Source organism: Amycolatopsis coloradensis, from assembly GCF_037997115.1.
Taxonomy (GTDB): domain Bacteria; phylum Actinomycetota; class Actinomycetes; order Mycobacteriales; family Pseudonocardiaceae; genus Amycolatopsis; species Amycolatopsis coloradensis_A.
In genome coordinates, this window is sequence record NZ_CP150484.1 from 3,013,832 (window position 1) to 3,058,088 (window position 44,257).

Here is a 44,257-nt window from a genome sequence, read left to right on the forward strand (position 1 = left end):
GGAATCAGAGTCCCTCAAGGAGGCCTTCACAGCTTTTCGGCGTGATCACTTGACAGGCGCCGACGTCTGCCTGCACCCTTTCACTACTTAATTAGTGAAAGGGTGTTGCCAGTGGTCACCTTCCACCTGGACAAGGGCTCGGGCGTCGCGACGTACGTTCAGCTCGTCCAGCAGGTCAAGAACGCCCTCCGCCTGGGCTTGCTGGAGTCGGGGGACCGGCTGCCGACGGCGAAGGAAGTGGTCGCCGAGCTGGCGATCAATCCCAACACCGTCCTCAAGGCCTATCGCGAGCTGGAACGCGAAGGGCTCGTCGAGGGAAAGCCGGGCCTCGGCACCTTCGTCAAGAAGACGCTCGGAGGCGCTTCGTTCGCGGAGCACACCCGCTTGCGGAAGAGCCTCGCAGCGTGGGTCCGCGACGCACGCGAATCGGGGCTGGATCAGGAAGACGTCGAGGCGCTGTTCACCTCGGTGGTGGTCGATGGCTTTCGAGGGGAGCGGACGGCATGACCGATGAATCCGTCATCGAGGCGACCGGACTCGGCAAGCGCTACCGCCGCAAGTGGGCGCTGCGCGACTGTTCCCTGGCCGTCCCGAAAGGGCGCGTCGTCGCGCTGGTCGGGCCCAACGGCGCGGGCAAGACGACCTTCCTGCACCTGGCCGTCGGACTGCTCGACGCGACCCTCGGCTCGGTCGCGATCCAGGGCACCGCCGCCTTCCTCGCGCAGGACAAGCCGTTGTATTCCGGCTTCAGCATCGCGGAGATGCTCAAGTTCGGCAGACGCCTCAACCCCGGATGGGACGACGAGTTCGCGCTCAAGCGTATCGATTCACTCGGGCTTCCCTTACGGCACAAGGTCGGCAAGCTCTCCGGCGGGCAGCGCGCGCAGGTGGCCCTCACCCTGGCCCTCGCGAAACGCCCGGACCTCCTGGTGCTCGACGAGCCGCTCGCGAACCTCGACCCCCTGGCCCGGCACGAGGTCATGCGGGGGTTGATGGAGGCGGTCGCCGAGACCGGGATGACCGTCCTGCTCTCGTCCCACGTCGTCTCCGATCTGGAGAACACCTGCGACTGGCTGATCGTCCTCAACGGTGGTCGTGTCCAGGTCAGCGGCGACATCGACGAACTCGTCGCCGGGCACCGGACCTTGGTCGGCCCCGCCGAGGAGGCCGACGCGCTGGCCAGGCGGGTCGCGATCGTGGACGAGGCCAGGGCGGGGAGGCAGGCGACCGTGTTCGCCCGCACCGAACCGGTCCCGCTGGGTCCACAGTGGACCGAACGGCCGGCGAACCTGGAGGAAGTGGTGCTCGCCTACCTGCGGCGGCCCGAATCCGCGAGCCTGCCTCGCCCGACACTGGCTTCGGCGTAAGGGGGAACGATGCTCTGGCTCACCTACCGTCAGCACCGGATGCAGCTGATGATCACCGCCGGTCTGCTCGTCGCCGTCGGAATCATCTTGCTGGTCAACGGAAACGCCGCCGCGGACAGTCCGGCCCCGGCGAAGCTCTTCGCGGATCTGTACCAGTACCTCTCCTGGCTCCAGGTCGTCCCGGTCGCGATCGGCGTCTTTTGGGGCGCCCCGCTGGTCGCGGCCGAATTCGAACGCGGCACCACGAAACTCGCCTGGACCCAGTCGATCTCACGGTTCCACTGGCTCGGAGTGAAACTGGCCTTCCTCGCCGTTCTCGCCACCCTCGGCGGGCTCGCGTTCGGCGCGATGATGCAGCGCTGGGTGGAGGTCTTCCCGGCCGATCGCGGCGACACCGCCTTCACCAGCCGTTTCGACAACCCGGTCCTGTTCACGATGACCGGCGTCGCGCCGGGCGCGTGGTGGCTCTTCGGGTTCGTGCTCGGCACCGCCGCGGGCGCGCTCATCCGCAAGACCCTGCCCGCCATCGCCGTCACCATCGCGGTGTCGGTGGGCCTGATGATCGGCCTGAGCAACGTTCGTGACGGCTACGCGGAACCCCGGCTCGTCGCGCTGGGCGCGGAACCCGCGGGCCGGGTCGTCGAGATGGTCAGGGACGCCGCCGGCGAGATCACCGCGCTCAAGGTCCTGCCCGCGGACTGGTACTGGCGCTTCCAGTGGACCGAAGCCGCGATCCTGACGGGCGTCTCGCTGCTGCTGGCCGTCGCCGCGACCTTCGCCATCCGCCGCCGCTCCTAGAAAGGGGTAAGTCAAATGTGGCGTGACCGAGCCTCTGCGGTGAAGGACCCCTTCGCTGGGTCTAGTCAGAGAAGCAGCCTTCGCGGCGTGGTGCTGGACTGGCCGACAGGAGCCAGCCAGCTGCCCTCTGGTGTCCACAAGGGACGCTTTCCGGCAGCGAAAGGTCTGCTTCAAGGTCATATGCCCGGTTGGTGAGGGTGTCGTCGAACTGCGCAAATCGCCCAACTCGGGCACTGACACCTCGAAAATGTCCCTTATGGACAGTCGGGAAGGTGTCTCTTCGGCGAGTCCCGCTCCTGCCGCCAACTCCGGCGCGCCACGTTTTCCTTACCCTCTATAGAAAGGCACGGCTTCTTGCTTTGGCTCACCTGGCGGCAGCACCGCACGCAGCTGCTCGTCACCCTCGGATTCCTCGCCGTGCTCGGCGGGATCCTGCTCTTGTCCGGACAGTTCGCCGCCGACGCCGCGAACGGCAAAACCTCCTTGTACTGTCACGGAGGCGGCGTCCCGTGCCGTGAGTACGACGCGGGGCTGGAGGATCTCTATCAGAAGATCTACCCGCTCGTCGTGCTGGTACCGTTCGTTCCCTTGCTGGCAGGCGTCTTCTGGGGCGCGCCGCTGCTCGCCAGGGAGTACGAACGCAACACCCATCAGCTCGCGTGGACGCAGTCGGTCGGCCGGGGGCACTGGCTGGCCGCCAAGTTCGGCGTTCTCGCCGGGTGCGCGACGCTGGCCGGACTCGCCTCGGGGCAGATGTTCGGCGCGTGGCTGGAAATGTTCCCCGGCAAGGCGGAGAGCTTCACCGAGACGTCCTACTTCGGCGCGCTCGGTGTCGCGCCCGCCGCCTGGTGGCTGTTCGCCTTCGCTCTCGGTACGGCGGCTGGGGCGCTCGTGCGCAAGACCTTGCCCGCCATCGCGATCACGGTCGCGGTGTTCCTCGCGGCTTCGATCGCCTTGCTGCTGCTGAGGCCGCATTACGCCGAGCCGGTGCGCACGATCGGCGCTGATCCGGCCGCGAAGGGGGCTCTGATCGTCAAGCTGGGCAGGGTCACGCCGGACGGCCGCGAGACGAGTTCGCTGGACGAAGTGCCCGGTTGCCCGCTGGGACTGGGGAAGAGCGCGTGCGCTCAGGCGGCGGGATATCAGGACTTCACCGTCTACCAGCCCGTCGACCGGTTCTGGCGGTTCCAGTGGACCGAGGCGGGCATCCTGCTCGCCGCGACCGCGGTGCTCGGGGGCGTCGCGATAGGGGGCACGGTCCGCCGCCGTCGCTGAGACGGCGGCGGACCGGGGTGCTCAGTCGAGCTGAAGTTCGGGCCGGTACAGGTCGAACCAGTGGTAGAGGTCCAGCGCCCGGTCGATCCCGGAGCGCTGGGCCGACGACATCGTGGCCGGGTCCACTTCGGACACCCGGTGCAGCCAGTCGCGGTCCACCAGCTCGAACACCGGGTTGTCCCGTTCGGTCAAGGCCTCCTTGGCCTGCTGCTGCAACCCGGCCGCGTAGCCGGGGTCCTGAGTGGACGGATACGGGCTCTTGACCCTGTCCCGCACGGACGTCGGCAGCACGTGCTCGGTCGCGTGCCGCAGCAGGCTCTTTTCCCTGCCGTCGAACGTCTTCAGCGACCACGGCGTGTTGTAGACGTACTCGACGAGGCGGTGGTCGCAGAACGGCACGCGCACCTCGAGCCCGACGGCCATCGACGCCCGGTCCTTGCGGTCCAGCAGCATCCGCACGAACCGGCTCAGGTGCAGGTTGCAGACCGTGCGCATCTTGCGGTCCTGCTCGCTCTCGCCGTCGAGGTGCTCGACCTGCGCGACGGCGGTGGCGTACTGGTCGGCGATGTAGCCCGGCAGGTCGAGCTTCTCCTGGACCTCGCCGCGCAGGAGGGCGCCCCGCTCGCTGGTGAGCCCCATCCGGAAGGCGAGCCAGGGGAACGTCCCCGAGTTCACCGCGGCTTCGTCGTGGAACCAGCGGTATCCGCCGAAGACCTCGTCGGCGGATTCGCCGGACAACGCCACCGTCGACTCGGCACGGATCGCCTTGAACAGCAGGTACAGCGAGGTGTCCATGTCCCCGAGCCCGGCCGGGATGTCCCGCGCGGCCAGCACCTTGCGGCGCACCTCGGGGTCGCTGAGCTCGGCCGGGTTGAGCACGACGTCCTTGTGGTCGGAGCCGACCAGCCGCGCGACGTCGCGGATGAAGGGCGAGTCCGGGGTGTCCCGCACCTCGTCCGGCTGGAAGTTCTCCTCCTGGCCCTGGAAATCGACGGAGAACGTGCGCAGCCGCTCGCCCTGTCCGGCCAGCCGCGCGGCGGCGAGACCGGTGACGGCGCTGGAGTCGAGCCCGCCGGACAGCAGCACGCAGCGGGGGACGTCGGCGATCAGCTGGCGGTGCACGATGTCGGTCATCAGCTCGCGGACCCGTTCGACCGTGGTCTCCTGGTCGTCCGTATGCTGTTTCGCGTCGAGCTTCCAGTACGTCCGCGTGCGGATGCCGGAGCGGTCGACGGTGACGATCGTGCCCGGTCCGACCTCGTGCATGCCCTTCCACAGCGACCAGCCGGGGGTCTTGGTCATGGCCATCAGCTCGCGCAGGCCGTCGGTGTCGACCACCTTGCGCGCCAAGGGATTCGCGAGGATCGCCTTCGGCTCGGAACCGAAGAGGACGCCGTCCGGGGTCGGGTAGTAGTAGAAGGGCTTGATGCCCATGCGGTCGCGGATCATCACGAGCTTCTCGTCGCGCTCGTCCCAGATCGCGAAGGCGTACATGCCGTTGAGGTGATCGACGACCTCGTCGCCCCACTCCAGGTAGCCGTGGAGCACGACCTCGGTGTCGCTGTCGGTCTCGAACCTGTGGCCGCGCTTGAGAAGTTCCTCGCGCAGCTCGGTGAAGTTGTACGCCTCGCCGCTGTAGACCATCGCGGCCAGCCCGGCTTCGGCCATCGGCTGCCTGCCGCCCGGCAGGTCGATGATCGCCAGCCGCCGGTGGCCCAGAGCCACGTTCGGCCGGACCCAGGTGCCCGAATCGTCCGGCCCGCGGCACGCCATGGTCGAGGTCATCGCGTCGACGACCTCACGGCGTTGTGTCAGGTCCGTGTCGAAGGAGACCCACCCTGCGATTCCGCACATCGCTACCTCCCGGTGATTAGTTAGCGCATACAACTATCCGTAACACCGGTGTAACACGCTTCGGCGGGCTTGTCTGCCCGAATTGCACGCTCCGTCCGCAGTGCGTCACGGTCTGTGGGACACGTCACCGGGCATCAAGAAGTCGTAAAGGCACCCGATCGGGGCATCAAGAGGCCGTCAGGCCGCGGCTTCGTTGGTCTGTACCAGGCGCAGTGTTGCGGAGTCCTGGTCACCGATGGGGTGACCTGTCCTGAGAGGTGCCTAGTGGCCGACTTGCTCTACGCCGTGCTCCTGATCGGCGTATTCGTGGTTCTCGCCCTGACCCTTCGCGGTCTGGAAAAGCTGTGACCGGCACGGGAACCGTGGCCAACGTCGTCGGCGGACTGCTGGCGCTGGGGCTGATCGTCTATTTGTTCATCGCACTGGTCAGGCCGGAGAAATTCTGATGTCAGACACCGCGGCCGGCCTCCTGCAGGCCGGCCTCCTCCTCGTCGCGCTCGCCGTGGTCTACCGGCCACTGGGCGACTACATGGCGCGCGTCTTCTTGACGGAGAAGCACACCAAGGCCGAACGCGGCCTGTACCGCCTGTTCCGGGTGAACCCCGGATCGGAACAGCACTGGAAGACCTACGCGTCCGCCGTGATCGGCTTCTCGTTCGTCTCCGTCGTTCTTCTGTACCTGCTTCAGCGGCTCCAGGCGATCCTGCCGTGGAGCCTCGGCAAGGAACCGGTCTCGCCGGCGGTCGCCTTCAACACCGCCGTCAGCTTCGTGACCAACACGAACTGGCAGTCCTACAGCCCCGAAGCGACCATGGGTCACTTCGTGCAGATGGCCGGCCTGACCGTGCAGAACTTCCTGTCCGCGGCCGTCGGGCTCTCGGTCGCCATCGCGGTCGTCCGCGGCTTCGTCCGCTCGAAGACCGACCGCCTCGGCAACTTCTGGGTGGACCTGACGCGCGGCACGATCCGGATCCTGCTGCCGATCGCCTTCGTGGCGGCGATCGTGCTGATCGCGCTCGGCGTCGTGCAGAGCCTCAAGAGCGGCGGCGACGTCCTCAACCCGGACGGCAGCACGAGCAAGATCGCGCTCGCGCCCGCCGCGAGCCAGGAAGCCATCAAGGAACTCGGCACCAACGGCGGTGGCATCTTCAACGCCAACTCCTCGCATCCGTTCGAGAACCCGAACGCCTGGACCAACCTGATCGAGATCTTCCTGATCCTGGTCATCCCCGTCTCGCTCACCCGCACGTTCGGCAAGCTCGTCGGCAACACCAAGCAGGGCTACGTCCTGCTTTCGGTGATGGCCGGCCTGTTCACCGCGATGCTCACGGTCACCTGGCTGTCCGAGGCCAACGCGAGCGGCCCCGCGTCGCTGGCCGCCGGGGCGAACCTGGAGGGCAAGGAACAGCGGTTCGGCATCGGCCTGAGTTCGCTGTTCGCCAACGCCACGACCGGCACGTCGACCGGCGCGGTCAACGGCGCGCACGACAGCTACAGCGGGCTCGGCGGCGGAGGCGCGCTGCTCAACATGCTGCTGGGCGAGATCTCGCCGGGCGGGGTGGGCACCGGTCTGTACGGCATCCTCGTGATGGCCGTGATCGCGATGTTCCTCGCCGGGCTGATGGTCGGCCGCACGCCGGAGTACCTGGGGAAGAAGCTCGGCAAACGCGAGGTCACCTGCGCGGCCGTCTCCATGCTGGCGATGCCGACCGTGGTCCTGCTCGGCTCGGGCGTCGCGCTGATGCTGGCCGACACTCCGGCCGCCATGACCAACTCGGGTGCGCACGGCCTTTCCGAAGTCCTTTACGCCTACGCCTCGGCGGGCAACAACAACGGCAGCGCTTTCGGCGGGCTCACCGTGACGAACGACTGGTTCCAGTCCTCGCTGTCGGTGGTGATGCTGCTCGGCCGGTTCATCCCGATCCTCGCCGTGCTGTGCCTGGCCGGATCCCTTGCCTCGCAGAGGAAGGTGCCGGAGACCGCCGGCACGCTACCCACCACCGGACCGCTCTTCGGCACGATGCTCGCGGGCACGATCGTGCTCGTCGCGGCCCTCACCTTCATCCCGGCGCTCGCGCTCGGGCCCATAGCGGAAGCACTGGCATGAGTCGCGGCACGCACCGAGACCACCACGCGCGCGTTGGTCGGCAGATCCCGCTATCGGGGCGACAGGGCGCTATTACATCGGACTCGCGCTTCATCCGGAAACCGCGCTCTGGCGACGCGATCGCGGCCGCGCGCAAACTCGCGAAGGACACAGCACTCGCATGACCGCCACTCAAGAACGCACCCCTGAAGAGACAACGCAGCACCACGTGGAGAACACCGGCCGGGTCGGTGCGGGGATCTTCAGCCCGCGCCAGCTGCTGACCTCGCTCCCGGAGGCGCTGCGCAAGCTCAACCCCAAGCACCAGCTCGGGAACCCGGTCATGTTCGTGGTGTGGATCGGCTCGGCGCTGACCACGGTCTTCGCGATCACCGACCCGAGCGTGTTCACCATCCTCATCACGATCTGGCTGTGGTTCACCGTCCTGTTCGCGAACCTCGCCGAGGCCGTCGCGGAGGGCCGGGGCAAGGCACAGGCGGAAACCCTGCGGCGCAGCAAGAAGGAGACCGTCGCGCGCCGTCTCACCGAGGACGGCGACGAGGAGACCGTGCCGGGCGCCGACCTGCGCGTCGGTGACCTGGTGGTCGTCGAGGCCGGACAGGTCATCCCGGGTGACGGTGACGTCGTCGAGGGCATCGCGACCGTCGACGAATCGGCCATCACCGGCGAGTCGGCCCCGGTCATCCGCGAATCGGGCGGCGACCGGTGCGCGGTCACCGGCGGCACCACGGTGCTTTCGGACCGCGTCGTCGTGAAGATCACCACCAAACCCGGCGAGTCCTTTGTGGACCGCATGATCGCCTTGGTGGAGGGCGCTTCCCGGCAGAAGACGCCGAACGAGATCGCGCTGACGATCCTGCTCTCGACGCTCACCGTCATCTTCCTGCTCGCCGTCGTGGCGTTGCAGCCGATGGCGGGCTACTCGGGCAGCCAGCAGTCCGTGATCGTGCTGACCGCGTTGCTGGTCTGCCTGATCCCGACGACGATCGGCGCGCTGCTGTCCGCGATCGGCATCGCGGGGATGGACCGGCTGGTGCAGCGCAACGTGCTCGCCACGAGCGGTCGCGCGGTGGAGGCCGCCGGTGACGTCTCGACACTGCTGCTGGACAAGACCGGCACGATCACCTTCGGCAACCGCAAGGCCACCGAGCTGATCCCGGTCGGCACCTCCACCGTGGGCGACATCGCCAAGGCGGCCAGGTTGTCCAGCCTCGCCGACGGCACGCCGGAAGGCCGCAGCATCGTCGAACTCGTCGCCAGGGAACACGGGCTCGCGGAAACGGCGTCCGACGACGAGAAGCTCGCGGACTTCGTCGAGTTCACCGCGCAGACCCGGATGAGCGGCATCGACATCGGCGAACGCCAGGTCCGCAAGGGCGCCACCGCGGCGGTGCGGGAGTGGGTCCGCGAACGCGGCGGCGAAATGCCGGACGAGACCGAACGCGTCGTCGACGAGATCAGCCAGCAGGGCGGGACCCCGCTGGTGGTCGCCGAGTACGACGGCGCGAAAGCGTTCGTGCGCGGCGTGATCCGGCTGTCCGATGTGGTCAAACCCGGGATGAAGGAGCGGTTCGTCCAGCTCCGCGCCATGGGCATCAAGACCGTCATGATCACCGGGGACAACCCGCTCACCGCGAAGGCCATCGCGCAGGACGCGGGCGTCGACGACTACCTCGCCGAAGCCAAGCCGGAAGACAAGATGGCGCTGATCAAGAAGGAGCAGGAAGGCGGGCGGCTGGTAGCGATGACCGGTGACGGCACCAACGACGCCCCCGCGCTCGCGCAGTCCGACGTCGGCGTCGCGATGAACACCGGGACCTCCGCCGCCAAGGAGGCGGGGAACATGGTGGACCTCGACTCCGACCCGACGAAACTGATCGAAATCGTGGAGATCGGCAAGCAGCTGCTGATCACCCGCGGCGCGCTGACCACCTTCAGCGTCGCCAACGACCTCGCGAAGTACTTCGCCATCCTGCCCGCGATGTTCACCGGGATCTTCGCCCAGCTCGGCGCGCTCAACGTCATGCAGCTGGCGACGCCGAAGTCGGCGATCCTCTCGGCGGTCATCTTCAACGCCCTGATCATCGTCGGGCTGATCCCGCTCGCCCTGCGCGGCGTCCGGTACAAGCCGTCGTCGGCCTCGGCGCTGCTGCGCCGGAACCTGCTGGTCTACGGCCTCGGCGGGATCGTCAGCCCGTTCCTCGGGATCTGGCTGATCGACCTGCTCGTCCGTCTCATCCCTGGAATCGGGTGACTCATGAACGCACTGCTGAAACAGACCCTCGCCGGGCTGCGTGTCCTGCTCGTCTTCACGGTCCTGCTGGGCGTGGTCTACCCGCTGGGTGTCTGGGCGATCTCCCGGATCCCCGGCCTCGAAGGCAACGCGGAAGGCTCGATCATCACCCAGGACGGGCAGGCCGTCGGCTCGTCCCTGATCGGCGTCGACCCGGTCGCCGCCGACCCGGCCAAGGACCCGTGGTTCCACAACCGCCCGTCCGCGGGCTCGAAGGACGTCCTCGGTCCCGGTGACCCGTCGTCGTCCGGCGCGTCGAACAAGGGCCCGTACAACGAAGACCTGGTCTCCGCGATCGGTGAGCGCAAGAAGCTCATCGCCGCCCGCGAGGGTGTCCAGGAGTCGCGGGTGCCCGCCGACGCGGTGACGGCGTCGAGCTCCGGGATGGACCCGGCGATCAGCGTCGCCTACGCCGACCTCCAGATCCCGCGAGTGGCCAGGAACACGGGCCTGCCCGAGGAGAAGGTCCGGCAGCTCGTGGCGGAGAACACGAGCGGCGCCGGGATCGGTGTGCCGGGCGTCAATGTGCTGAAGGTCAACTTGGCCGTGCGCGACGCGGCCGGAGGAGCACACTGACAGACGTGGACGAGAACACGACCAAGCCGCGCCGGGGTGAGCTGAGGATCTACCTCGGCGCGGCCCCCGGCGTCGGCAAGACCTACGCGATGCTCGGCGAGGCGCGGCGACGCCTCGACCGGGGCACCGACGTGGTCATCGGCCTGGTCGAGACGCACGGGCGGAAGAAGACCGCGGAACTCGTCGAAGGCCTGGAGACCGTGCCGCGCCGCCGGTCGGCGCACCGCGAGCACGAGTTCGAGGAGATGGACCTCGACGCGCTGCTCGCCCGCGCGCCCGAGGTCGCCGTGGTCGACGAACTCGCGCACACCAACGTGCCGGGTTCGCGCAACGAGAAGCGCTGGCAGGACGTCGACGAACTCCTCGCCGCCGGGATCGACGTCCTCTCCACGGTGAACGTGCAGCATCTGCAGAGCCTCAACGACGTCGTCGAGCGGATCACCGGCGTCACCCAGCAGGAGACGGTGCCCGACGAGGTCGTGCGGCGGGCCGAACAGCTGGAGCTGGTGGACATCACGCCCGAAGCGCTGCGGCGGCGCCTGGCGCACGGCAACGTCTATCCGGCCGAGCGGATCGACGCCGCGCTGGGCAACTACTTCCGTCCCGGCAACCTCACCGCGCTGCGGGAACTCGCGCTGCTGTGGGTCGCCGACCAGGTGGACGTCGCGCTGCAGCGGTACCGGGCCGAGCAGAAGATCACCGACACGTGGGAAGCGCGCGAACGGGTGGTCGTGTCCATCACCGGCGGACCGGAGAGCGAGACGCTCATCCGCCGCGCGAGCCGCATCGCGAACCGCGCGGGCGCCGAACTGCAGGTCCTGCACATCCTGCGGGGTGACGGGCTCGCCGGGATGGGGCCGACGGCGGTCGGCAAGTACCGGAAGCTGGCCGAAGAGGTCGGCGCGACCTTCCACACCGTCGTCGGTGACGACGTGCCGACGGCGCTGCTCGACTTCGCGCGCGGGGTGAACGCGACCCAGCTGGTGGTCGGGACCTCGCGACGGTCACGGGTGGCGCGGTTGTTCGACGAGGGCATCGGCGCGGCCGTGGTCCAGCGGTCCGGCCCGATCGACGTCCACATGGTCACGCACGCCGAAGCGGGCGGACGGCTGCGCGCCCGCTTCAACCGGAGTCCGCTTCCTTCCTCGCGGCGGCTGGCCGGCTGGGCACTCGCCGCCGTCCTGCCCGTCCTGGCGACGTTGCTCGGCGTCATGTTGGAGGAGCAACTCGACTTTTCGACCGACGTGGTCGTCTACATGCTGGGGACGGTGCTGGTCGCGCTCGCGGGCGGGCTCGGGCCCGCGCTGCTCGCGGCGGTGTTCTCGGCCGGACTGCTGAACTTCTTCTTCACCCCGCCGCTGCACACCCTGACCGTCCACGAACCGCGGAACGTGATCACGCTGGTCGCGATGGTGCTGGTCGCGGTCCTCGTCGCGGCGGTCGTCGACACGGCGGCCCGGCGCGCGACGCAGGCCGCGCGAGCGCGGACCGAGGCGGCGTTGCTCGCCTCCTACGCGCGGACGGTGCTCACGCACACCAACCCGATCGAGCGGCTGCTGGAGAAGGTCCGGGAGAACTTCGGCCTGACTTCGGTGACCCTGCTGGAAAAGCGGGACGGGAAGTGGAAGCGGGTGGCGAACGCCGGCACGGATCCGTGCGCCGACCCGGATCAGGCCGACGTCGACATCGCGGTCACCGCCGACGTCCACCTGACGCTGCGGGGCCGCGCGCTGCCCGCGTCGGACCGGGGAGTGCTGGAAGCCGTCGCCGGCCAGGCACTGCTCGCCCTGCGGCAGCAGCGGACGGCCAAGGCGGCCGTCCGGGCCGAACGCAAGGCCGAGGCGACCGAACTGCGCACGGCACTGCTTTCCGCCGTGGGACACGACCTCCGGACCCCGTTGACGTCCATCAAGGCGGCCATCGGAAGCCTGCGCGCGACCGACATCTCGCTGTCCGAAGAGGACACCGACGAGCTGCTCGAAGCGATCGAGGAATCGGCGGACCGGCTCGCCGGGCTGATCGACAACCTGCTCGACTCATCCCGGCTGGCGACCGGCGCGGTGCGCCCGCACCTGCGCCCGGTCGGTTACGACGAGGTCGTCTCGCACGCCCTGTCCAATGTGGACAACTCGGCGTCGGTCGTCGTCGCGATCGACTCGCGGCTGCCGTCGGTCTGCGCCGATCCAGGCCTGCTGGAACGCGTGGTGGCGAACGTGATCGACAACGCGCTGCGGCACGGTGCTTCGGGCGAGCCGGTGTCGGCCCGCGCCAGCACGCATTCGGAGCACGTCGAACTGCGCATCATCGACCACGGGCGCGGGCTCAAGAAGGGCACCGCGGACTCGGCGTTCGCGCCGTTCCAGCGGCTCGGGGGAGACCGGGACAGCGTGCCCGGCGTGGGACTGGGGCTGTCGGTCGCCAAGGGGTTCACCGAGGCGATGGGCGGGCGGATCCGGGCGGAGGACACGCCCGGCGGCGGGCTCACCGTCGTCATCTCGCTGCCCGCATATGTTGGTCAGGATCCGGAAAAGAGCCTCCTCGCTTTCGACGAAGAGGGCCTCGAGAACGAAGAGGAGGAGCGAGTGCGATGAGCGCAGACACCGCGTCGGCGACCGTGCTGGTCGTCGACGACGAACCGCAGATCGTGCGAGCCCTGCGGATCAACCTGTCCGCCCGCGGCTACAAGGTGATCACCGCGCACGACGGGACGGCCGCGCTGAAGGCGGTCGCCGAGACCAAACCCGACGTGGTCGTGCTCGACCTCGGCCTGCCCGATCTCGACGGCACCGAGGTGATCGCCGGGCTGCGCGGCTGGACGACCGTGCCGATCATCGTGCTGTCCGCGCGTGGCGACTCGGCCGACAAGGTGCAGGCCCTCGACGCCGGCGCCGACGACTACGTCACCAAACCCTTCGGCATGGACGAACTGCTGGCGCGGCTGCGGGCCGCCGTGCGCCGCTCGGCGTCGTCCGGTGTGGACGGTGCGGACGCGGTGGTGGACACGGGATCGTTCCGGATCGACCTCGCGGCGAAGAAGGTGCGCCGGGACGGCAAGGAAGTGCACCTCACCAAAACCGAATGGGGAGTGCTGGAACTGCTGGTGCGCAACCGCGGCCGTCTGGTGGCGCAGAAGCAGTTGCTGCATGAGGTGTGGGGGCCGACCTACGAGACCGAATCGCACTACCTGCGGGTGTATCTGGCGCAGCTGCGGCGGAAGCTGGAACCGGAACCCTCGCGGCCGCGGCACTTGCTGACGGAGCCGGGAATGGGGTACCGCTTCGAGATGTGAGCCCCGTTCGAATGGCGGCTGACGCGTTGCGAAAGCGGCTTTCGCAACTCCTTGCCGGAGTCGGCCGCCCAGCACCCTGCCGCAAAGTAGTGAAGGCCTCCTTCCCTACCCTCAAGGTAGGCAAGGAGGCCTTCACGGACCCGAGGCTTACCGGGCGCTGCTCGTGGAAGTGTCGGTGCCCGACGTGCTGGACCGGCCCGGCGTCGACTCGCTGGGGGCGCCGCTGGAGCTCGCCCCGCCACCCGGAGGGGTCGACGAGGTCTCCGGCGGGGTCGTCGTGGTCGGGGTCGTCTTCGGCGGGGTCGTCGTGGTCGTGGTCTTCGGTGGGGTCGTCGTGGTCGTGGTCGGCGGCAGGACCGTGGTGCCCGGGCCGGGACCAGGGCCGGGGCCCGGGTTCGGCGGGGGCGGGGTGACGACGCTCGTCGTCTCCTTGCCGTCCGCGCCGACCGAGGTCACCGTGGTCGGCGGCGCCGTCGAGCTGGAGGGCGCGCCCGGGGTCGGCGAGCCGCTGACGGTCATCGGGCCGCCGGGGACGGCGTTGCCCGGGACCAGCTGGACGCCGGCGGGGGCGATGCCCTGTCCGCCGCCGGGGACGCCGGTGCCGCCCGCGGTGGCGGAGACACCGGGGCCCGCGAGTTCGGCGATCGCGGCGAAGGCCGTCGCCACCACGAGGCCGCTGACGCCGAGTACGGCGTAGCCTGCGCGGTTGAGCTTGCCGGTGGTGCCGCGCGGCGGTGCCACGGACACTCGTGCGCTCGGATCAGACCCGTCGGGACGGGGCATGTGCTGGCTCCTCGGATGGGGGGCTTCGGGGAGTTCGGCTACCCGGGCGAGGTAGCCCGAAGTGGGGACCCGGCGCGGAGATTATCACCGCCGCTTCACCATCTGCGAACTACGGCGAACGTTGTGTTCACCCTCCGCGTTCATCCGCATGGTGCACGATAGGGGACGTGAGTGAAGAAGTAACGCACACCAGGCTGACCGCGTGGGTACATGGGCAGGTGCAGGGTGTCGGTTTCCGCTGGTGGACCCGCAGCAGGGCGCTTGAGCTGGGGTTGGTCGGCAGCGCGGGCAATCTGGCCGACGGGCGTGTCGAGGTGGTGGCGGAGGGTGTTCGTGAACACTGTGAGCGGCTTTTGGCGGCTTTGCGCTCCGGGGAATCACCCGGAAGTGTGGACCATGTCGTCGAACGCTGGTCGCCCGCGAAGGGCGGGCTCCGCGGGTTCGTGGAGCGCTGAGGCCCCGCGTCCCACGATCACCGTGAGCACACAGGTAGCCTGGGCCGATTGAAAGACCGGTTCCCGCAGCCAGAGGGGTCAGCACGACGTGCACCTGAAGAGCCTGACGCTCAAGGGCTTCAAGTCCTTCGCCTCGGCGACGACGTTGCGTTTCGAGCCGGGCATCACCTGTGTGGTCGGGCCGAACGGCTCCGGCAAGTCGAACGTCCTCGACGCGCTCCGCTGGGTCATGGGCACCCAGGGCGCGAAGGACCTGCGCGGCGGCAAGATGGAGGACGTCATCTTCGCCGGGACCGCCGGCCGTGCCCCGCTCGGGCGCGCCGAGGTCACCCTCACCATCGACAACGCCGACGGCGCGCTGCCCATCGAGTACTCCGAGGTCTCGATCACCCGCCGGATGTTCCGTGACGGCGCGAGCGAGTACGAAATCAATGGCGACCGCTGCCGCCTGATGGACGTGCAGGAACTGCTGTCCGACTCCGGTATCGGCCGTGAGATGCACGTCATCGTCGGGCAGGGGCAGCTTTCGGCGATCCTCGAATCGAAACCCGAGGAGCGCCGCGCCTTCATCGAAGAGGCCGCCGGCGTCCTCAAGCACCGCAAGCGCAAGGAACAGACCCTGCGCAAGCTCGCGAACATGCAGGGCAATCTCGACCGCCTCGGCGACCTCACCACCGAGCTCCGCCGTCAGCTCAAACCACTGGGCAAGCAGGCCGAGATCGCCCGCAAGGCGCAGTGGGTGCAGTCCGAACTGCGCGACGCGCGGCTGCGGCTGTTCGCCCACGACCTGGTCACCCAGCGCGAAGGCATCGCCAAGGAAGAGGCGGACGAGCGTGTCGCGCGTCAGCGGCGCTCCGAGGTCGAGCAGGCGCTGGAGATCGTCGCCGCCGAGGAGGCCGAGCTCGAAGCGTCGCTGGCCGAGGACGCGCCGAAGCTGGCCGCCGCACAGGAGACTTGGTACAAGCTTTCCGCCTTGACCGAGCGGTTGCGGGGCACCGTGCGGCTCGCGCTGGAGCGTCAGCGGCACCTGTCGTCCGACGTGCAGCAGGCGAGCACCGGCCGCGACCCCGACGAGCTGCTCGCCGAGGCCGAGCAGGTCGCCGAACGGGAGCAGGAGCTGAACGAGGCCGTCGCCGAGGCCCGGATGGTGCTTTCGGAGACCGTCCAGCGGCGCGAGCAGCTCGAACATCTCGTCCAGGCCGCCGAGCGCGCGCATATGGCCGCCGTCCGCGCGATCGCCGACCGACGGGAAGGTCTCGCGAAGCTGTCGGGTCAGGTCGAGGCGCTGCGCAGCAAGAACGGCGCCACGTCCGACGAGATCGACCGGCTCACCGTGTCGCTCGAAGAGGCGGCCGAGCGGGCGGAGATCGCCGTCGAGGAGCTCGAAGAGGCCAAGGCCGCCGGTGGTGTCGAGGAATCCGACGACTCCGACCTGCAAGCCCATCACGACCGCGCGGTGGAGGCCAACAACGCCGCCAAGGCGCGGGTCGAGGAGCTGGTCAAGGCCGAGCGGGCCGCCGAACGTGAGATCGCGTCGGAGAAGGCCCGCGTCGAGGCGTTGTCGATGGGCCTGCGGCGCAAGGACGGTGCCGGGGCGCTGCTCGGCGCGCAGCACGAACTGCCGGGCCTGCTCGGTTCGGTCGCCGCGCTGCTCACCGTCGAAGCCGGCCACGAGGTCGCGCTGGCCGCGGCACTCGGCCCGGTCGCCGACGCGGTCGCGGTCAACGGTGGCGAAGACGCACTCACCGCGCTGAAGTTCTTGAAGGACAACGACTCCGGGCGCGCGGGGATCCTGCTCGGCGGCCTGGAGTCCACTGTGGACACGAGCGGCTGGCCTTCGCTTCCCGAAGGCGCGCGCTGGGCGCGTGAAGTGGTCACCGCGCCGCCCGCGTTGCGGTCCGCCGTCGAGCACGCGCTCGACCGGGTGGCCATTGTGGACGGTCTGGAGTCGGCGCGCCGTCTCGTCGAGGTGTATCCCGAAGTCAGCACGGTCACGCCCGAAGGCGACGTTTTCGGCGCGCGCTGGGCGGTCGGCGGGTCCGCCCGCAGCGAAAGCGTCATCGAGGTGCAGGCCGCGGTCGACGAGGCGAGCGATCGGCTGAGCGCCGCCGAGCGCGCGCTGGAACGCACCGCCGCGGAACTCGAAGGCGCCCGCGCCGGACAGGCCGCCCGGCGCGAAGAGGTCGGCCGGGCCAAGGAAGCGCTCGGCGACGCGAAGGTCCGCAAGGCGCGCTCGTCCGAGCGGCTGAACCGGATGCAGCAGGCCGCGCGTGCCGCGCAGGCCGAAATGGACCGGCTGAGCAACCAGCGCGCCAAGGTCGAGCAGAGCCGTGAAGAGGCGCTGCGGCAGCTCGCCGAACTCGAAGAGCGGCTGGCCGCCGTCGCCGACCAGGAAGTCGACGAGGATCCGGACACCGCCGAGCGCGATCAGGCCGCCGAAGACCTCGGCACGGTCCGCCAGGAGGAGATGGAATCCCGGCTCGCGCTGCGCACCGCCGAGGAGCGCGCGCGGAGCATCCAGGGCAAGGCCGAATCGCTCCGCCGGGCCGCGCACGCCGAGCGGCAGGCGCGCGAACGCGCCGAAAAGTCCAGGGCCGCGCGGAAACGCGGCGCCGAGATCGCCAACGCGGTGGTCAACGGCGGCGAGATCGCGCTGGAGCGTATCGAGGTCTCCGTGCAGCGCGCCGCCCACGAACGGGACGAGGCGCAGGCGCAGCGGCAGTCGCGGGAGACCGCGCTGACCCAGGTCCGCAGCAAGGTCCGCGAGCTGACCGGTGAACTCGAGAAGCTCACCGACGCAGTCCACCGTGACGAGGTGCTGCGTGCCGAGCAGCGGCTGCGGCTGGAACAGCTCGAAACCAAGATCGCCGAAGACTTCGGCATCGGCCTCGAGGACCTCGTCACCGAGTACGGCCCGGACGTTCCCGTGCCGCCGAGCGCGGGGGAGATGGCCGAGTACGAGGCCGCCAAGGAGCGCGGCGAGGACGTCACCCCGCCGCCGCCCATGCCGTTCGACCGCGACACCCAGGCCCGCCGGGCGAAGCGCGCGGAGAAGGACCTGAGCCTGTTGGGCAAGGTCAACCCGCTGGCGCTGGAGGAGTTCGCGGCGCTGGAGGAGCGGTACAAGTTCCTCTCGACCCAGCTCGAAGACCTCAAGGACACCCGTAAGGACCTCGAAGCCGTCATCAAGCAGGTCGACGAAAAGATCCTCGAGGTCTTCGCGTCGGCGTACGAGGATGTCGCGCGCGAGTTCGAGACGGTGTTCAGCGTGCTGTTCCCGGGTGGCGAGGGGCGCATGGTGCTCACGCAGCCCAACGACCTGCTCTCCACCGGCGTCGATGTCGAGGCGCGCCCGCCGGGCAAGAAGGTCAAGCGGCTCTCGCTGCTCTCCGGTGGCGAGAAGTCGCTCGTCGCCGTCGGCATGCTGGTGGCGATCTTCCGCGCCCGGCCTTCGCCCTTCTACGTCATGGACGAGGTCGAGGCCGCGCTCGACGACACCAACATGCGGCGGCTGATCGGGCTGCTGGAGCAGCTGCGGGACTCGTCGCAGCTGATCATCATCACCCACCAGAAGCCGACCATGGAGATCGCCGACGCGCTGTACGGCGTTTCGATGCAGGGCGACGGCATCACGAAGGTGATCTCGCAGCGGCTGCGTACCTCCGAAGAGGACCCGGTTCCCGCTTAGCGCGTGCTATGAAAGGCCCCTTCATTGCAAAATTTGCAATGAAGGGGCCTTNCGCTCTTCCGATCTCCCGCTTAGCGCGTGCTATGAAAGGCCCCTTCATTGCAAAATTTGCAATGAAGGGGCCTTTCATGTCGTCCGGGACCGGCTAAACCGGCGTCGACTCCTTCACGTCCGGCTCGGCCAACGGATCCACGCTCCCGTGCCGCAGCGACAGCAACCCGCCCACCACGAGCGTGATCACCACACCGCACAGCGTGTACCACGGCCACGCCAGTGCCACGGTGTTCCCGGACGCCTTGCTGAAGTCGACGCCGATCAGGCTGCCGTCCGGTTTGTTGAACTTGACGCCCAGGATGAGGAAGGCCATCACGATCACCGTCGACACGAACGCCACGATCGCGTCCGCCTGCCTCGCCCGCTTGAACAGCAGGCCCAGGAGGAACGCGCCGAGCAGCGCGCCGTAGGTGTACCCGGTGATGCCGAGCGCCTGCACCACGATCGGATCGGCCGAGGTCTTGTTGGAGGAGGCGAAGAACCCCGCGCACAGGATCAGCGCGCCCGCCCAGACGATCGTCCAGATCCGGCCGTGCTTCAGCCGGTCGGCTTCCGGGAGTTCCCGGCCTATCACCCGTTCGTAGACGTCGGTCACCGTCGACGACGCCAGCGCGCCGAGCGACGAACTCAGTGCGGCGGCGAGGATCCCCGCGATCACGAACCCGGACAGGCCGCTCGGCAGGTCGTTCACGATGAAGTTCGCGAACAGTTCGTCCTTGTTGGCCAGCCCGAGGCCTTCCGGCTTCGGCTTGGTCGGGGCGAGACCGTTGTACAGCGCCCACAGCAGCACACCGATGAACAGGAACAGCGCGAACTGCAGGAACACCACGAAACCGCTGGCCACCAAGGCCTTCCGCGCGGCGCGCAGATCGTTGGTGGCCTGGAGACGCTGCACGATCAGCTGATCCGAACCGTGCGACGCCATCGAGAGCACCGCGCCGCCGATCAGCGCGGTGAAGAACGCGTACTGTCCGGTGAGCATGTTCGAGGAGAAGTCGAAGATCTGGAACTTGTTCGCGTCGACGGCCTTGCCGAACCAGCCGTCCGGCAGCCTGCCGGAGATCGCCCAGATCACCACGACCGCGCCGAGGACGTACCAGAGCATCTGGATCGCGTCGACCCAGACGACCGCGCGGACCCCGCCGAAGAAGCTGTAGAGCACCATCGCGATACCGAGTCCGACGACGATGGTCCAGTACGAGACGTTCAGGCCGTAGGCCGCCATCACCACCTTGATCGGGATCGCGGTGGCGAACAGCCGGATGCCGTCGGCCAGCGTGCGGGTGAGCAGGAAGGTCACCGACGCGGTGCCCTGCAGCCCGCTGCCGAAGCGCTTGCCGAGGAAGGCGTAGGCGGTGACCAGATTGCCCGCCACGTACCGCGGCAACAGCACCATCGACACCACGATCCGGCCCGCGATGTACCCGATCGCCAGTGCCAGGTACGTCATCCCGCCGTCGCCGGGGGTGGCGATGTAGGCCACGGTCGGCACGGAGAGCACGGTGAGGGTGGACGTCTCCGCGGAGACCACCGAGAGGCAGGCCACCCACCAGGAGATCTTGCCTTCGCCGACGAAGTAGTCGGAGCCGGATTTCTGTTTGCCGCCGATCCAGACGCCCAGCAAGGGCATGCCGACCAGAAAAAGCCCGATGATCGCGAGGTCAAGTGCGCGCATCCGTATCTCCTATCGCTCGCCGGTCTTCGCCGCTACCCGTAACCGGGTCACGGTTGAGCTGTGCGGCGCGGGAAGCCGCAGGGGACCCGCGCCCGGGGTGATGCTGCCGAGCAGCCGGTCGCCGCGGGCGCCGGTCGCCGACGGGAGATTCCCCGGGACGCCGGACCAGGTCAGCCAGCCGAGGAGAATGGTCAGGTATGCCTCTTTGCCCGCGCGGGGCAGCCCGTGGTCGTCGCTGGTCTTCAGCGCCGTATCCGGCAGGTTCCTGGCGAGCGCGGCCATCAGCGCCGGGTTGTCGGCGCCGCCGCCGGAGACGATCACCGTGGCGATGGAGTGGCGACGGCATTCCGCGGCGATGGTCACGGCGGTCAGTTCGGTCAGTGTCGCGAGGAGGTCCTCCGCGCCGATCGGCGGGAGCCCGTCGAGCGCCTTGTCGAGATACGTGGCGTGGAACAGTTCCTTGCCGGTGGACTTCGGCGGCGCGGCCGCGTAGTAGGGCTCGAGCAGGAGCTTCGCCAGCAGGTCGGGCCGCACGGTTCCGCGCAGGGCGAGCGCACCGTCGATGTCGGCACGACGGCCGGTGGCGCGGTGCGCGGCGATGTCCATCAAGGCGTTGCCGGGGCCCGTGTCGTAGGCGAGGACGGCCCCGGCAGTGCCGTTTTCGGGGACCACCGTGATGTTCGCGATCCCGCCGATGTTCAGCGCCGCGACCGGGCCGGAAGCGGCCATTTCCCGTAACCACAACGCGTCCAGCGTGCTGGCGAGCGGCGCGCCGTGCCCGCCGGCGGCGACGTCCCGGACGCGCAGGTCGGCCACCACCGGCAGTCCGGTGCGTTCGGCGATCCACGCGGGGTTCCCCAGTTGCAGCGTGCCGCGCGCGATGCCGTCCTCGACCCAGTGGAACACCGTCTGGCCCAGCGAGGCGACGACGTCCGCCGCGCCACCGGCCAGCTCCTCGACCCCGAGTGCGGCCGCCTCGGCGAAGGCCTGGCCCACCAGGGTGTCGAGTTTCGTGAGCTGCCCGGCGTCGCAGGGATTCGGCGGCAGGGCGGCGAGCAAGGCCTCGCGGAGCTCTTCGGGATAAGGGACTTCCAGTCGGCCGAGCGGGGAGAGCACCACGGTGTCCCCGTCGGCGCGCAGTTCGGCGGCCGCCACGTCGATCCCGTCGATCGAGGTGCCGGAGATGAGCCCGATGATCCGGACCCCAGTGCCGGAAGAAACCGTCATTCGGAGTGGTCTAGCCGTCTGTCCGGAGATCGCGCAAGCCAGGCCGTTTCTTCTTGTCCGAAATGAGTCCTATCCAGTGGATGCTTGACAAGATCGGCTTCCTACCCGTGGGGCGTCTGAGCGCGACGGGATGCGGATGCGAGGATGGCGCCGTGTCGAGTAGCCCCTGGTTCTGGATCGTTGTCGTTGCCGTCGTGGTCCTGGTCGCCGTCCTGGTGTCCGGATTGCTCATCGCGCGCCGCCGCCGGATCAGCCTGGACGAGTCCAAGGCTGCCGACGCCGTCGAGAAGCCGAAGGGCGGCGGTTACGCCGCGACCGGCGGGATCGCTCTCGCCCCCGGCGGCGAGAAGACCGAGGAACCGGAACACCCGGTCGAGGATCGCCCGGAGACCGACGGGCAGCCCGCCGTCGGGGACGACGCGGCGGTGCCGAGGGATTCCGCGCAGCGCACGGTGCGGGACGTCGAACTTCCCGAACCGACCGAGGATGTGGCGCCCGCCCCCGCCTCCGCCTCCGCCGAGGAGATCGCCCCGGCGACCGGCCGCCTGGAGCGGCTGCGCGGCAGGCTGGGCAAGTCCCGTTCGGTGTTCGGGCAGAGCCTGCTCGGCCTGCTGGGCGCCGGTGACCTGGACGAGGACTCCTGGCAGGACGTCGAAGACACGCTGCTCATGGCGGACCTGGGGGCCGCGACGACCACTGAGATCGTCGAGCGCCTTCGTGACGAGCTGAAGCGCCGCGCGGTGCGGACCTCCGAGGAGGCGCGCGCGGTGTTGCAGGAGGTCCTGACCGCCGCCCTGTCGACCGACGCGGTCCGGGCCGTCCGCGCGCTGCCGCACACCGTCGACGGGGTGAAGCAGCCCGCCGTGGTGCTGGTCGCCGGGGTCAACGGCACCGGCAAGACCACCACCACCGGCAAACTCGCCCGGGTGCTCGTCGCGCAGGGGAGCACCGTGGTGCTCGGCGCGGCCGACACCTTCCGCGCCGCCGCGGCGGACCAGCTCCAGACGTGGGCCGAGCGGGTCGGCGCGGAGGTCGTACGCGGCAAGGAAGGCGCGGACCCGGCGGCGGTCGCCTTCGACGCCGTCAAACGCGGCACCGAGGCGGGCGTGGACGCGGTCCTGGTCGACACGGCAGGCCGTCTGCACACCAAGACCGGCCTGATGGACGAGCTGGGCAAGGTCAAGCGAGTCGTCGAGAAGCAGGCGAAGGTCGACGAGGTGCTGCTGGTGCTCGACGCCACCACCGGGCAGAACGGGCTGATGCAGGCTCGCGTGTTCTCGGAGGTCATCGACGTCACCGGCATCGTCCTGACCAAACTGGACGGCACCGCGAAGGGCGGCATCGTCTTCCAGGTGCAGCGCGAACTCGGGGTGCCGGTCAAGCTGGTCGGTCTTGGTGAAGGACCGGACGATCTGGCTCCGTTCGAGCCGGGCGCGTTCGTCGAGGCTCTGCTCAGCAGCTAGCGGACTGCAATGAAAGGCCCCTTCATTGCAAATTTGCCATGAAGGGGCCTTTCATATCACTTGTCAGGTCATATCACTTGTCAGGCCGTGACTGGGACGTTCTCGCCGGCCGGAACCGGTGCGGTCTTCTTGTCCCGCATCACCAGGAAAGCGACCACCGCCGCGGCCAGTACGCCCACCGCGCTCACCAGGAACGTGGTCGACATCGCCGAGGTGAACGACTCGCGGGCCGCGGTGATGAGGCCGCCGTCACCGGTCGCGAAGGCGTCACCGATCGAAAGCCGTGCCTGCGCCGGGGCGGACTCGGGCATGTTCGCGGTGAACAGGCCCGACACGACGCTGCCCAGGATCGCGATGCCGAGCGCGGCGCCCAGCTGCTGGATGGTGTCGTTGAGCGCGGAGCCGACACCGGCCTGCTCTTCCGGCACCTCGCCCATCAGTGCCGCGATCGCCGCCGGCATCGCCAGCCCGCCGCCGGCACCGAGCAGGAACAGCGCGATCGCGGGCAGCAGGAAACCTTCGCTCGCCGACATCGTCGCGAGCAGTCCGAAGCCGCCGGCCATCACGGTCATCCCGACCGTGGCCAGTGCGCGGTTGCCGATCTTCTGGCCCAGTGTGGCGCCGAGGGTGTTGAACAGCAGCGACGCGACGGCCATCGGGATGAACGCGAGACCCGCCTCGGTCGGGGTGTAGCCGAGCACGAACTGCAGGTACTGGGTCAGAAGCAGCAGCAGCCCGCCGTTGCCGATCTGCACCAGCGTGAGCGACAGGCTGCCGCCGCTGAAGTTACGCTTGCGGAACAGCTTGAGCGGGACCATCGGCGACGGCGTGTGCCGCTCCCAGAACACGAAACCGGTCAGGCACACCACCGCGACCGCCAGCGGGATCAAGGTGCCGGCTTCGGCGAGGCCGTGCTTGGGCAGTTCGATGATCGTCCAGACCAGCGCGACCATGCCGGCCGCGGACAGGATCGCGCCGAGCGGGTCGGGCTTCTGCCACGGGCCCTCGGACTCCGGCATCAGGGTGAGCGCGGCGAGCACGGCGATGACGACGATCGGCACGTTGATCAGGAATACCGCGCCCCACCAGAACCACGCGATCAGCACACCGCCCAGCACCGGGCCGCCGATCAGGCCGATCATCGCGACCGCGCTCCAGGCCGCCATCGCCTTGCGGCGTTCTTCGTCGTCGAAGACGGTGATCAGGATCGACAGGGTGCTCGGCATGATCAGCGCGCCGCCGACGCCCATCACCGCGCGGGACACGATCAGTTCGAGCGGATTCGCGGCGAACGCCGCGACGAGTGAGGCCACTCCGAACAGGAGGAGACCGATGAGCATCACCTTCCGGCGCCCGAACCGGTCCCCGAGGCTTCCCGACGTGAGCAGCAGGCCGGCGAACACGAGGATGTAGGAGTCCAGGATCCACTGCGTGTCCTGGGCGCTGGCCCCGAGATCTTCGGCCAGCGGCGGGACGGCGACCGTCAGCACCATGTTGTCGACGACCAGTACGAGCGTGCTCAGGCACAGCACGATCAGGATCCACCAGCGGCGTGGATCGCGGACGGGTTCGTTCATCGGGATACCCCCAGTAGTGTTTGCGTACGTTGTTCGACTGATGCGCACACTGTACGCAAGATGAAACGGTGTACGCAAGGGGGTACCTCGTGCGCTAAGGTGGGGGCATGTCGATCGAGGAGCAGCCGATCCAGTCGGTATGGACCCGTCCTCGCCGGAAGCGGGACCAACCGGCGTTGAGCCAGGCGCAGATCGTGGCCGAGGCCGTCCGGCTCCTGGACGTCGAAGGTGTCGACGCGCTGAGCATGCGCAGGCTCGGCACCGCGCTGAACGCGGGCGCGACGTCGCTCTACCGGCATGTGGCGAACCGAGACGAGCTGATCGAACTGGTCGTCGACGAGGTCTACGGCGAGATCACCGTGCCGGACGGCGACGATCCGGCAGGGTGGCGTGAAGCGGCCGTCGTGGGAGCGGAAAGCGTCCGCGCGATGATCCTGCGGCACCCGTGGGTCGCTTCACTGCTCGGCTCGGTCGGCCTGTCGTACCTGGGGCCGAACGTCATGCGGCTCAACGAGCGGCTGCTGGGCGTCTTCGTGGGCGCGGGCTTCCCTGGTGACGAGGCCGATCAGGCGATCAGCGCGGTCATCTCCTACGTCATCGGCATGGGGACGACCGAGGCGGCCTGGCTCACGACGGTCGCCAAGAGCGGCCGGAGCGAAAGTGACTGGGCGGAGCGGTTGCGACCCGCCGTCGAGGAGGCGGTGCAGGGGCATCCGCATCAGCGGGAAATGCTCGCCAGGGCCGCCGCCGAAACCGATCCGGTGCGGCTCCGTGACGAGAAGTTCCGCTACGGGCTGGACCGGATGCTCGACGGTTTGGAGGCCAGGCTCAAACGGTGACCCCGTCCTGCGAAAGGGTCGAACCGAGCGAGTTCGCGATCCGCTGGACGACGGGCGCGATCCGCTCGACGGCTTCCATCGTGAGCCGTCCCGAAGGCCCGGACACCGAGACGGCCGCCGGCACCGGCGCGCCCGGCACCGCGACGGCGACGCAACGGACGCCCAGCTCCTGCTCCGCTTCGTCGAGCGCGTAACCCTGCTGGGCGATTTTCGCCAGCTCGCGCAGGAGCGCGTCCTGGTCGGTGAAGGTGTGCTCGGTGTAGGAGGGCATGCCCGTCCTGGCGAGCAGCGCCGTGACGTCGTCGGACGGCAGATGCGCCAGCATCGCCTTCCCCACGCCGGTGCCGTGCGGCAGGAGACGCCGCCCGACCTCGGTGAACATCCGCATCGAGTGCTTCGAGGGCACCTGGGCGACGTACACGACCTCGTCGCGTTCCAGGACGGCGAGGTTCGCGGTCTCGCCGACCTCGTCGACCAGTTCCGCGAGCAGCGGCCGCGCCCACGAGCCGAACTGCATGCTGGCGTTCTCGCCCAGCCGGATGAGGCGGGCGCCCAGCGCGTACCGGCGGTTGGTGTTCTGCCGGACGTAACCCAGGTCCACCAGTGTCCTGATCAGCCGGTGGATGGTCGGCATCGGCAACCCGGACAGGGTCGCCAGCTCCGAAAGACTGGCCTCCCCGCCGGTGTCCGCGAGATGCTCGAGGAGCTCGAAGGCCCGCTGAAGGGACTGGACGCCGCCATCGCGCCCGTTCTTCTCCGCTGCCACCGTGGTACTCCTTACGTCGGCGTTGATGTTCCGCTATGCAGAAACTATAGTCCGTCATGTAAAACCGTAGGGACGTTATTTATCCGAACTCGGGGTGTTACTCATGTCTGAAGCTCAGGTGCTCGGCGATCCGGTCGAGCGCGGGGACGAAATCCTCACGCCGGAGGCCCTCGCCTTCCTCGCCGGCCTGCACGAGGCCTTCGCCGCCCGCCGCGACGAGCTGCTGCAGGCCAGGAGCAAGCGCCGCGAGGAGGCCAGGACCACCGGCAAACTCGACTTCCTGCCCGAGACCAAGGAGATCCGCGAGGGCGACTGGAAGGTCGCCGAGGCCCCGCCCGCGCTGCGCGACCGCCGCGTCGAGATCACCGGCCCTACCGACCGCAAGATGACCATCAACGCGCTGAACTCCGGCGCCAAGGTCTGGCTCGCCGACCTCGAGGACGCCAACACGCCGCACTGGGCGAACGTCGTCTCGGGTCAGGTCAACCTGTACGACGCGGTCCGCGAGACCATCACGCTGGAAAGCGGCGGCAAGAGCTACGCCCTGCGTGACGACGTCGAGCACGCGACCATCGTCGTCCGCCCGCGCGGCTGGCACCTCGACGAGCGTGGCCTGTCCTTCGGCGGGCGCCAGGCCGTGGGCGCGCTGGTCGACTTCGGCCTGCACTTCTTCCACAACGCGCAGGAACTGCTCAACCGCGGCAAGGGCCCGTACTTCTACCTGCCGAAGATGGAGAGCCACCTCGAAGCCCGGCTCTGGAACGACGTCTTCACCCACGCGGAGAAGGCGCTCGGCATCGAGCACGGCACCGTCCGCGCGACCGTGCTGATCGAGACCATCCCGGCCGCGTTCGAGATGGAGGAAATCCTCTACGAACTGCGCGAGCACGCCTCCGGCCTCAACGCCGGCCGCTGGGACTACCTGTTCAGCGTCATCAAGTACTTCCGCGACGCGGGCGAGAAGTTCGTCCTGCCGGACCGCAACTCGGTCACCATGACCGCGCCGTTCATGCGCGCGTACACCGAGCTGCTGGTGCGCACCTGCCACAAGCGCGGCGCGTTCGCGATCGGCGGCATGGCCGCGTTCATCCCGAACCGCAAGGACCCGGAGGTCACCGCCGCGGCGCTCGACAAGGTCCGCGCCGACAAGAGTCGTGAGGCCGGCGACGGCTTCGACGGCTCCTGGGTCGCGCACCCCGGCATGGTGGACATCTGCCGCGAGGAGTTCGACAAGGTCCTCGGCGACAAGCCGAACCAGCTCGACCGCACCCGCGACGAGGTGTCCGTCACCGCCGATCAGCTGCTCGACGCGGCTTCTACGCCGGGCAGCGCCACCGCGGCCGGGCTGCGTGCCGCCGTCGACGTCGGCATCCGCTACATCGCCTCCTGGCTGGGCGGCAACGGCGCGGCGGCCATCCACAACCTGATGGAGGACGCCGCCACCGCGGAGATCTCGCGTTCGCAGGTGTGGCAGTGGGTGCGCAACGGCACGCAGCTCGACACCGGCGACAAGGTCACCGAGGAGCTGGTGCGCGGCGTGCTGGCCGAGGTCCGCGGCGAGCTCGCCGCCGAGATCAAGCCGGAGCTGCTGGAGCCCGCAGTCGAGCTGTTCGAGCAGGTCGCGCTCGCCGACGAGTTCCCGGACTTCCTGACCCTGCCCGCCTACGAACGGATCAAGTAGACAGATGGGGAACGGGCGGCTCACCGAGGACGTTTACACCGCCGCTGACGCGCGTCTGGCAGAAGCCGACGCGCGCGTCGTGGCCAAGTACCCCGGCGAGCCGCCCGGCCGCCAGCCCGTGCACACCGTGTACGTGCCCGCGTCGCGGTACAAGACGCGGCTCGTGGCGGACTGGGGCAAGCAGGCGCTGCGGGTCTTCGGTGAGCACGCCGATCAGCTGGGCCTGGACGCGGACATCGCCGACCGGGTCCGGACCAAACTGCTGACCGAGCCGATCGAGGATCTGCGGATCGACTTCGAGGACGGCCTCGGCAGGCCGGGCGACGACGAAGAGGACGCCATCGCGCTCGCCGCCGGACGGACTCTCGCCGTCACGGGCGGCACACCGTTCGTCGGCATCCGGTTCAAGAGCTTCGAGCGGGCGACCCGCCGTCGCGGCATCCGCACGCTCGATCTCTTCCTGGCCGGGTTGCTGGAAAGCGGTCCGCTGCCGGATGGTTTCGTCGTCACGCTGCCGAAGGTGACCGCCGTCGAACAGGTCGAAGTGGCGGCGGATGTCCTGGAGCGTCTCGAATCCGCGTACGGGCTGCCCGAGGGCGCGCTGCGGTTCGAAGTCCAGATCGAGACCGCCCAGTCCATTGTGGACATTGACGGGACGGTGGCGGTCCCGCGGATCATCGAAGCCGCGCGCGGCCGGTGTTCGGGTCTGCACTACGGAACCTACGACTACAGCGCCGGGCTCGGGATCGGCGCCGAGTACCAGAGCATGGAACATCCGGCTGCGGACTTCGCCAAGGAGCTCATGCAGGTTTCGGCCGCGGGCACCGGCGTCCGGCTTTCGGACGGCTCGACGAACAAGCTGCCCGTCGGCGACGCGATCCTCCCGGCCTGGCGCGAACATCTGCGGCTGGTGCGGCGATCCTTCGAACGCGGCTTCTATCAGGGCTGGGATCTGCACCCGCACCAGCTGCCGACCCGGTTCGCCGCCACGTACGCGTTCTTCCGCGAGGGTTTCCCGGCGGCGCTGGGCCGATTGCGGGACTACGCGGACCAGACCGGGCGCGGGGTGCTCGACGAACCGGCGACCGCTCAGGCCTTGGCGAGTTTCTTGGTGCGCGGGCTGGATTGCGGGGCCGTGGACGTGGGGGAGCTTTCGTTCTCCCGGGCGGAGTTGGACGGCTACGCGCGACGGACGGTGTGAGGAGCGGCTGAGCGAGCGCCTTTCGTGGCAGGCGTTCGCTAAGCCGCTCCTCGCCCGGGCGGCGTCAGACGGATGAACCGCGGCCGGGCGTCTCCTTCGGGTGCGCGGACTTCGCGACGAGCACCAGCATGGCGAGCTGGGCTGCGATCGTTCCCGCCGTCGCCCACACCGGAAAGGCGGCCGGAACCACCTGCAACGTGAGCGCCGGGCCGAGTACGGCTCCGAGCACCAACAACGTGTTCAGGATCGTCGCGAGGAGCCGGCGGGTTTCGGTGGCGGGCACCGCCGCTTCGGCCTTCAGCTCGGTCGTTTCGATCCTGATCCTGGCGAGCGGGGTCGGTGTCTCGTCCCAGCCCGGTACTGCTTCCACGGGCGCGGTCTCTCCCGGGCCCTCGATTTCGGCAGCCATGCGCATGCCCTTTCCGACCCAGTCAGGCGAGCCGGGATTGGCGCGTCAAGCTGGGGACCACTTTCTTCCGGAGGCGACTCCCCAGCTGCCTCCGTTTCCCCTCACATCTGCGGCTCGCGAGCTTCCTCCCAGCTCGCGCGCCGCGTTCCTCCTGTCAGGCCGACGAAGTGAGTGGTCGCACTTGCCGTCCGTCGCATGGGACGGATGTCGGTCTGGCCCGGCCCCGGAGGGCCGAGACCCACTGTAGGACCGCCCTGAGGTAAGTCGCAACCCATCTCACACATTTTTACTGTGGAAAATGTGGTTAAAGCGCACCTTCTGTGTCAGCATGGGGCGGCGGCCCTTACGGTCGCAGGGAAGGGAGCGGGTATGCCATCGGTCGAGGAGACCGCGACCGGCCGCCCCGCGGTGGTCGATCGCGTCAATGTCGCGCTGATCGCCGAGGCGGTCGACGCGCTGGGCAAACTGCAGGAGCGCACCGGGTTGAAGAAGGTTGACCTGGTCAACCGCGCGCTGCTGGTCTACGAGTTCGTCGACGCGGAACTCCGCGCGGGCAAGCAGGTCGTGCTGCGGGACCCGGACGGCCAGGATCAACTGGTCAAGATCTTTCTCTGAATCAGCCGTGATAGGTCGCGAGTACTTCGTCGAGTGAGCCGCGCGCCCGGATCCGTCCTTCGTCCATCCAAAGGGCGGTGGTGCACAGTTCGCGCAGTAGTTCGTCGGAGTGGGAGGCGAACACCAGCAGTCCGGAGCGGCGGGCGAGGTCGACCAGGCGTTCGCGGGCCTTGGTGAGGAACGCGGCGTCGATCGCGCCGAGCCCCTCGTCGAGGATGAGGATCTCCGGGTCGATGGTGGTGACCACGCCGAGCGCGAGCCGCACCCGCATGCCCGCGGGGTAGGTGCGCAAGGGCAGGTGAAGGTAGTCACCGAGTTCGGTGAACTCCGCGATGTCGTCGACCCGTTTCGCCATCTGCTTGCGGCTCATGCCGAGGAACAGGCCTCGGATCAGGATGTTCTCGTGGCCGGAGACCTCGGGATTTGGCCGGGCACAACGGCGCCGGGAAGTCCACGCTCCTGCGGTTACTGTCTGGCATCTACGATGCCGACCAGAGGCAGCGCACGGGTGGTCGGCCGGATCGCGCCGGTGTTCGACCTCGGCGTGGGGCCAGGCCGACGCGATCGCCCTCGCTCAGGGAGAGGGAGATGTCCCGCAACGCCTCGAAGATCGGGAAATCGACGTAGGGGCCGCCGCCACCGGCTACAAGTCCGGGCTGTGGGTTCCAGTGGATGATGTGGCTCATCGGCGGCGGGTCCTGATGGCTCAGGGTTATGAACGCGTGTATGTCGAGAATGATTACTGGGATGGTCCAGTGTCGGGCGTGGCCGACGTGGTTGGTGTGCCCTGTTACTTTCAGAGCGCGTACTTCGCGGCGCGGATGAGACCGATTCGGGCGAGTTCCTGATCTGGCCTATCACCCGCTCCGCGCTCGAGGCGGAGATCGAGCATTATCTGATCTTCGCGGAGTTGCTGGGCAACGGCCAGGTCGGTCCCCATTCTGGTAGTCCACCGAAGAATGTTCGGTACGGCGAACTCGAGGAGGTTTTGGCGCCGCTGCGCCGAGTTCCGCGGAGTGTCGCGGCCGGCTTGTCAGACTTCTTCACGATTCCGCGCCACTGTTTGAGCTTGGGGAAACGCCGCGCGAGTAGGCTGGTGTCCGCCGCCTGCCCGGGAGTCAGGACGAACGCCACCGCGCGGCCACGCCCAGCACAGGCGCACGATCCGCCGAACGACCCGACCCGCTGCCTTCGCCGACAGGGACAACGGCCGATTACCGACCACACGTCATCCGGGATCGCATCCCGCGACATCACTGGGACCCGCCCACGAGTCGCCAAAACACATTGAGCCACAAGGCCTAGCTCGGTCCTGTGGTTCCAGTGGGCATGCCGAGGGGCCCGTCGCCGGTGTGGCCGACGGGCTTCTCGGTGGTCAGCGGTGGTGGAGGGTGTTGCGCCGGGGTTGTCGGAGCGGATCCCGGTATTGGGGTGGGATGAATTCCGGTAGCCCGTCGGCGGCCATGTGGACTTCCCAGTCGCCGTGGTGGATCAGCCGGTGATGAAAACCGCACAGCAGCACCAGATTCCGGGAATTCGTGGGGCCACCGTCTGCCCAATGGTGACTGTGATGAGCGTGGCAGTGCTTCGGTTTCCGATGACAGCCGGGGAACGCACAGCCACCATCGCGGATGTTCAACGCACGCCTCTGGCCCGGGGTGACGAATCGTCGTAGCCGCCCCACGTCGAGGGGTTCGCCCGCGGCGCTCATCACGACCGGCAGCATCAGGCAGTCGCAGGCGGCGAGGCGGGCTTCGCGGGCGGTCATCGTCCCGACGAAATCCAGGCACGCGGTGCCGAGGCCGGTTTTGAGTTCGTCGAGCCCGATGGTGACATTGACGAGGGTGCGGTAGCCGCTGGTGCCGGGCTGGTCGGGGCACGCGATGGCCAGGTCGAGGAGGTCGACCCAGGCGTCGCCCATGCGCTCGCATTTCATTCGCAGATCGGCTTGGCCGAACTCGTCCACTGGCCGTGGCTGGGCGTAGGCTTCCAGCGCGGCGGCGGTGCGGGCACCGGTCTCGTCGTCCAGGAGACCGGTGAGTTTCCAGAATCCGTCTTTGCGGCGCTCCAGGGTGATTTCCCGGCGCGGCTCCTTCGGTTCAGGATCCTTCGGCTCGGTGCCGTCCTGGTCCAGCAACGCCAGGAGGTTCGCTTCAGCTTCCGCCAACTGGCGAGGACCGGCATCGCGGGCAAGATTGGCGAGAATCTTCTCGGCGCTGGCGCGGTCCTCGGAGGAGGTCTCGGCGGGGAGCTTCTTCAAGATCTCCAGGATCTGCTCGATCCGCTCGTCACCGACCAAGCCTTCGGCGGCGACAGCGGCAGTAGCCGGTGCCACGGCGGGAACCTCGGTGCCGTCCAACGTACGCGTGGGATTCAGTGCGATGGCCCGGTTCACCACCGAACGTGCTTCGCCGAGCGACAACCCCGCCACATCCGCGAACCAACCAGCCGTACGGCCATAGCCGTACAAGTCCTTGACGCCCCGAGACTCGATCTCCGCCAGGAATTGCCCCAACCCGGCGGTAGCCATCCTGATCACCCGCAGGGACTGTTGCGCGCCGTGGGCAAGCTCCAGCTTGCCGGCGCGCCACAGTTCCTGCGGCAACTCGGGAAGGAAGGTCTCGGACACCTCTCAACAATACCGCAAAATAGTCGAACACGTGTTCGTAATTTTAAGTCACCGCGAACGAGTGCATTTACCACTGAAGGGTGATCCGCTCGTTGTGGTGTGAACACGCTGAGGCAATGAAACCGGAGGCTCATTTCCCGGGCTTCCCATCGTCAACGCGCCTGCGGTGCCCGTAAGGTCGATTACGTAAGGGTGATGTGGTGGCCCGAAACCCCGCCGCAATTGGTCACCTGATTGCGAAGGTTCAGGCAACCGTCTTCACATAACGCCGGCAAGGCACCGAAACCATCCCCTCCGGACCGGTGACCCGATTGTCGAACTCTCCATTGTCAACCCACCCGCACCGTTCGTAAAACCGCCGCGCCCGCGCGTTCCCCGGTGCCACCGCGAGCCAAGCGCGTGAATGCCCGTCTGCGCTCACCAGCCGTTCGGCTTCCGAGAGCAGCACGCCGGCCACGCCGCTTCCGCGATGATCCGAAGAAACGTAGACCTGTTCGACCTCATCGCCGACGACCATCACGAAACCCGCCACCTCGCCGTCCAGTACGGCGACTGTCGTGTCGCCGACGCGCTCCGCGGCTCGCTCCCAGAACGACTCGCGGGTGCGGATACGGACGAGCGAGTCGGGCACGTTGCCGAGATGGCCGTCCTGCCAGCCGTGGAACCAGATTTTCGCGATGGCACCTGCGTCCGCGGACGTCGCCGCCCGGACCACTGTGGAGGTAGGCATGACGCCAGCTTAAGTGGCGAGAGCCGACTTTGTGGTGTGCCCGGAATCGGGCAGTATCGGCTTATGGGAATCAGCCGTGGCATCGACCCCTTGGACCCCGACGCGGCGGCCGGTCCACTGCTCTTCCTCGAAGTGGACCTCGGCCCGGTGCCTACGCTGGAGGACTATCAGCGGAACGTTACCGCGCTGCTGATCCTGGCGGGCCACGCCAGTTTGCTCCCGCCCGTCGGGTCGCGATGGCTCGATCCCTCGGCGCGGGTTCTGCCGAGGTCTCCTGGAATCGTCCGGACCACCATGGCCAGTCCGTGGGTGAGCGTGTTGTCGGGGCTCGCCGAGCGTTCGGCGCCGGTCGCCTATGGCGCGGCAGCCCTGTACGGGTTGCACCGGCTGCTGGAGATGGTGATGACCTGGCAGCGTCATCGGCTGGAGATCGAGGAGGGAGAGGTGCGCCTGGAGCAGCTTCGGGGGCAACTGCGGGACACTGGCGTTCAGTTGCGCCAAGAGTTCGATCCGCGACTGGTGGCGCCCGGCGAAGACCGGGGCGAGCCGGGTCGGCAGGACGAACTGGCGGAGCGGGCAGCGAACCCGCCCGCCGAGGTCGTGCGGGCGGCCGACCAGATCGGCACGATCATCGGCGCGGAAATGATCGATCCGGGCGATCCTCGCGCCGGATAGAACGCAGCTCAGGAAACCAGCGAGCCGATCCGCCGCTCCACCTCGTCCGCGCTCGCGTTTCCGGAGACCAGCGTGACGACCCGTTCTCCATCGTCGGCGAGCAGGGTGGGGTATCCGGTGACACCCAATTCCCGCGCCCGCCGGAAGTCGTCCGCGGCGGAAACCCGGTCCAGCGCGGCCTCGACGGCGTCCCCGTCCAGGCCTGCCCGCTGCGCGACCACGCGATAGGTCGAGACCTCGGACAGGCTCAGCCCGTCGAGGTAGAAGGCCTCCTGCAGCAGCGCCGCGAGCCGTACCGCGCGGTCCGGCTCGACCTCGCGCAACGCCGCCATCCCGCAGGCGGCGGCTTCGGAGTCCATGACGAACTCCCCGTCCGCGATGAGCCGTTCGTAGCTCTCCCCGAACGGCACGCCGGTCCGGCGGGTGATCTCGGCGTTGGCTCCTTGGACGTAGCCGAACCGCCGGATCGGGACCCGGCGCCCGCCGAGGAACAGGCCGCCGGACACCACTTCGACCGGCAGGTCCGGATGCCGGTCCGCGACGTCGGCCATGGTGCGGGCGAACCCGTACGACCAGCCGCAGTACGCGTCGAAGACGTAGATGAGCTTCATGACGGGACTCAACGATGTCTGACTGGTCAGATATTCCTACCGGAGTTTGGGGAGTGCGTCACGGGCCGAGTGGCTCAGCGTCCGGAGGTCCTGCGCGAACCGTTCACGGTGGTCGGCGGGCAGCGGGTCGAGGAAGAGCCGCTGGATGTTCTCGACGTGCACCCGCGCGGCCCGCACGGTCGTCTCCTCGCCTTGCGCGGTCAGCCTGACGAGTTGCACGCGGCGGTCGTCGGGGGCGCTGGAACGGACGACAAGGCCGAGGGTGGTCATCCGGTCGACCAGCCTGGTCGCGCCGCCGGTGGTCAGCACCTGCTCCTGCGCGATCGCGCGCATGCTCATCCCGGCTTCACCCGACCTGCCGACGATGAGCAGGACCTCGAACATCAGGTGCGAGATCCCACATTCGGTCTCCAGCGCGCGGCCGAGCAGGTATTCGAGCCGGTTCGCGGCGCCCATCATCCGGCCGAAAGCGACCACGCGCGGGTCGTAGGCGGCTTCTTTCGCCGTGGTGATGCCCATTTCAGCTCCCTGCCGACAAGGCCAAATAGACGTCGAGCTGTTCGGTGAACTCGGTCAGGTCGGTGCCGAGCAGTTCGCTCGCGCGCCCGATCCGGTAGCGCAAGGTGTTGACGTGGACGTGCAGCGCCCGGGCGGCTCGCGTCGGCGAGCCGGAGCATTCGAGGAAGACGCGCACGGTGTGCACCAGATCGGTGCCCTGTTCTGCGTCGTAGTTCAGCAGCGGTCCCAGCACTCGTCGCCGCAACGCCGCCCGCAGATCGTCGGGAGCGCCCGCCAGCAGGAGCCGGTGCATGCCGATCTCGCCGCCGGGGACGACTTCGATCGTGCCGGGCCGTTCCGCCGCCGCGGCCAGCGCATAATGCGCGACCTCTTTCGCGCCCCGCAGCACGGAGACCGGGGAACGGTCGCTGACGCCGATCAGCACCCGGCGGCACGGCAACAAGGATTCCACTCCGGTCAGTGTGTCGGTCACCGTGGCGGGCCAGTCCTCCGGCCATTCGCCGTCGTCCTCGGCCAGCGCCCAGGTGGTTTCGCCGGCGGGGCCGACGAGCGCGCCCGGCGGCATGAGTTCGGTCAGGATGCCGCGCGCCGCTTCGGAGCCCTCGGTGCGCGCGACGACGACCCGGAGATCGCCGCGCAGCCCGGTCGCGGTCAGCGCCGCGTGCGGATCGCTTCCCTCGTCGAGCGCGGCGAGCAAAGGTTCGAGCACCCTGTCGGTGACGGCGCGGACCTCGTCCGCCCGCGTGCGCGCGAGCCCGATCAGCCCGGCGAGTTCCTCGGCGATCTCCGCCTGTGCGGCGGTCAGCCTGCCGCCGATCGCGAGCAGCCACGGCAGCGCGTGCCTGCCGCCGACCGGCCGGAGCGAGACGTCGTCGGCTTCCAGGGAACGCCCGCCCGCGGCGACGAACCGGCGCACGAGATCCGACGGCGTGCCGACGGGCACCACCCAGCAGGGCAGGCCGATCTCGCCGCGCGCTCGCTCCAGGAGGGCCTCGACCGACGAGTCTTCCGTGGCCGCTGAAAGCAAACGTTTGCGAGCGCCTTCCGCGGCCGCGGCCAGTGCCAGGACGACGCGTTCGGTGACGACCGAGAACGACAGGTCCGCCGGCACCTCGAGCAACGGGATCCCCTGTCGCGTACAGGCTTCGACGAGGTCTTCGGGAATCCCGTCGGAGTCGGCTCCGGACGCCGCCAGAGCCGCCGCCCCGGCCTTCGCGAGCGCCGCGACGAACGCCTCCGAATCACCCGGCCCGCGCCACCACAGCAACCCGCTCAGGACGAGTTCGCCCGCAGACACGTACCGCCCGGGATCGGACAGTTCCGTGACGTAGATCCGGGACACCGGACGGTCGAGCAAGGCCGTCCCGGCACGTACGCGCAAGCGCAGCCCGGGCAGCGCGAGCAGAGTTTTCACGGTCGTCATCAGGTTTGTAGGAAAGCACAAAACGACCCGGTCGTGCAGGGGAGATTTCATGCTTCGGCACCGTTGCCGCCATACGGGCACAGGGCGTCTACTGAGTCAGCCGTCACACATCGCCGCCGAACCGAGGAGCCCGAGAGTGGATTTCCTGCGCCCCAGCTCGCTGACCGAGGCGCTCGCCGTCAAGGCCGAGCGGCCCGACGCGGTGCCCATCGCGGGCGGCACGGACGTCATGGTGGAGCTCAACTTCGACCACCGCCGCCCCGGTGCGCTGCTCGATCTCAACCGGGTCGCCGAACTCGCCGAATGGACCGAGACCGACGGCAGGATCCGGCTCGGTGCCTCGGTGCCCTACGTCCGGGTGATCGCTGAGCTGGGTGAAGTTCTGCCCGCGCTGGCCATGGCCTCGCGCACCGTCGGGTCACCGCAGATCCGCAACCGGGGCACCGTCGGCGGCAACCTCGGCGCAGCCTCACCCGCCGGGGACACGCATCCCGTCCTGCTCGTGCTCGGCGCCGAGGTGGAAGCCGCGTCCGTCCGCGGCACCCGGTTGATCCCGGCCGAGGAGTTCTACCTCGGCGTCAAACGCAACGCCCTCGAACCCGACGAGCTGATCACCGCGGTGCACCTGCCAGCCGAGGTCGGCCCGCAGCAGTTCGCCAAGGTCGGGACGCGCAACGCGATGGTCATCGCGGTCTGCTCGTTCGCGCTGGCGCTGCACCTGGACGCTCGCGAGATCCGCGCGGCCGTCGGTTCGGCGGCGCCGACCCCGCGCCGCGCGACCGCCGCCGAAGAGTTTCTCGGCGACGAACTTCCCTGGGCCACCAAGGCTTCGATCACGGATTCCGTCAAACGCCGGTTCGGCGAGCTGGTGTCGGAGGCGGCGTCGCCGATCGACGACGTCCGCGGCAGCGCCGACTACCGCAGGCACGCGCTGTCCGTCCTGGCGCGGCGGACGCTGACCTGGGCGTGGAACGACTTCCAGAAGGGTGAACGCGAGTGCGCGTGAACGTGACGATCAACGGCGAGTCCCGTCAGGCCGACGACGTCTGGGAGGGTGAAAGCCTGCTTTACGTCCTCCGCGAGCGGCTCGGCCTCCCGGGCTCCAAGAACGCCTGTGAACAGGGCGAATGCGGCTCCTGCACGGTGTACCTCGACGACGTCCCGGTGTGTTCGTGCCTGGTCGCGGCCGGTCAGGTCGAAGGCCGCGAGGTCCGCACGGTCGAAGGGCTCGCCGAGGGCGACAAGCTGGATCGCGTCCAGCAGTCCTTTGTGGACGCAGGTGCCGTCCAATGTGGCTTCTGCACCCCCGGCCTCGTGGTCGCGGCGCACGACCTGCTCAACCGCGTCGAAAACCCCGCCGACGAGGAGATTCGGGAGGCTTTGGCGGGGAACCTCTGCCGGTGTACCGGATACGAGAAGATCCTCGACGCCGTCCGGCTGGCCGCGACAAGGGGAGAGACCACGTGAAGACCGTCATCGAGAACGCCGCGATCGCCACCGTCGACGGGGCGGGCACCGAACACGCTTCGGGCCACGTCGTCATCGAGAACGACCGGATCGCGGCGGTCGGCGCGGGGAAGGCGCCCGACGGCGAGTACGACGACCGCGTCGACGGCTCCGGCTGCCTGGTCACGCCAGGTCTGGTCAACACCCACCACCACCTCTACCAGTGGGCCACGCGCGGCCTCGCCGCCGACCACACGCTTTTCGAATGGCTGGTCGCGCTGTACCCGATTTGGGGCAGGCTCGACGCCGAGATCACGCACGCGGCGGCCACGGCCGGGCTCACCCGGCTCGCGACCACCGGCTGCACCACGGTCGCCGACCACCACTACGTCTTCCCGCGTGACGGCGGCGACCAGGTCGAAGCCCTGGCCGCCGCCCGGATCCGCGTCGGTGTGCGGCTGCACGTAGTGCGCGGCTCGATGGACCGGGGCGAGTCGCAGGGCGGGCTGCCGCCGGACAACCTCGTCGAGGAGACCGAGGCCGCGCTGCTGGGCACCGAGGCCGCGATCGACCGGTTCCACGACGCGTCCGCCGGCGCGCATCTGCAGATCGCGGCCGGTCCGTGCTCGCCGTTCTCGGTAAGCGAGCGGTTGATGACCGGCGCGGCGGAATTGGCGCGCCGCAAGGGCGTCCGGCTCCACACGCACCTCGCCGAGACGGACGACGAGGAGAAGCAGTGCCTCGCCGAAGCCGGCTGCACCCCGGCCGAGTACGCCGACAAACTCGGCTGGCTCGCCGACGACGTCTGGCTCGCGCACTCGATCCATCTCGCCCCGGAGGCGATCCGGCGGATGGGCGCCACCGGCACCGGTGCCGCGCATTGCCCGACGTCGAACGGGCGCATCGGCGCCGGGATCGCCCCGGTCCGGCAGCTGCTCGACGCCGGGGTGCCGGTCGGCCTCGGCGCCGATGGCGCGGCGTCCAACGAGTCCGGTGGCCTCGGCGAGGAACTGCACCAGTCGCTGCTGCAGGCCCGGCAGCGCGGCGGACCGCGTGGGCTGACCACGCGCGAGGCCCTGTGGATGGGCACGATGGGCGGCGCGCGCTGCCTCGGCCGTCAGAAGGACCTGGGTTCGATCGAGGTGGGCAAGCTCGCCGACCTCGCGGTCTGGAACCTGAACGGCCTGAACTACGCCGGGATCACGGACCCGGTCGCCGCCTTGGTGCTCGGCACGACCCCGCCGGTCGAGCGGCTGTACGTCGGCGGCGCGACCGTCGTCGAAGGCGGCGCGCTACGCGAGGAATCCGAAGACGAGATCGCCCGTGAGCTGGCCGTGGCCAGTGCACGGCTGAGGGAGACGGTATGACCACCACCGAAGTCTCCAAGCAGACCACCGGGAACGGGGTCGGGACGAGCCCGCGGCGGCCCGACGGCACGGTCAAGGTCCGTGGCGAATTCGCCTACTCCTCGGATCTGTGGCACGAGGACATGCTGTGGGGCGCGACGCTGCGCAGCCCGCATCCCTACGCGCGGATCACCGGTATCGACATCACCGAAGCCCTTGCGGTGCAAGGGGTGTACGCGGTGCTGACCCACGACGACGTGCCCGGCGTGAACAGGTACGGCCTGGAGCACGCGGATCAGCCGGTGCTCGCCGTCGACGTCGTGCGCTACCAGGGCGAGCCCGTCGCGCTCGTCGCCGCGGACCACCCCGAGACCGCGCGCCGCGCGATGAAGCGGATCAAGGTCTCCTACGAGGTCCTCGAACCGGTGACGGATTCCGAGAAGGCCGCCGCCGGCGAGGGAGCCGAGCTGCACCCCGGCGGGAACGTCGTGCGGTACGCGAAGATCCGGCACGGTGACCAGTCGGTGAAGGCCGACGTCGTGGTGTCCGGGGTCTACGAAGTCGGCATGCAGGATCAGGCCTTCCTCGGGCCGGAGTCCGGCATGGCGATCCCGGACACCGAAGGCGGTGTCGACCTTTACGTGGCCACGCAGTGGCTTCACGTCGACCAGCAGCAGATCGTGGCCGCGCTGGGGTTGCCCAAGGAGAAGGTGCGGCTGACGCTGGGTGGCGTCGGCGGCGCGTTCGGCGGCCGCGAGGATCTCTCGATCCAGGTCCACGCGTGTTTGCTGGCGCTGCACACCGGCAAGCCGGTGAAGATGGTCTACAACCGCGAGGAATCCTTCTACGGTCACGTGCACCGCCACCCGGCGAAGATGTACTACGAGCACGGGGCCGACAAGGACGGCCGCCTCGTCTATGTCCGGGCGAAGCTGTACCTGGACGGCGGCGCGTACGCGTCGTCCACCGGCGCGGTCGTCGCGAACGCGGCCACGCTCGGTGTTGGTCCGTACAATGTGGACAGTGCTTCGGTTGACTGCTGGGGCGTGTACACCAACAACCCGCCTTGTGGCGCGATGCGCGGCTTCGGCGCGGTGCAGGCGGGCTTCGCCTACGAGTCCCAAATGGACAAGCTCGCCGAAGCCTGCGGCCTCGACCCGGTCGACATCCGGATCCGCAACGCCATGGCCGAAGGCAGCGTCATGCCGACGGGTCAGATCGTCGACTCGGCCGCCCCGGTCGCCGAACTGCTGGAACGCCTGCGCGCCAAGCCGTTGCCCGTGACGCACGAGGAACTCGACCTGCGCCGTATGCCCGGCGGCGTCTCCAACACCACGCACGGCGAAGGCGTCGTCCGTGGTGTCGGCTACGCGGTCGGCATCAAGAACATCTGTTTCTCCGAGGGTTTCGACGACTACTCGACCGCCCGCGTGCGGCTGCAACTCGTCGGCGGCGAACCCGCGGCGACCGTGCACACCGCGGCCTGCGAGGTCGGACAGGGCCTGGTCACGATCATGCAGCAGATCGTGCGGACCGAACTCGGCATCGAGCAGGTGACGATCCTGCCGATGGACACCAATATCGGCAACGGCGGTTCGACGTCGGCCTCCCGGCAGAGTTACGTCACCGGTGGCGCCGTCCAGGCGGCGTGCGTCGCGGTGCGTTCGGGGCTGCACAAGCATCTGGCGGGCAAGCTCGCCACGGACGGGAAGCTGAACGTCGTCGGGAACAAGGTCGTCTCCGCCGACGGCAGCGTGCTCGCGGACCTCGCCGACGTCCTCGGCGACGAGGTGTTCGACGAGACCGTGGAATGGCGGCACCGGCCGACCGTGCCCATCGATCCCGAGACCGGACAGGGGAACGCGCACGTCCAGTACGGTTTCGCGGCACACCGCGCGGTCGTGGACGTCGACACCGAACTCGGCCTGATCAAGGTCGTCGCGCTCGACTGCGCGCAGGACGTCGGCAAGGCGCTCAACCCGCAGGCGGTGCTCGGGCAGATCCAGGGCGGTTCCGCGCAGGGACTCGGGCTCGCGGTGATGGAGGAGATCCAGACCGACGGCGGGAAGATCCGCAACCCGTCGTTCACCGACTACCTGATCCCGACGGTACTGGACATGCCGCCGATGGACATCGACGTCCTGGAACGGCCCGACCCCAACGCCCCGTATGGTCTGCGCGGGGTCGGGGAACCGCCGACGATCTCGTCCACCCCGGCGATCGTCGCGGCCATCCGCGCGGCCACCGGGTTCGCGCTGTCCCGCGTCCCGGTGCGCCCGGAGCACCTCACCGGCACCTGATATCCGTACTTTTTCGAGCTAGGAGCACATCCGTGGGTACCCGTCTGTCCATTTCGGAATCCGACGAGCGGAAATGGCTTGCCGAAGCCGTCCAGCTGGCCACCGCGAACGTCGAAAGCGGCGGCGGCCCGTTCGGCGCGATGATCGTCCGTGACGGCTCGGTGCTGGCCACCGGGACCAACCAGGTGACCCCGACGCTGGACCCGACGGCGCACGCCGAGGTGGTCGCGATCCGCGCGGCCTGCCAGGCGATCGGCGACCACAAACTCGACGGCTGCGTCCTCGTGACCTCCTGCGAGCCTTGCCCGCTCTGTCTTTCCGCCGCGCTCTGGGCGCGTGTCGGCAAGGTCGTCTACGCCGCGGACCGTCACGACGCGGCCGAGGCGGGCTTCGACGACCGCGAGTTCTACGACCTCTTTTCCCGCCCGCGCGAGACCTGGTCACTACCCGTCGGCCAACTGTCCCTTCCGGACTCTTTCGCGCCTTTCCAGGCCTGGCTGTCGAAACCCGACAAGAAGGCTTACTGATCCAGGTGAACCCGCGACCGCTATCGCGTCGCCAGGGCGCTCGTTCTCGAATCGACGTGCGCCAGGTGTGAAGAGGCGCCCTGCCGCCGCGATAACGGGGTCTTCGACCGGGCGGGTTCACGACGTAGTCGGCTGGTTCGGCTGCCACAACTGCTCCGCCGACCGTTGGCTTACTGATTCTCTTCCCGCCCCACAACGTTGTGGAGTAGGCATGACCCAATTAGGTACCGAGCGTCCCCACCTGCCCTCACCCGAGCCGGGGCGGCTGTCCGGGCTCGACCGCTGGTTCAAGATCTCCCACCGCGGCAGCACGATCGGCCGCGAGGTGCGCGGCGGGATCACCACGTTCGTCGCGATGTGTTACATCGTGCTGCTCAACCCGCTCATCCTCGGGGCGTCGGCCGACATCACCGGAGCCCGGCTGAGCACCGAGGCGATCACCACCGCGACCGCGCTGGCGGCGGGGGTCACCACGATCCTGATGGGACTGGTCGGCAACGCGCCGCTGGCGCTCGCGGCCGGTCTCGGCGTCAACGGTGTCGTCGCCTTCCAGATGGCTCCGGCCATGACGTGGGCGCAGGCCTTCGGGCTCGTCGTCCTCGAAGGCTTCTGCATCTTGTTGATGGCCGTTTCCGGCATCCGCGAGCGGATCATCAACGCGATCCCGATGGCGCTCAAGGTCGCGATCACCGTCGGCATCGGGCTCTACATCGCGCTGGTCGGCCTGGTCAGCGCCGGATTCGTGACCAGGACACCGGACTCCGCCCAGTCGACGGTGCCGGTGCGGATGGGGATCGCCGGCCATCTCGAAGGCTGGCCGATCGCGATCTTCTGCCTCGGGCTGTTGCTGATGATCGTGCTCGTGAGCCGCGGGGTGCCGGGTGCGGTGCTGATCAGCATCGCGGTCGCGACCGGGCTCGCGATGCTGGTCAACAGCGTGTTCCACGTCGAGGGCTGGGGGCTGGTGGAACCCAAGGTGCCCGACCAGGTCGTGGCGCATCCCGATTTCAGCCTGCTGGGCGACATCGACCTCTTCGGCGGATTCGGTTCGGCGGGCGCGGTGACGGCCGCGGTGTTCCTGTTCACGCTGGTGCTGTCCGGGTTCTTCGACGCGATGGGCACGATCACGTCCGTCTCGGAGGAGGCGGGGCTGGTCAAGAACGGCAAGGTCGAGGGGATGGGCCGCATCCTGCTGGTCGACGGCGCGGGCGCGCTGGCGGGCGGCGTCACCGGATCGGCGCCGAACACCGTGTTCCTCGAATCGGCCGCCGGCGTCGGTGAGGGCGCGCGGACGGGGCTGGCGAGCATCGTCACCGGCGGGTTGTTCACCGCCACCCTGTTCCTGACGCCGATCGCGGCCGTCGTCCCGGCGCAGGCCGCGGCGCCCGCGCTGGTGGTCATCGGCGGGATGATGATGGCGCAGTGCCGCCGGATCCCATGGCAGGACCTGGATTTCGCGATCCCGGTATTCCTGACCATCGCGCTGATCCCGTTCACCTACTCGATCACCAACGGGATCGGCGCCGGGCTGGTCGCCTACGTGCTGATCAAGATCTGCAAGGGCAAGATCCGCGAGATCGGCTGGATCCTCGGGATCCTGGCCGCGGTGTTCGGGGTGTACTTCGGGATCGAAGGGATCATGTCGTGGTTCTGATGTTCCTCAACGGCGGCGGGATGCGCGGCGGACCGCTGCACGAACAGTTGCAGGGCGCGCCCTTGTGCTGCGTGGCCCGATCCGCGCCCAAGTACCACTACTTCTCCGTGGGCGACCGGTTCCCGGCGATGCGCGAAGGCGGCTCCGCGTCCGTCGTGGGCGAGGTCTACGACCTGCCGCTCACGGTACTGCGGGACCACCTCGTCCCCGCCGAACCGCCGGAACTGGAGCTGGGCGTCATCGAACTGGAGGACGGCGCCGCCTGCCTCGCCACCGTCCTCCGTTTGTCCTATGTGGACTCTCCGGAGCTGACCGACATCTCCTCCGTCGGCGATTGGCGTGCCTACCTCGCGTCCCGCTAGTGGTCCGTGAAGGCCTCCTTCCCTACCCTGAGAGTAGGGAAGG

At 68.8% G+C, this 44,257-nt stretch carries 37 protein-coding genes and 2 pseudogenes; 27 read left to right on the forward strand and 12 right to left on the reverse strand.

The features are described from left to right. Positions 1-111 precede the first annotated feature (111 nt). From LCL61_RS14370 to LCL61_RS14385, 4 genes are all read left to right on the forward strand, one after another. Entirely contained in the window at positions 112-507 is a 396-nt protein-coding gene (locus LCL61_RS14370; protein ID WP_340682133.1) for a GntR family transcriptional regulator, read from the forward strand. Beyond that, the gene (locus LCL61_RS14375; RefSeq protein WP_340682132.1) at positions 504-1,367 is read left to right on the forward strand and encodes an ABC transporter ATP-binding protein; all 864 of its coding nucleotides are present in this window, start codon (positions 504-506) and stop codon (positions 1,365-1,367) included. Before LCL61_RS14370 ends, LCL61_RS14375 begins: the two co-directional genes overlap by 4 nt. Positions 1,368-1,376: 9 nt before the next feature. Beyond that, on the forward strand, positions 1,377-2,165 hold the full coding sequence (locus tag LCL61_RS14380) for an ABC transporter permease (protein ID WP_340682131.1): 789 nt from the start codon (positions 1,377-1,379) through the stop codon (positions 2,163-2,165). A gap of 354 nt (positions 2,166-2,519) precedes the next feature. Then, on the forward strand, positions 2,520-3,440 hold the full coding sequence (locus LCL61_RS14385) for an ABC transporter permease (RefSeq protein ID WP_340687286.1): 921 nt from the start codon (positions 2,520-2,522) through the stop codon (positions 3,438-3,440). A 21-nt stretch (positions 3,441-3,461) separates the two neighbouring features. Here the strand turns inward: LCL61_RS14385 and asnB are convergent, their stop codons facing one another. Continuing rightward, a complete protein-coding gene (asnB, locus tag LCL61_RS14390) occupies positions 3,462-5,294 on the reverse strand; it encodes an asparagine synthase (glutamine-hydrolyzing) (RefSeq protein ID WP_340687287.1) in 1,833 nt (610 codons plus the stop codon). A 344-nt stretch (positions 5,295-5,638) separates the two neighbouring features. Between asnB and kdpF the strand changes: the two genes are divergently transcribed. From kdpF to smc, 9 genes are all read left to right on the forward strand, one after another. Next, on the forward strand, positions 5,639-5,740 hold the full coding sequence (kdpF, locus tag LCL61_RS14395; RefSeq protein ID WP_020630647.1) for a K(+)-transporting ATPase subunit F: 102 nt from the start codon (positions 5,639-5,641) through the stop codon (positions 5,738-5,740). Next, a complete protein-coding gene (gene kdpA / locus LCL61_RS14400) occupies positions 5,740-7,401 on the forward strand; it encodes a potassium-transporting ATPase subunit KdpA (RefSeq protein WP_340687288.1) in 1,662 nt (553 codons plus the stop codon). The genes kdpF and kdpA overlap by 1 nt, the downstream gene beginning before the upstream one ends. A 160-nt stretch (positions 7,402-7,561) precedes the next feature. Next, the gene (kdpB, locus tag LCL61_RS14405) at positions 7,562-9,655 is read left to right on the forward strand and encodes a potassium-transporting ATPase subunit KdpB (protein WP_340687289.1); all 2,094 of its coding nucleotides are present in this window, start codon (positions 7,562-7,564) and stop codon (positions 9,653-9,655) included. Between the two features lie 3 nt (positions 9,656-9,658). Then, complete coding sequence (locus tag LCL61_RS14410) at positions 9,659-10,270, forward strand: potassium-transporting ATPase subunit C (protein WP_340687290.1); 612 nt, start codon at positions 9,659-9,661, stop codon at positions 10,268-10,270. Positions 10,271-10,275: 5 nt separating this feature from the next. After that, positions 10,276-12,861 carry a sensor histidine kinase KdpD gene (locus LCL61_RS14415; RefSeq protein WP_340687291.1) on the forward strand — a complete coding sequence of 862 codons (2,586 nt, stop codon included), beginning with the start codon at positions 10,276-10,278 and terminating at the stop codon, positions 12,859-12,861. Beyond that, positions 12,858-13,559 (forward strand): response regulator, encoded by a 702-nt coding sequence (locus LCL61_RS14420; RefSeq protein WP_034321063.1) that lies wholly within the window; start codon positions 12,858-12,860, stop codon positions 13,557-13,559. The genes LCL61_RS14415 and LCL61_RS14420 overlap by 4 nt, the downstream gene beginning before the upstream one ends. A gap of 175 nt (positions 13,560-13,734) precedes the next feature. Beyond that, complete coding sequence (locus LCL61_RS14425) at positions 13,735-14,256, forward strand: hypothetical protein (protein WP_340687292.1); 522 nt, start codon at positions 13,735-13,737, stop codon at positions 14,254-14,256. Between the two features lie 253 nt (positions 14,257-14,509). Further along, a complete protein-coding gene (locus LCL61_RS14430) occupies positions 14,510-14,797 on the forward strand; it encodes an acylphosphatase (RefSeq protein WP_340687293.1) in 288 nt (95 codons plus the stop codon). Between the two features lie 88 nt (positions 14,798-14,885). Then, positions 14,886-18,485: a chromosome segregation protein SMC gene (smc, locus tag LCL61_RS14435; protein ID WP_340687294.1), complete on the forward strand. Its 3,600-nt coding sequence runs from the start codon at positions 14,886-14,888 to the stop codon at positions 18,483-18,485. Between the two features lie 145 nt (positions 18,486-18,630). Here smc and LCL61_RS14440 read toward each other — a convergent pair whose 3' ends face one another. Further along, positions 18,631-20,214 (reverse strand): sodium:solute symporter, encoded by a 1,584-nt coding sequence (locus tag LCL61_RS14440; protein ID WP_340687295.1) that lies wholly within the window; start codon positions 20,212-20,214, stop codon positions 18,631-18,633. A 9-nt stretch (positions 20,215-20,223) separates the two neighbouring features. Beyond that, positions 20,224-21,441 carry an anhydro-N-acetylmuramic acid kinase gene (locus tag LCL61_RS14445; RefSeq protein ID WP_340687296.1) on the reverse strand — a complete coding sequence of 406 codons (1,218 nt, stop codon included), beginning with the start codon at positions 21,439-21,441 and terminating at the stop codon, positions 20,224-20,226. A 152-nt stretch (positions 21,442-21,593) separates the two neighbouring features. Between LCL61_RS14445 and ftsY the strand changes: the two genes are divergently transcribed. After that, positions 21,594-22,904, forward strand: coding sequence for a signal recognition particle-docking protein FtsY (gene ftsY, locus LCL61_RS14450; RefSeq protein ID WP_340687297.1), 1,311 nt, complete (start codon positions 21,594-21,596; stop codon positions 22,902-22,904). An 80-nt stretch (positions 22,905-22,984) separates the two neighbouring features. On the opposite strand, the gene LCL61_RS14455 is transcribed toward ftsY, so the two are convergent. Beyond that, on the reverse strand, positions 22,985-24,481 hold the full coding sequence (locus LCL61_RS14455) for an MFS transporter (protein WP_340687298.1): 1,497 nt from the start codon (positions 24,479-24,481) through the stop codon (positions 22,985-22,987). 107 nt (positions 24,482-24,588) lie between these two features. Between LCL61_RS14455 and LCL61_RS14460 the strand changes: the two genes are divergently transcribed. Continuing rightward, positions 24,589-25,320: a TetR/AcrR family transcriptional regulator gene (locus tag LCL61_RS14460; protein WP_340687299.1), complete on the forward strand. Its 732-nt coding sequence runs from the start codon at positions 24,589-24,591 to the stop codon at positions 25,318-25,320. Here LCL61_RS14460 and LCL61_RS14465 read toward each other — a convergent pair. Beyond that, positions 25,310-26,086 carry an IclR family transcriptional regulator gene (locus LCL61_RS14465; protein ID WP_125673234.1) on the reverse strand — a complete coding sequence of 259 codons (777 nt, stop codon included), beginning with the start codon at positions 26,084-26,086 and terminating at the stop codon, positions 25,310-25,312. The two genes, LCL61_RS14460 and LCL61_RS14465, sit on opposite strands and share 11 nt — an antisense overlap. 103 nt (positions 26,087-26,189) lie before the next feature. Here LCL61_RS14465 and aceB point away from each other — a divergent pair, with 103 nt between their 5' ends. Next, positions 26,190-27,767 carry a malate synthase A gene (aceB, locus tag LCL61_RS14470; protein WP_340687300.1) on the forward strand — a complete coding sequence of 526 codons (1,578 nt, stop codon included), beginning with the start codon at positions 26,190-26,192 and terminating at the stop codon, positions 27,765-27,767. Between the two features lie 4 nt (positions 27,768-27,771). Continuing rightward, positions 27,772-28,968 (forward strand): DUF6986 family protein, encoded by a 1,197-nt coding sequence (locus LCL61_RS14475; protein WP_340687301.1) that lies wholly within the window; start codon positions 27,772-27,774, stop codon positions 28,966-28,968. Between the two features lie 64 nt (positions 28,969-29,032). Here LCL61_RS14475 and LCL61_RS14480 read toward each other — a convergent pair whose 3' ends face one another. Further along, positions 29,033-29,377: a hypothetical protein gene (locus LCL61_RS14480; RefSeq protein ID WP_340687302.1), complete on the reverse strand. Its 345-nt coding sequence runs from the start codon at positions 29,375-29,377 to the stop codon at positions 29,033-29,035. A 369-nt stretch (positions 29,378-29,746) separates the two neighbouring features. Between LCL61_RS14480 and LCL61_RS14485 the strand changes: the two genes are divergently transcribed. Next, on the forward strand, positions 29,747-29,992 hold the full coding sequence (locus LCL61_RS14485) for a hypothetical protein (RefSeq protein WP_340687303.1): 246 nt from the start codon (positions 29,747-29,749) through the stop codon (positions 29,990-29,992). 1 nt (position 29,993) lies between these two features. On the opposite strand, the pseudogene LCL61_RS14490 reads toward LCL61_RS14485, so the two are convergent. After that, positions 29,994-30,413, reverse strand: a pseudogene (locus LCL61_RS14490) (ABC transporter ATP-binding protein); the annotation flags it as partial. Positions 30,414-30,415: 2 nt separating this feature from the next. Between LCL61_RS14490 and LCL61_RS14495 the strand changes: the two are divergent. Further along, positions 30,416-30,542: pseudogene (locus LCL61_RS14495) on the forward strand (ATP-binding cassette domain-containing protein); the annotation flags it as partial. An 825-nt stretch (positions 30,543-31,367) separates the two neighbouring features. Here LCL61_RS14495 and LCL61_RS14500 read toward each other — a convergent pair. Beyond that, positions 31,368-32,621: an HNH endonuclease signature motif containing protein gene (locus LCL61_RS14500; RefSeq protein WP_340687304.1), complete on the reverse strand. Its 1,254-nt coding sequence runs from the start codon at positions 32,619-32,621 to the stop codon at positions 31,368-31,370. A 244-nt stretch (positions 32,622-32,865) separates the two neighbouring features. After that, a complete protein-coding gene (locus LCL61_RS14505) occupies positions 32,866-33,351 on the reverse strand; it encodes a GNAT family N-acetyltransferase (RefSeq protein ID WP_340687305.1) in 486 nt (161 codons plus the stop codon). Between the two features lie 63 nt (positions 33,352-33,414). On the opposite strand from LCL61_RS14505, the gene LCL61_RS14510 reads away from it, so the two are divergent. Then, positions 33,415-34,026 (forward strand): hypothetical protein, encoded by a 612-nt coding sequence (locus LCL61_RS14510; protein ID WP_340687306.1) that lies wholly within the window; start codon positions 33,415-33,417, stop codon positions 34,024-34,026. Positions 34,027-34,034: 8 nt separating this feature from the next. Here the strand turns inward: LCL61_RS14510 and LCL61_RS14515 are convergent, their stop codons facing one another. From LCL61_RS14515 to LCL61_RS14525, 3 genes are read right to left on the reverse strand one after another with little or no spacing between them, the layout of a single operon-like run. Beyond that, positions 34,035-34,637 carry a DsbA family protein gene (locus tag LCL61_RS14515; RefSeq protein WP_340687307.1) on the reverse strand — a complete coding sequence of 201 codons (603 nt, stop codon included), beginning with the start codon at positions 34,635-34,637 and terminating at the stop codon, positions 34,035-34,037. 36 nt (positions 34,638-34,673) lie between these two features. Continuing rightward, positions 34,674-35,156 carry a MarR family winged helix-turn-helix transcriptional regulator gene (locus LCL61_RS14520; protein WP_340687308.1) on the reverse strand — a complete coding sequence of 161 codons (483 nt, stop codon included), beginning with the start codon at positions 35,154-35,156 and terminating at the stop codon, positions 34,674-34,676. A gap of 1 nt (position 35,157) precedes the next feature. Beyond that, positions 35,158-36,579 (reverse strand): PucR family transcriptional regulator, encoded by a 1,422-nt coding sequence (locus tag LCL61_RS14525; RefSeq protein ID WP_340687309.1) that lies wholly within the window; start codon positions 36,577-36,579, stop codon positions 35,158-35,160. 136 nt (positions 36,580-36,715) lie between these two features. On the opposite strand from LCL61_RS14525, the gene LCL61_RS14530 reads away from it, so the two are divergent. The 7 genes from LCL61_RS14530 to LCL61_RS14560 all read left to right on the forward strand — a co-directional run bounded on the left by LCL61_RS14530 (position 36,716) and on the right by LCL61_RS14560 (position 44,214). After that, positions 36,716-37,585, forward strand: a complete 870-nt coding sequence (locus LCL61_RS14530) for a xanthine dehydrogenase family protein subunit M (protein WP_340687310.1) — start codon at positions 36,716-36,718, stop codon at positions 37,583-37,585. Further along, positions 37,576-38,046, forward strand: a complete 471-nt coding sequence (locus LCL61_RS14535) for a (2Fe-2S)-binding protein (RefSeq protein WP_125673221.1) — start codon at positions 37,576-37,578, stop codon at positions 38,044-38,046. The genes LCL61_RS14530 and LCL61_RS14535 overlap by 10 nt, the downstream gene beginning before the upstream one ends. Further along, positions 38,043-39,392 carry an 8-oxoguanine deaminase gene (locus LCL61_RS14540; protein ID WP_340687311.1) on the forward strand — a complete coding sequence of 450 codons (1,350 nt, stop codon included), beginning with the start codon at positions 38,043-38,045 and terminating at the stop codon, positions 39,390-39,392. Before LCL61_RS14535 ends, LCL61_RS14540 begins: the two co-directional genes overlap by 4 nt. Then, positions 39,389-41,671, forward strand: a complete 2,283-nt coding sequence (gene pucD, locus LCL61_RS14545) for a xanthine dehydrogenase subunit D (protein WP_340687312.1) — start codon at positions 39,389-39,391, stop codon at positions 41,669-41,671. Before LCL61_RS14540 ends, pucD begins: the two co-directional genes overlap by 4 nt. Before the next feature lie 32 nt (positions 41,672-41,703). Then, positions 41,704-42,198, forward strand: coding sequence for a nucleoside deaminase (locus LCL61_RS14550; protein ID WP_340687313.1), 495 nt, complete (start codon positions 41,704-41,706; stop codon positions 42,196-42,198). Positions 42,199-42,409: 211 nt separating this feature from the next. After that, the gene (locus LCL61_RS14555) at positions 42,410-43,852 is read left to right on the forward strand and encodes an NCS2 family permease (RefSeq protein ID WP_340687314.1); all 1,443 of its coding nucleotides are present in this window, start codon (positions 42,410-42,412) and stop codon (positions 43,850-43,852) included. Continuing rightward, positions 43,843-44,214, forward strand: coding sequence for an allophanate hydrolase-related protein (locus tag LCL61_RS14560; RefSeq protein ID WP_340687315.1), 372 nt, complete (start codon positions 43,843-43,845; stop codon positions 44,212-44,214). Before LCL61_RS14555 ends, LCL61_RS14560 begins: the two co-directional genes overlap by 10 nt. Positions 44,215-44,257 lie beyond the last annotated feature (43 nt).

Coding starts and splice junctions, on each gene's coding strand:
- LCL61_RS14445 (WP_340687296.1), bottom strand. CDS start 21,441: ATGACGGTTTCTTCCGGCACTGGGGTCCGGATCATCGGGCTCATCTCC.
- LCL61_RS14510 (WP_340687306.1), top strand. CDS start 33,415: ATGGGAATCAGCCGTGGCATCGACCCCTTGGACCCCGACGCGGCGGCC.
- pucD (WP_340687312.1), top strand. CDS start 39,389: ATGACCACCACCGAAGTCTCCAAGCAGACCACCGGGAACGGGGTCGGG.
- LCL61_RS14520 (WP_340687308.1), bottom strand. CDS start 35,156: ATGGGCATCACCACGGCGAAAGAAGCCGCCTACGACCCGCGCGTGGTC.
- LCL61_RS14505 (WP_340687305.1), bottom strand. CDS start 33,351: ATGCCTACCTCCACAGTGGTCCGGGCGGCGACGTCCGCGGACGCAGGT.
- LCL61_RS14460 (WP_340687299.1), top strand. CDS start 24,589: ATGTCGATCGAGGAGCAGCCGATCCAGTCGGTATGGACCCGTCCTCGC.
- LCL61_RS14525 (WP_340687309.1), bottom strand. CDS start 36,579: ATGACGACCGTGAAAACTCTGCTCGCGCTGCCCGGGCTGCGCTTGCGC.
- LCL61_RS14485 (WP_340687303.1), top strand. CDS start 29,747: ATGCCATCGGTCGAGGAGACCGCGACCGGCCGCCCCGCGGTGGTCGAT.
- LCL61_RS14420 (WP_034321063.1), top strand. CDS start 12,858: ATGAGCGCAGACACCGCGTCGGCGACCGTGCTGGTCGTCGACGACGAA.
- LCL61_RS14455 (WP_340687298.1), bottom strand. CDS start 24,481: ATGAACGAACCCGTCCGCGATCCACGCCGCTGGTGGATCCTGATCGTG.
- LCL61_RS14440 (WP_340687295.1), bottom strand. CDS start 20,214: ATGCGCGCACTTGACCTCGCGATCATCGGGCTTTTTCTGGTCGGCATG.
- aceB (WP_340687300.1), top strand. CDS start 26,190: ATGTCTGAAGCTCAGGTGCTCGGCGATCCGGTCGAGCGCGGGGACGAA.
- LCL61_RS14410 (WP_340687290.1), top strand. CDS start 9,659: ATGAACGCACTGCTGAAACAGACCCTCGCCGGGCTGCGTGTCCTGCTC.
- LCL61_RS14555 (WP_340687314.1), top strand. CDS start 42,410: ATGACCCAATTAGGTACCGAGCGTCCCCACCTGCCCTCACCCGAGCCG.
- asnB (WP_340687287.1), bottom strand. CDS start 5,294: ATGTGCGGAATCGCAGGGTGGGTCTCCTTCGACACGGACCTGACACAA.
- kdpB (WP_340687289.1), top strand. CDS start 7,562: ATGACCGCCACTCAAGAACGCACCCCTGAAGAGACAACGCAGCACCAC.
- LCL61_RS14475 (WP_340687301.1), top strand. CDS start 27,772: ATGGGGAACGGGCGGCTCACCGAGGACGTTTACACCGCCGCTGACGCG.
- LCL61_RS14480 (WP_340687302.1), bottom strand. CDS start 29,377: ATGGCTGCCGAAATCGAGGGCCCGGGAGAGACCGCGCCCGTGGAAGCA.
- kdpA (WP_340687288.1), top strand. CDS start 5,740: ATGTCAGACACCGCGGCCGGCCTCCTGCAGGCCGGCCTCCTCCTCGTC.
- LCL61_RS14375 (WP_340682132.1), top strand. CDS start 504: ATGACCGATGAATCCGTCATCGAGGCGACCGGACTCGGCAAGCGCTAC.
- LCL61_RS14380 (WP_340682131.1), top strand. CDS start 1,377: ATGCTCTGGCTCACCTACCGTCAGCACCGGATGCAGCTGATGATCACC.
- LCL61_RS14515 (WP_340687307.1), bottom strand. CDS start 34,637: ATGAAGCTCATCTACGTCTTCGACGCGTACTGCGGCTGGTCGTACGGG.